Raw genomic sequence first — 57,671 nt, forward strand, 5'->3', positions numbered from 1 at the left:
CGATAATTGCATCTTTTAATTTTCAGTCTAATACCGAGTCAGGTTTTGCCCCGTTAATATAATGGTGCGGCAATAAAATGGGCCTGTATTACTGAAAACAACTTCAAATTAAATTAAGGTTATATAATGTCTAACTTCAAGAAAAGTGTATTGGTTGCTGCGGTATTGTCTCTGTCTGCTTTCGCGGCTAATGCTGCCGATCAGGGTAAAGGTACGGTGACTTTTAGTGGTTCTATCATTGATGCACCGTGCTCGATTGTGGCAGATGCCGCTGATCAGGTGGTTGATATGGGGCAGGTTTCTACGGCAGCACTGGCTAACAAAGGTTCTTCAGAGCCACGTAGCTTCAATATCGGTCTGGAAAAGTGTGATTTTGCCACGATGAAAACGGTCGCCATTACCTTTGACGGTACACCAGACGGTGTGGATACCGAGATGTTGAAACTGATTGGTTTAGCTGATGGCGCAGGTATTGTGATCACTGATGAAGCCGGTGCCCCGATCAAACGTGGTGTTGCTTCGACCGCCAAATCGCTGGATAAGGGTAATAACAGCCTGAAGTTCTCAGCTTATCTGCAAGGTACCAGTATAACTGAAGGCAGTGTCATTCCTGGCGAATTCAGCAGCGTGGCTAACTTTACACTGGCTTATAATTAATAAAATCATTCCGCCCTCTATTTAAGAAAAAAGCATGTGGGAGAAATCCCATGTGCTTTTTTTAATGCTATCAAAGACCATAAAGAATAAAGCTAATTTACTGCCGAATGATGTAGCTAAAAATAGCGTTTATTGCTGATCACTTACTGATATTAGTGATTCGGGATCGTGATCATATGCATCCAGCGCCCCAGATACGCATCTGGTTCACCGCATTGAATGATTGCGAGCCGCCGCTAACCTGCATGACTGCCAGTGTCTTTCCTTGAGAAGGACGAACTATTTTGGCTATACGAGGTAAGGCACTTGATATGCTTTGTCAGAGGTGGTGGTTGCCGGCGGCGGTTGTACAACCTAAAGGTGCAAACGCCGCCGGAGGTTCAGATAAGGTCAATTCGGTTACAGCGACAAGCGTGGCAGCCAGGCCGCGCCGCGCACGCCGCTGGAGTCGCCATGAAGCGCTTTGCGGATCGGGGTGTCGCACTCACCACCAAATACAGATTGCGCTAGCAGTTGCGGCAAAGTGGTATACAAGCGATCGACATTACTCATGCCGCCACCCAGTACAATCACGCCGGGATCGAGGATATTCACCAGTACGGCCAGTGCTTTGGCCAGTCGCCGTTCGTAAGATTGTATCGCCTGCTCGGCATAAGTTTCACCTTGCGCTAGCCGTGCCATAATCTCGTTTCCTTTCAGATGGTTGCCGCTGAGTCGTTGATAGGTGGTCTCAAAGCCGGTGCCGGAAATAAAGGTTTCATTGCAGCCCGCTTTACCACAATAGCAGGGGACATCGCGCAGATAACGCTGCTCTTCTTCATCGGGCCAGGGCAGGGGATTATGACCCCATTCACCCGCTACGCCGTTATCGCCTACGTAAACACCCTGTTTTACCGCCACGCCTCCGCCACAGCCAGTGCCGATGATGACGGCAAAGACCACTTTATATCCGGCACCCGCGCCGTCAGCGGCTTCGGATATGGCAAGGCAGTTGGCATCGTTAGCCACTACCACCGGTCGTTGCAGCAGCGCGGAAAGATCACTGTGTAATGGCTGACCGTTCAGCCACACCGAGTTTGCATTCTTCACCTTGCCGGTATGACGGGAAATGGTACCCGGGATGCCAACACCCACAGTTCCTTGCCTGCCCACGCGGCTTTCTGCCAGCAGCACCAGCTCAGCGATAGTCTTTATGGTGGCGGCGTAATCGTTTTTTGGCGTGGGCACCCGATGACGAAAGTGCTCGACACCCTGGTCATCCAGCGCGATAACCTCGGTTTTGGTACCACCCAGATCGATGCCAATCATCATGATGCTTTTTCCTTATTTTTCATTCGCTGTTTTAACTGCGAAAACAGGCTACGGAATACCACGATAAAGATGATAAGTGCGCCCCAAGTGGCGGTTATCATAAAGGGATCAAGGCGCATCAGGTTAAGCCCGCTGGAGATGATTTGTAGAATGATCACCGCCAGCACCACACCGGAGATGCGGCCAAATCCACCAAACGGACTGACTTTACCTAGAAACGCCGCCAGTACTGCCACCAGCAGGTAGGAGTCGGCATAGCTGGCCTTCACCGAGTTGAGCTGACCTATCATCACCAGTGATGTTAGTGCGGCAAAGCAGGAAGAGAAGGCATACTGCATCACGCTGGTTTTCACCAGGCTGATGCCGGAGTATTGGGTTGCGGTGGGATTCGAACCCATCATGTATAGGCTGAAGCCAAAGCGCGTTTTATTCAGAATGATGGTCGCCGCCACGCTGGCCAGCAGAAACAGAATCAGCGCATTAGGCAGGCCGAAGCTATCGCCGTTGCCGATGTTGAGCAAAATGTCAGGGAAGCCGGATAGCGTGTAGCCTCTGGTCAGCACCACGTTAATGCCGGAGATCAATGTCATAGTCCCCAGGGTCACCAGAATATCCGGGATCTTGAGTAGCGAAATCAGCAGACCATTGATCACCCCAACCAGCAGGCAGCTCAGCAGGCCAAGCGCAATAGCCAGCAGGATAATTTCATTGCTGGCGGTGCTCATCTGGCCGTTGGCAAAATGTTGCAGGCACAGGGCGATCACAATGCCGTTCAGGTTGGCAGTGGCGATAATCGACAGATTAATCCCGCCGGAAAGCATCGAAATCATCATGCCGATGGCTAAAAGACCAATAATCGGTAGCTGATAGGCCATAGATATCAGGTTTTGCGGGCGGATAAAGCGTTCGCCATTGAGTGCAAACATCAGCAAAAATGCCCCGATAAGGACCAGATAGAGTGACAGATTTTCCGAAAAGATTGCAGAAAGACGCAACCTTGCAGGCGTATGGGTTTTCATGGTTCCATTCCTCATTATTCTACTACCACTCTTACCTGGGCCCGCTTCTGCCGCAGTAGCTGCAGGGCATTCAGCGTGATACTGACCAGAATCACCATGCCGATGAACATGTTGTAGTAATACGGTGAGACTTTCAGTAGCGTCAGGCTGTTACTCAGGATGGCGAACAGCAGCACCCCCAGCAATGTGCCCAGCACGCTGCCGCGCCCACCGGTTACCGAGGCCCCCCCCAGCACCACTGCGGCAATAACCTGTAGTTCGGAGCCGACGATAGAGTTAGGGATCACCGTCTGCACTATCGATACCTGAATCAGACTGGCGAAGCCGGAGACGGCCCCGACAAAGGTATAGATAAATAAGGTGGTACGACGCAGGTTAAAGCCAACACGCTCGGCTGATAGTGCATTACCGCCCACCGCGAAGATACTGCGCCCCAGCACGGTGTGTTTGAGGAAAAAGTGCAGGAAAATCGCCAGCATGAACCACAGACAGGTCACCAGGCTTAGCCCATACCAGGCACCATTCGCGGCCTGCATCGGGAGGATTTTAATTTCGGCCAGTTGCAGCAGGGAAGGAGGAATGTCGTAGATCAAATTACCCTGTGTCACCACATACAAGGTGCCATAGAACAGGCTATTGGTGGCGATAGTGACGATGATTGCCGTTATCCTGAAGTAGTAGATGAGCACGCCGTTCAGCAGCCCCATCAAGGCACCGAGGATCAAACTACAGGCGATCGCCAGCCAAATATTGTCCAGCCCAGCCTGTATGAACCAGAATACAACAACGTATTGCACCACCTGAGCGATGGCGGTGAAGGAGACATCAAAGCCACCGGAGAGCAGCACCAGCATTACGCCGAGTGCGAAGATACCCAATACCGTCCAGGTTTTCAGCAGGCCGGTAATGTTATCGAAAGTCATAAATGAGGGATTGATACTGGTGATCACGATTGACAAGATCACGATCAATACCAGCAGCAGCGTTTCCCGCTTTTTGAAGAGATTTAATACGCCCATCAACGTTACCTCGGTCTGATGCCAGTATTAATGGCTTTCCATTTCACGCAGTAGTGCATCGTTATCTACGTCGTTTGTGAGCCAACTTTTACCGAAGCGGCCACGGCGCATCATGATGATGCGGTCACAGTTCGCCAGTAGCTCGGGCAGTTCGTCAGAGATAAAAATGATGCCCATCCCTTCACTGGCTTTGGTTCTCACGGTCTGATAGATATAACTTTTTGCACCGACATCGATGCCAACCGTTGGGCTGTCGAGGATGAATACTTTAGGTTTCATCGCCAGCCATTTTGCCAGCACGACTTTTTGCTGGTTGCCGCCGGAGAGCATACGAATGGGCTTGGATTGGTTATCAAATTTCACCTGCATCCCTTTCAGATAGCCTGCCACCGCATCGCGCAGTTTACCGCCGTCCAGCAGCTTTATTGGATTGAGATAATGATCCAGCGTGCAGATGGCGGCGTTGGCGGCAATACTCTGATCCATCACTAACCCTTGCAGCAGGCGATCCTCGGGGACATAAGCGATACCGTTTTTAACCGCATCCTGGATACTTTTGATGGCGATGGGGCGGCCATTAAGATGAATATCGCCGGACTGAGCCGGTTCAACGCCAAATAAAGCCATCGCCAGCTCGGTACGCCCAGAGCCGAGTAATCCGGCAATACCCAGCACTTCGCCCTGATGCAGATCGAAGCTGATATCCTGGAAACTGTTATGTTTAGAGAGGCTGCGAACGCTCAAGAGAACGTTATCGCTGGCGTGTGACTCATGTGCTGAGAAGGCCAGTTCATAGCCCAGCATCATGTTTTCAATCTGGCCGCTGGTCAGGTTACTGACCGGAACGGTATCGATAAGTTTGCCGTCACGCATCACCGTAATGCGATCGCAAATCTCTAGCAGCTCATTGAGCTTATGACTGATAAAAATGAATGAGATACCCTGCTCGCGTAAGCGGTACAGGATCGCAAACAGATTGTTGATCTCGGTACGGGTCAGCGCGGTAGTAGGTTCATCAAGGATGATCAATTTAGAGTCGTTAATCAGTGCACGGGCGATTGCCACCAACTGCTGTTTGGCAATAGGGAGTTCCTCTACCGTGGCCTCTAAATCAAGGGTAATACCGAGCTGTTGGACGATTTGTTGGGCTTTATTTTTAAACCGGCCGGAAAATACAAACGTTTTTTTATCGTTTAGCATCTGGCTGATATAAATATTTTCCAGCACCGTCAGGTTAGGAAACAGCGACAGATCTTGATAGATGATACCGATACCTTGTTGCGCGGCTTCAATGGCGTTGTATTTATCAATCTGTTTACCGTTGATGGTCAGGATGCCACGATCGTACTCCAGCACCCCGGCAATAATTTTCATCAATGTCGATTTACCACAACCGTTTTCACCGACCAGCCCATGAACTTCCCCCTGGTTAATATCGAAGCTGACGTTATTTAACGCAATCACGCCATCAAAGGTTTTCGTGACGTGTTCAATGGACAAAAATTGCATAATTCCCCCAGGTGTGGGTGGATAGCCCCCGGCTGGCGGGGGCGAAGTATACCGGTCATACTTCAAGCCGCAGGTGTGTTGGCTGCCTTTGCGCCCCCCAGCCACTTACTGATGTAAGCTCCTGGGATTTGCTCAGTTGCCGCCTTCCTGCAACTCGAATTATTTAGGGCCTAGAAGTCGTATTTTTTGTAGTTTTCTTTGGTAACGGTCAGCGGTTTATCAAAAATGATATTCATACCGTTGATTTCAGGTTTGCCCAGTCCGGGAACTTCCAGCCCCGGCTTGATCTGATCGCGCTTGCCATCCAGCACCATTTTGGCAATGTAGGCCATAGCATAGGAGGCTTCGCCCGGGCTCCAGAGGATCGACTCGGTAATAGCACCGTCTTCCAGGAAGCGGGCGCTCTCTTTCGGCGAGGTGGTGCCAATGACGGTCAGTTTGCCGACTAAGCCTTTTTCACGTAGTGCTTGTCCAGCACCGGGTGCGCCCTGACTGCCGAAGGACAGCACGCCTTTCAGGTCCGGATAGGTTGCAATCAACTCGAGGGTTTTTTGGCGTGAAGCGTTACGATCTTCGCTGACCGGGAAGCGTTCGGCCACCAGTTTCATTTGCGGATATTTTTCTTTCATTCGCTTGATAGCGGCATCAGCCCAGATGTTATGAGCGGGTACGGTCAACGAGCCGACGTAGATGGCGAATTCGCCTTTCCCACCGGCATGTTTGGCAAACTGGTCCATCATATAGCGGCCAAATTTTTGGTTTTCGATCATTTCGACATCATAATCAGCTTCTTTCTGGTTGACCGATTCATGGGTGATCACCACAATATTTTGCGCACGGGCCTGTTTAAATACCGGTTCGACAGAACTGGCGTTATTAGGCACCACCAGCAGTGCATTGTTGCCCTGCGAAATGCTGTCGCGTATCACGCTCACTTGTTGCTGCTCATCAGCAGAGGCAGGAGCCTGAAAGTAGGTCTTAATGCCAAAATCTTTTGCCGCTTTTTTCAGGCCAGTTTCATAATCATTAAACCAGGCGGAGCGAAGTTTAGGGATACCGACCATCGAATAGGTTTCGTCGGCGGCGTATGCAGGCACCGTAGTACAAAGGGCTGAAAAACCAAAGAGTACCGTGAGGGCCAGTGTATTTCGTATTTTCATGATGTTGTCCTTATAAAGTCTCTATTCAGGCAGGATAACGCCGCTCAGGTTCGGGAATTGCACCGGCATTGCCGATCTCAATGACTGCACCCTGGAATCGTTCTTCGGTATCGAGGTAGTAGAAAACATCGTCGCCGATATTACCGCTCTGTACCACGTCGTAACCGCGCGCTTTATAGCGCGTTAGCGCTTTTTCACAGTCGGCGAAATAAAGTTTCATATGATGCAGACCGTAACCGTGCTTCTCGATATATTCGTCATAAATGCTGTAGCCAGAGACAGGTTGCATTAACTCCATCTGCACGCCGTTAATCCAGCACACCGCGATTTGATAAATATGTTCGGCAGGTTTACCACGATAAAGTGAGTTGTTAACGTTATGCGGGCCGTAGGTATAGACATCCCACGGGCCGATATCAAACGCTTCTGTGTAGTGTTTCATTGCTGCATCCAAGTCTTTGACCAGATGGGCAATTTGAATGATGTCGCCGTCTTTCATGACCAGGCCCTCAGGCAAATTTATGGGGTAGACCTTCAAGGTTTGTATGGCTGGCTTGCATCGCGTCCATAGAGATATTACAGCGTTCAATTAGCATCATGGTGACGATGTCGGTGAATAAAAACAGCGACTGTTCCAGTAGGGTGGACATCGGCTGAATGGAAGGGACTTCCTCTTCACCACCAAAAATCTGCCCTGGTACGCGCACGGCTAAATCGGCATATTGGCCGTGTTCGTTTTCCGGATGCGCGGTGAGTAATACGATGCGGGCTCCGGCTTCTTTAGCCAGCTTAATGATGTTCAGTTCGACGTTGGTGACCGCGCAATGCACGATTAGCAGGTCGCCTTTACCGAGGTAAGGCGTGGTAGTGTCGTACACCACATAGCTATCAAACCCCATATGTTTCAGACGCATAGCAAAACCACGTACGGATAGTTGCATCCTGCCCATGGCATAGAGCTGTATGGTTTTGGCTTGACGAATCTCTTCGATTAGCTGCTCAATTTCTTGTTCATCCACTTTCAGCAAAGTGGTTCGGTTTTCTTCAATGACCTTTTCGACCAGATCGTGATACTGAGACATTTCTATTTCCTCGGGGTGGCGCAAAGAGAGAAGGTAAGAAAGCTATCTATTGCCCGCTTTAGTTTACAAATATGTAAATTATTTTATTGCTGGCTGTTAAATATCCTATCTTTTATTTTACAATTTCTTTTGGTTTTGATCACATTTTACGTATTTTGGGCTTTTTATTAGCCACTTATTGACTGATAAGTGACCTTTATCACAGTTTTAGCGGGTTATTTTATTTTTTGAGGAAAAATAGACCAGTAAGGTGTTATAAATTAGTGAGTTTATTTATTTCCAAATTTGTTACTTATATTACTGTGTCATTTTACTTATTATCGCCCTTTAGGTAATGACTGCTTTATACTGGTCATCTGCTGCTACTGTGGAATGGCATAACGGGCGAAAATTTTGGGAATATGCGAACAGAAAACATGGCGAAATTGAGCAAGCTGGACAGGATCTATCAGGAACTGGTGCTGCGTATCCGCAGCGGCATTTACGTGCAGGGGCAACGATTGCCCACGGAAAATAGCCTGTGCAGTGAGTTTTCTGCCTCGCGCCCAACCATTTCGCGGGCGTTGGCAAAGCTGCGCTCAGAGGGGGTGATCAGCAGCACTCAGGGGTCAGGACATTATTTGATGACGCAGGAGAATGAACCTGCGCAGGCTCCACTTCAGCACGAGGTGCAGACGTTTGGCATTCTTTCACCACGGATGGAAGAGAACGAAAGTGGTTTCCTGTTTGAGCAAATCTTCAAATCCATTGCATCACTGTCGCAGCGGTTTAATTTCGATTTGATTTGGAACGGCGTGATGACGCTGGGCGCAGGTGCCACCCGTCAGGCCGTCTTGAACAAAATTGATAATGTCATTGAACGCTACCTGCGTAGCAACGTTAGGGGGGTGTTTTTTATCCCAATAGAATTCCACCCCTATGCCGCCGAGATTAATCAGCTAATTTTAAATAAGCTGGATCGGGACGGTCTTGGCGTGGTGTTACTGGATAGCGACGTCGTGCCCTGGCCGAAACGCAGCCACTGGGATCTTATCGGTATTGATAACGTTGCGGCGGGGCAAGAGGTCACCACCTATCTGCTAAATAACCAGCCGCGTCGTATCGATTTCCTCTGTGAACGTTTTTCCGCGAACACCGTCAACATGCGCAAGATGGGTTACCGGCTGGCGTTGCTGGACGCGGGGATCGTGCCTCAGACTTGTTGGGAACATGAAGGGAATGTGGGCGATAGCGACTTTATTGAACATCTTCTTGCGAGCGGAGCCCAGGACATTATCTGTGCGAATGATTTCACCGCCATGAAGTTGCTGTCGGTCTGCGGCCAGAATGGCAGAAAAATAAATGTGGTGGGATTTGATGACAACGAATATTCAGCGCTACTGGGCATTCCGCTAACCACCTATAAGCAACCTTTCAATGACATTGCGCGGCATGCGGTTTTCACCATGCTGGATCGTTTGCAGTATCCTGACAGCGCAGCCCGCCACTTACAGATAAATGGTGAGCTAATTATCAGAGCGTCGTGTCGGTGGCGGGAGGTGTGACAGACCGCCTGAATTCAATACAGCACTGACTTAGTCATGCCATTTAACTCAGGGTATATCAGCTTGCTGGCGATGACGATCAGGCTGTTCTGGCCCTGTTAGGCAGGGCCAGGCCACAACATTAGCTTAAATCGACATTTTTGTGCCCGAAAAACCACGTCAGAATAAATCCAGCAATATACGAGATCAGTATTCCTACCACATAAACCAACATGCCGACGAAAATCCCCTGTGTCGAGGTCATCAGAGGGATGGAAACCAAACCCGACGGGCCAAATACCGTATTCAGGCCAATTGGCAGACCCATCCAGGCAACGAGGCCGATAAAGAAGCCGCCTACAGCACCGCCCACACAAGCGGTAACAAAGGGTTTCAAACGCGGTAAGGTAACACCATAAATCAGCGGTTCACCAATACCCAATAACCCAGGGAAAATAGCCCCTTTAATCTGAGTACGCAGGATAGAACCTTTTGGTGAGCGAGCGTAAAGAGCCAATGCTGCGCCAACTTGACCGGCCCCCGCCATTGCCAGAATAGGAAACAGAGAGTTAAATCCTTGTGCATCCATTAGGGCGAAATAAACGGGAACAAACCCCTGATGGATCCCGAAAACTACCGCTATCAAGAAGAGTCCAGCCAGGATAGCAGTACCGAATGGGTTACCATTCAGATGCATAAACAGCCATGACATGCCCTTAAAGAGTTCGCCTCCTATAGGCATAATAGCCACGAAAGTGATCGCACCGGTAATCAATAAAGTAATGGATGATGTCAGGATCATATCCAGATTATCGGGAATAAAACGACGGACCTGGCGTTCAATCCATGCGCCCAGAATACAAGCCAGCAGCACGCCGATGATATTGCCACGCGGATCAATCACCAAGCCAAAAAAATTTTCCATGCCAGCGTAATAGCCGACGGTGCCATCCGGCACATAGCGTAAAATAAATAATGACGCGATAATCGCACCATTGACTCCCGTTCCGCCAAAGGCTTTTTGTGTATTAAAACCAATCAAAATGCTCAGGAAAGTAAACAAACCGATGCTGAACACTTTCATATAAGCAATCAGCCCCGTTAGCCATGCGGCTTGGGTCACACCGTCCGAGACCAATGTTTGCTGAAGCAGGGTTGAGATCCCCAGTAACAATCCGGCGGCAATAAATCCTGGAATCAAAGGGGTAAAGATGGTCGCGAATTTGGTCAGAAAATTATGAACAGCGCTTTTTTGTTTCGCTTTCATTTGGCTCTTGTTCTGGTTCGCCAGCACTTGTAGATCAATATTATCAACAGGTTCATACATCTGCTGTGGTTCAGCGTTCAGACGTGTATTCATCATCTCGCTTGCTGTCTGAGCTTTGCCCGGCCCGAGAATAATTTGCAGTTGATCGTCGCCGTTAACCACGCCCATCACACCGGGTATTTTCTTCAGATCTCCGTGTTGTATCTGTTGGTGGTCTTTCAAGGTGAGACGCAGTCGCGTCATGCAGTTTCCGCATAAAATGATATTTTTACGCCCACCAATCAGGGATAAAATCTGTTCTATCATCGAGCCAGTTATTTTCGCCATGATTATGCTTTAATCTCCTGCAACGCTTTGCGAGTAAACCCTTTGTTTTGCTTCAGGATCGCACTGGCGTTCTCAGCAGACATGCCACTAAGAATCATCACAATTGCGGTTTTGCAGTGGCGGTTGCATTTATTGAGCGCACTTTCAGCTTCATCGGGGCAACACTCTGTCGCCTGGACAACAATATTGACCTGGCGCTGCACCAGTTTGGCGTTCGTTGCCTCGACATCCACCATAAGATTGCTATAAACCTTACCGCTACGGATCATGGCACCTGTGGTTAGCATATTCAGAATTAATTTCTGCGCGGTTCCCGCTTTCATCCGCGATGAACCCGTGACCACTTCCGGGCCGACCAGTGGTTCAATAACGATATCTGCTGCTTTACTCATTTCGCTATGCTGGTTACAGGAGATAGCGACCACCGTGGCCCCGAGATTACGTGCATAGGCCATCGCCCCCAGCACATAAGGGGTACGGCCGCTGGCGGCAATGCCGACCAGCACATCACCGGCATTGAAGCCAAGGTTACGTAGGTCTTGCTCACCCATTTCACGGCTATCTTCTGCATTTTCAACTGCCTGTAAAATCGCCGTATTCCCGCCCGCGATAAGGCCCACCACCATGTCACGCGGAGTCCCATAAGTCGGTGGGCACTCACTAGCATCTAGAATTCCCAACCGCCCGGAGGTGCCAGCACCGCAGTAAATTAATCGTGATCCATTGGCGAAAGCCTCTGCGATAAGATCAACCGCTCTGGCTATTTCAGGTAGTTTTTCTTCCACAGCCAGAGGCACTTTTTTATCTTCATTGTTGATCAACGTGAGCATATCCAGTGTTGAAAGAGTATCAATTTGATAACTGGCGGGGTTTCGACTTTCCGTAACCATCGTGCTTAAATTAATCTTCATGAGGACTTCCTTTTATTTAAATTATCGGCGATGGTAAGCAATTATTTATTTATTAAATGTGATGACTGTCACGGCAAAATCTATTCTAAGCATCGGGGGGAGGGGGAATAAGTCCGGATAAATAAAATAAAATAACTAAAATATCTTCATTATATTTATACAGTTACACCGCAGTATTAAAAAGTGTACCACTAGAATAATCTGTTACCCGTCATGGAGAAATTGTTGATGTCGATTCTGAACGAAATAACCTGGTTGCTACCTGAGCTTGCCGAAAATCAACAAAAAATAGCAAAATATATTCTTGAAAACCCGGAATCTATACTGAGTCTATCTTCCTCCCGCTTCGCTGAAAATGCCGGAGTCAGTCAGTCAGCAATCGTAAAATTTAGCCAGAAAATAGGAATGAAAGGGTTTCCCGCCTTAAAAATTGCGATCAGTGAAGAATTGGGAAGGAATAACATATTTAAATCTTATCCACATAAAGCATTGCATAATTCTATTTCATCGGAAGATTCACTGATGGTGATGGCACAAAAACTTGCGCACGAGAAGACGGCCTCTATCATGGAGACCACCCGCAAGATAAATTTTTCAGTTTTTCAGCATGTTGTCTCACTCATCAATGCTGCTCAGCGAGTACAGATTGTGGGAATTTGGGGCTCAGGGCTTACAGCAAAAGATCTGAGCTACAAATTGCAGAAAATAGGCATATTTACCCTGGTTGAGTCTGACTTGCATGTGCAGATTGCCGCGGCACTTACCCTGACCTCAAAAGATGTTCAGATTGTTCTTTCTTTTAGTGGCAGAAGGAAGGATATGAAGATTGCAGCAACGATGGCAAAAGCGCAGGGAGCCACGGTGATAGCGATCACCGGCAGTAAAGTCTCTCCGCTGGCTAAAATCGCAGATTATGTGCTGGAAAGTGTTTCGGATGAAAATGAATGGAGAAGTTCGTCTATTTCATCGAGAACAGCGCAAAATACACTCACCGATTTGATTTTTCTGGCATTGATGCAACAACGGAAAGAAATGGCTAAGCCACTTATTCTGAATGCCAGTATGACTATCAATAATCTGGATGATTGATGTGTCACCGTATTGGTTAACTCAGAGCGAGGGTTAAGTCTATAGCGTTTAAACAGGGGGACTCGCCTGTATTTTAGCTTATGATGATATATCAATTATTGTATTGTCAGTAGTACTTTCATGGTTTGACTCAGTAAGTATTTATCACTTCATCAACCTTTTCAACCAATCCTCCAGGCTTACCGGGAAACTGGCGATTGAATTCTAAACGTCGCCATGAGTTCCTGGTTTTCTTGTTTAGAATTATGTCCATTAATAGTCGAAAGGTGAAAAGAAAACGTAACTTAAAATATTGAAATAGATAAAAATAATATAGGAGCAATCTCATATGGCGCGAGAATTATCTTATGGTATCTATGGTTCGTCTGACAATAAAAAAACCTGCATTAAAAATAATCGGTTTAACTAAGCCGTTAAACTGTAATGGCAGAGTTTATAAGATCAGTTTATGGGATAATAAAATGAGTATAAAAACACAATAAATATTCCTGATGCTAAAAAATTATTCCTTGCATCATCTCTGTGGGTATCAGGTTTTAAGTAATTAACCATCAAAAAAATAATAATTATATTCCTTTTGGCTCGAAAAGTTGAATCAACCAACTGTGATAATTATCACTTTATTCCTTATGGTAAAAAGTAAAATCCCTGAAAAACATAACTAATGGAGGAGTTTATGAAAAAAATAATACCCGCAATATTCTTATTTAGCGCCTGTACCTACGCAGAGGTTGTTCCCGATACACAACTTAAAGGCATGTGGAAATCTCCCCAAATGTCGGCTGAAAAAATCATTGCTAAAATGAGTTTTGAAGAAAAACTTGGGCAGATAATAATGTTAGATGTTCGTTATTGGGGGGATGATAACCACGGAAATAAAAAACCTTTCACTGAAATTAATGATGATATCAGTAAAGTGATTCACGATTATCATTTAGGGTCGATCATTCTTTTTCGCGAAAACTTGATTGATACTCCACAGACAGTTGAATTAATTAATCATCTTCAGCGTGCGCGCAGTAATTTACCGCTGTTTATTAGTACTGATCAGGAGGGGGGTTATGTAACACGCTTACGCGTGGGTACCGAAATGCCAGGAAATATGGCGCTGGGTGCGACAGGATCAGCAAAATTGGCTCAGCAGGTCGGCAGCATTCATGGTTATGAATTATCCAGCCTTGGTTTTAATTTTAATTTTGGCCCAGTGGTTGATGTCAATAATAACCAAAATAACCCTGTTATTGGTGTGCGCTCTTACTCAGACGATCCGGTGCTGGTGGGGGAATTAGCGCGTAGCTATATCAATGGTATCCATAAATACAATGTACTCACTTCGCTGAAACATTTTCCAGGCCACGGTAATGTTAGCTCAGATACACATTTCGCCCTACCAACCATCAATATTGATAAAGCTGCATGGCAGCAGGTAGAGTTGAAACCGTTCGTGGAAGTCATGCCTGTTAGCGATGCTATTATGACTGCCCATGTTGTGGTGCCAGCGTTGGATGACACCACTTTGACAAATATCAAGGGTGAACCAGTCGGTACCCCGGCCACGTTGTCGAAGCCGATCCTGACTGATATTTTACGTAACCAACTTAAATTTGATGGGCTGATCCTGACGGATGCGATGGATATGGGCGCTATTACCCATAATTTTGATCGCAATTGGTCGATCAAGCAGGCCATTTTGGCAGGTAATGACATTGTATTAATGCCGATGGAAATAAAGGATAGTGCCAGTATTGAGCAGCTTAATGCGCTTTATGATTATTTGAAAGCCGAAGCCGTAAAAAACCCAGAGCTTAATCAACGCATTCAGGATTCGGCACAACGGGTGATTTACACCAAACTCAATAAACGAATTTCTCCGATGCCTCATGATGTCGCCATGGCTGAAAAAGTCGTCGCGTCAAAAAGTCATAAGGATCTTGAGAATTTTATTTCCGAGCAGGCTATTACACTGATTAAGAATGATAATGTTCTACCTTACCGCCTTAATAAACAGAATAAGATAATGGTTTTTTCCGATGAAAAACCGCGTAACGAGCTAATTAAGAAGCATCTTGATGATATTGCGAATGAATTTAATGTCACCTTTGACGTTAAAAATCAAGTCATCAAACTGGATAAGGACGATATTAACGCCGAAGATATAGCAAAACAGATTCAAGGCCAAAATTTTATTATACTGGCCACCTACAATCTCAAGCTTAATCCAGTTAATGCCCAGCGAGTTATCGATGCGGCGAATAAGGCTAATATACCGCTAGTCGTCATCTCTAGTCGTAACCCTTACGATATTGCTTATTTATCCGCGGTGAAGGCAAATATTGCGATTTATGGCATCACTGGATTCGATGTTACCAACAACGTGCGTAACAGTCTGGAAACTAATATTCGCAGCGGATTAAGAACGCTGTTCCAGGGACCAGAAGGAAAATTAAATGTACTCGTCGAACCACACGGGAAATTACCGGTAGACATTAAAACCCCTGATAATAGCCAGATACTCTATCCGCGTGGTCATGGATTAACAACGTTATAAAAATCGCTGAAGGTAAAAATGAATATATTAAAAGGAATTATAGTTTTTAGCGCGATAACAATGTGCATGCCAATATTGGCGGATGAGTTTGAAACTAACTACGATCAGGAAATTAGTAAGCTAAATAAAAAAATACAACAAATAGAAAAAGAAAAAAAAGAGATTCAGGATAAACTTAAGAAAAAAGCCTGGAACTTTGAAACCTATATAGGTTTAGAACAAGAAATAGATAGCGATGATGGTTGGAAGTTTATTAAAGGCAGTATGGCGACGTCACCGTATGTCGGTGCCTATATGTACCAGAATGACTCATTATGGCTATATGATGTTCAGTTCTTGAAAACCTATTTGGACCATAATCAAGAGTATGACCGGACGCGCTGGCAGGCTGGGGTAACCCGAATATTTCCCTTTACCTACCATGGTCAGAGCGGTAATACAAAGTTGCGCTTAGGTTATCGTAATGATAACTGGCATTTTTCATCAATAAATAATCCGGCGCTGGCGGCTCCAGAGTATCAAGGGGATATCCGCAAAGGCGAAGAACGGCACGAAATCTGGATCCGCCCACAAGCGTATTATAAATATTCAGACAATCTGAGTTTTAACGCCAGTTTGTCATTCCGCTTGATTGATCGCAAATTGGACTATGCACGCGCGAAAGGGGACTATGGTGTATATAAACGGGACTGGAGCCAAATCAACGAGCACTTCGCTGGCGCAAATATTACCTTTAACCCAAAAAATTCACTCTGGTTGAACTATTTATACATCGATGAGCAATTGGTAAATACGCTTTATAACAAAGAGCATTTCTTGTGGGGGATTTACCGGTATAAATTCGATAACGGATTGCTAGTTATGCCTTACACCCGACTGGCATTGGTTAAAGGTACGCAGAGTTTTCGTGATTCGAATAACCATGAAACCTTATATAAAGAAAAGAACCGCAGCCGTTATGGTTTACAACTGCTGTACCCTCTTACGAAGCAAACCTCAATATTTGCAGATACCTATTACCGCCCGGAGCAAACCTGGACTGACAGTCATAAAACCAGCAACAATTTTTGGTTCTGGGCTGTGGAATTGAGGCATAACTTCTGATATTGAATCAGCCATATCAGAACATTCATTTATTAATAGCGAGAGACAAGGAATGAGGCATTTCCTGCAAACATTATTGTGTCTGTGTTCATTTTTCATTATCAACGCTGGCATAGCCTGCGTGACTCAAGAGATTATTTTAGGCATTGATCAGGAAAATATTTATGGGCCACTGCTTAAAAATAAGCGAGTTGGCTTAATGGTAAACCAAAGTTCGCTTAACAAGGCGGGGCGTCATAGCATTGACAAATTGTTATCTGAGCAAAATAAATTCGGCTTCACTGTAACGACATTATTCTCTGTTGAGCATGGTATCCGTGGTAATGCCGATGCTGGGTTAGGTGACGATAATCATATTGATAAGCAGAGCGGTCTACCCATTATTTCTTTATATGGGCGGGATAAAGACGGGCGTGTACGGGCGCATCCCACAGAGGCGCAGTTATCTGATATTGATATCGTCATTTATGATTTACAAGATGTTGGGGTGCGTTTCTTTACTTATACCATCTCCATGCATCATATGCTGGAAAGCCTACAAAAATATCATAAACAATTTATGGTATTCGACCGGCCTAATCCACTCGGCAATCATGTATACGGGCCGATTCTTGAAGAAGAAAATATATCAGGTATCGGTATGCATCCCATTCCGATGGTTCACGGACTGACGTCGGGAGAATTTGCCCGCATGATAGTCAATGAGGGCTGGTTAACACATTTCGATGATACCAGTTGGCAGGCAGTCGGTATTAAAGCTTACCAGTTTCCCCCCGAAGATTTGACTGTCATTGCTATGGGTAATTATACGCACGATACACCTTATTCATTGCCTGTGAGGCCTTCGCCAAATTTACGCAGTGATCTGTCTATTTATCTTTATCCTTCCCTGGGGCTATTTGAGGCCACCAGTGTCAATATGGGAAGAGGCTCAGACCATCCCTTTGAGCAACTGGGTTTTCCTTCCCGAGCGTTTTATGTCAACACCTGTTATCAGGTGGATATTAACCAGCAAAAAACCGGTTGGCCGCATGCTGGCAAAGAAGTGTGCGGCGAGGCGTTTACCGCCACCGATGTCACTCAAATTAAACCCACGATCCGTTATTTTGTTGAATGGTGGTTCAAGTTTAAGGATGCCGGTTATGCAACGGCCATCGCCCCACAGTTGGAAGCTAATTACCTGGATTATCAGGAAGCGTATTTTTTAATCCGGCCTCTCTGGCTGGCCAAATTAACCGGTACGCGTAATTTGGTTAAATTGATGGAAGAGGCTACCGAAAGAAAATTGACCATTGAGGAAACCGTTAATTACATTGAGTCCCGCTGGCAGCCCGGCGTCGATAATTATATTACGTTACGCGAGAAATATAAATTATATGCCAACTAATGGGCATTGCAGGTAGGCAGCAAACGATTTGCACAGCATTGATGCTGGCATGCAAGGTGTGAGCCTCAAGGATGAGGTTCATTCGGATCGAAAAATGGCTCGGTTTATTCATTTTTTCTTAGCTGAACACCGAGCCTTGACCCATGACAAGGCGGCCGGGGCGCCAGCCACTTTATAATCAGGGCCGTTTGTCTTCTCACTGGTGTTAAAGCATGGCTTATCAACTTAACCTTAACTGGCCCGAATTTTTAGAAAAATACTGGCAAAAACAACCTGTGGTATTAAAAAATGCCTTTCCGAACTTTGTCGATCCTATTACGCCGGACGAACTGGCGGGGCTGGCGATGGAGACCGAGGTCGATAGCCGTTTGGTCAGCCATACCAATGGCCAGTGGCAGGCCAGTCACGGGCCGTTTGAGCATTTTGATAATCTGGGTGAAACCGGTTGGTCGTTGCTGGCACAGGCGGTGAATCACTGGCATGCCCCGTCAGCTGAACTGGTGCGTCCGTTTCGTGTGCTGCCCGACTGGCGTTTAGACGACCTGATGATCTCCTTTTCTGTACCGGGCGGCGGTGTCGGACCACATATCGATCAGTACGATGTATTTATCATTCAGGGGATGGGTAGCCGCCGTTGGCGAGTTGGAGATAAACTGCCTTTGAAGCAGTTTTGCCCGCATCCGGCGTTGCTGCACGTTGAACCTTTCACACCGATCATTGATGAAGACCTCGAACCGGGCGACATTTTATATATTCCGCCTGGTTTCCCTCACGACGGTTTTACTCACGAAACTGCGCTTAACTACTCTGTCGGATTCCGCGGACCCAATGGCAGGGACTTAATCAGCAGCTTCGCTGACTATGCGCTGGAAAACGATCTCGGCGGCGAGCACTACAGCGACCCTGATTTAACCTGCCGGGAGCATCCGGGGCGAGTTGAAGAGTATGAACTTGATCGACTGCGCCGGATGATACTCAACATGGTTAATCAGCCGGAAGATTTTAAACAGTGGTTTGGGTGCTTCGCCACGACGCCGCGCCACGAGTTGGATATCTCTCCAGCCCAGCCAGCTTATGAACCGGATGAGATTGCCGATGCCTTGATGGATGGTGGGGTCTTGACGCGCCTTAGCGGGCTGCGAGTGCTGCAAGTCGGCGATAGTTTCTTTATTAACAGCGAACGGTTGGAAATGGTCGATGCTAAGGCCGTTGATGCTCTGTGCCGTTACACCGTTATTGGCCAGGAAGAGCTGGGGGACGCGCTACATAATCCGGTTTTTGTCACTGAGTTAACTGAATTGATTAATCAAGGCTACTGGTTCTTCGACGAATAAGAATGCGATTAATCGCGGCTTCCGGGGCCTGTCTTGTGACGTGAACCGGCGGCCGTGCTTGAGTTATGCGACGACGGCTTATTAGGCTATTACATTTATACGTGGCAAAATATAAAAAAATAAATGCGCCGGTTTCACCTGAGATGACAAATAGATAATATGGATCGTTCCCGCTTACTAAAATTCCTGTTGCCCTATCTGTGGCCTAAAAATAGCGCCAAATTACGCTATTATCTGGTTGCTGCCGTGATATTTATGGTGGTTTCTAAGGTCAGTACTACGCTTGTCCCATTGGCCTACAAAGCAATGGTCGACACCTTAAGCAGTAGCAATGCCAAGATGCTGGCTATTCCGATTGGCTTTATTATCGCTTATGGAATAGCGAGAATTAGTGCCTCGTTATTTGAGGAACTGCGTAACCTAATGTTTGTGCATGTCAGTCAGAATGCGACCCGGTTACTTGGGTTACGTGTATTTAAACAATTACATGAGTTAAGTTTACGCTTCCATCTGGATAGGCAAACCGGTGGTTTGTCACTGTCTATTGAGCGCGGAACGCAAGCCGTTGCTACAGTGCTTTCACGCCTGCTGTTCTCGATATTCCCCATTCTATTTGAGATAACGCTAGTGTCACTTATCATGTGGCATCTGCTGGATGGCTGGTTTGCTGTTGCCATTCTGGTGACCGTCGGGTGCTACATCTTGTTTACCATTATGGCTGTCAGTTGGCGAACCCGCTTCAGGCGTGAGCTCAATAAGGCTAATGCGGATGCCAACACTAAATCTATTGATAGCTTACTCAATTACGAAACTGTTAAATACTTTGGTAATGAAGAGTTTGAAGCTCAGCGTTTCAATACGTCACGTCAACTGTACGAACATGCTGCAATCAAAAGTCAATTCAGTTTTACCGTATTGAGCCTGGGGCAGACGGCAATTATCTCTGTTGGCTTGGTGGTTATGATGGCGATGGCGGCGCAAGGTATCACTCAAGGTCAGATGACCATAGGTGATTTTGTGTTGGTTAATGCCTATCTGCTTCAGTTATATCAGCCACTCAATTTCTTTGGATTCATTTATTCAGAGATAAGACAAGCTCTGATTGATATGGAGAATATGCTCGATCTGCTAATGGTTAAAAAGGAAGTTACTGATAACCCTGATGCATTGCCTTTGAAATTAACACAAGGTGAAGTGCGTTTTGACTCAGTTTGCTTTGGTTATGATCCGCGCAGACCTATTTTAGATAACGTGAGTTTCACCATTCCTGCGGGTAAAACAGTCGCTGTAGTGGGAGCCTCGGGCGCTGGCAAATCTACACTTTCACGCTTATTGTTCCGCTTCTATGACGTCACTGGCGGCGCTATTTATATTGATAATCAGAATATTCGGGCTGTAACTCAGTCAAGCTTACGTGAGGCAATTGGCATTGTGCCCCAAGATACCATGCTGTTTAACGACACGCTGCGTTATAACATTGCTTACGGCAAAACCTCCTCAACCTTTGAAGAAATAGAACGTGCAGCGAAGCTGGCGCATATTCACAAATTTATCAGTAGCCTGCCAGATGGATATGATACGCGGGTCGGTGAGCGTGGGCTTAAGCTATCCGGCGGTGAGAAACAGCGGGTGGCGATTGCTCGCACTATTCTTAAAAATCCAGCCATATTAGTATTTGATGAAGCGACCAGTGCGTTAGATACTCAAACTGAGCGTGAAATCCAGTCTCATCTACGAGAGGTTAGCCGCGATCACACCACGCTGGTGATTGCTCATCGTTTATCAACAATAATTGATGCTGATGAAATTATTGTATTGGATGCGGGTTCGATCGTTGAACGTGGACGCCATGAGGAATTATTGCTTAAGAATGGGCGCTATACAGCCATGTGGCAAAATCAATACCATGAAGAGGAATAATTTGCGTGGTGATGTGTGACTCCTCCTGTTATTCAAAACAGCGCATCAGAATAAAGGTGCCGTCTTTTCGTTGATATTGATTGATATGTGGCACTAATTGTCTGAAGTGCGCGGTTGCACAATGGGTATCCAAAGCCGCCTGGTCTGGCCACTCTTCAATAAAAATAAAGTGGCCTGGATCTTTATGGTCGATAAATAAATGATAAGAAATACAGAGTGGTTCAAGTTTTGTTTTTGCCACTAACTCTTTATAGAGTGGCATAACATCATTGACGTGTTCCGGTTTTATAAAATCCTCGGCAATGACTTTTAGCATAGGTTCAATAGCCCTAGACTCCGGTAAATTGAGTGTAAACGTATACCGCGAGTGCTATGGCTATCATAATTATCGTTGTTTTTCTCATTTCAGTTCTGCTCTCGTGATAACTAGTTGGTTTTAGGTTGGCAGCCCAAGAAGATAACGGAAAATCAGCTAAAAAACATCGTCCAGTTGCAAAATAGTCAGGCTCAGTTTAAATCCAATCTCCCATCTCTTGCTACCACGGGTTACCGTGGCAGCGCAGTGTGATATCAGCCTGCTTTATCTCGCTTTAGAGGCAATATCAATCAAAAGGAGATAAAACGTGATGTGTATTTATTGAGTAACAGAATGCGTGATAGCAATACTGAGGCTGCAAATACGGATAATAGCAGCGTAAACCTCAATGTTACATCTGATAGGTTATATGCGCTGGCAATAAAATAGAAAATCCCATCATGCAATATGTAAACCCCGATCATTGAAGGGCTGATATAAGCCAGGGTTTTCTTTATCCATTCGTGTTTAGTGTCAAAATTATCAAATATGACAAATAAGCATAAACTCAGTATTAAAACATGCAAGTTATCGAGGAAGTAAGCCGCATTCACTGTTTTATACACATAAATCGACATAAAGCTTTCGTAATAATACATCGAGATTGCGGTTGGCAGTAACAGCACTTTGGCCACCAGACGTATTCTTGGCAGCTTTGTTATTTTCTGACACATTCTTGAGCAAAGGAACCTGCCGGCCATATAATAGAAGATCCACGTCCATAGCCTGAAGTATTGTGGGAAATCAATCAAATAGGGTCTTTCAGTAAATGCACTGATCAGGTCGATGGTGACGGAGAAAATAACCAGACATGAAAGTGTTATTATTGCAGTTCTATTGCTTTTTAAAACTTTGGAGATTATCGGATTGATAAGGTAAATGATGGCAATGCTAAATAAAAGCCAACTTTGCAGGAAATACCCCCGTTTGAAACCGTCCTCATTGATAAAGTAGAAAAGAACGTTCCAGAAGATAATAATAGTTATTATAGATTTTAATTTTCGGAGGATATCTTTTTGATCTATTGCATCATTTGAGTCGATATAGCCGATGATCATGAAAAACAACGGGGTGGCGATAATGGATAAAAAGTACAGAACACTCATTACTTCGCCGCCTAAAAAACACTGCTCAGTACAGGTTTTACTCGCGGAATAGAAAGTAACGGCAGAAAAGCAGCTCAATGTCTTTAGTGCATGTAAACCGACGTTTCTCATAAAGTAGCTTGACTTAAAATAAGGTTAATTGAGAGATGCAGCTTCATAGGGCGTATGGTTAGCATCAGAAACCTTCCTATTTAGACTACTAATTTTTAACTATTTTTGCATACAATCCGAACGCTGTCACGCTTGGAAAACGCAACTAACAGTAAGCTGTAAGGAAATATTTCTCAGATAAAAAGACGTTTCCTACATCCTCCGGTGTTGACATCCTATATATCTTCCCACTCCCAATATGGTTTACTAGAAAGTAGGATAATACATGAAACTATCTGTATGATTTGTAATGATATTTAATTTCGTTACAAACGGATATGAGTTAACCATTCATAGGGTGCTAAGCAGCGCTAACGGGTGTAGCCAATATGATAAGCTGTATGATAGTCGATAACGATAAATATCAAACACTGGGTATGGTAACTGTCGTAAAAAAAATATTCACATCATTAGGATTTAAGAAAGAGATTAAATTCTATCGAAAAGCATTTTATTCAGCAGATGTGATTTTTATTGGCGTCGATGAATTCAGTTTTTTCGAAGCGTTAAAACGTTTGGATAAAGCACCTTCGGAAGCCGATGTCTTTTTGATTTGCGATGCCAGATTGAATAGTTTTTTACAAGGTATCCCCAGATTCAGTAATGTAACCATGATCTTTCGAGAGGATTCAGTTGATACCGTAATCAACAAGATTACGACTGTATTTAAACGAAAACTCCGTGGGCTGAAAGATAACTTGGTTGAGCGTAAAGTCACTAAGGTGTTGGGACTGGCATCATCAGAGCGTCAGTATTTGACACCAAATGAAAATATTGTGTTGAAGCTATTTAATGAAGGTTTTTCGGGCGGTGATATCGCCAGAATTTTGAAAAAGAGTGAAAAAACCGTTAGTGGGCAAAAACGTTCGGCCATGAAAAAACTGGGTGCCCGTACTGACGTTGAGCTCATTAAAATGTTTATGTTCAAATAGTAAAATTAAAAAACTGGATTCTTTGTTACTTTTACCGCCAATTCCAGAGGGATGCTCTTGTGTTAGCGGGCAGGGATGCCAGCATCAAATCTCCGGGGGTGCCCGGACAGCCCCAAAGGTATTTGGGGCTGCTTGATGCTCGTGATGCTAATCTGTTTCAGTAGAATCAGTGTTAAATACTCTTCAACTTGGCAACCGTGCTGTCGATATCGACTTCATGTTCAGAAAATGTATAAGTTACATTTTGGAACGTGGTTATCGATAACATTTTCAATGGTACTGTTTTCTCTGAAATATCGTCTTCCTGCGGTCTGATTTTATTCATCAGTAAATTCACTGAAAGTATCGTGTTGGCTTTGTCGACCTCAGCCTGTGCAGGAACTTCTTTAATGAAGGTATTGAACGACTTGATGCTGGTGAGTTTAATTCTTTCATTAGCAATGAATATATATTTACTTTCAATGGCTACTTTCACTGCAAATGCAGACAACCCTTTGGTATTGGTTGTTGGCTCAAAGGTAACTTCAGCCCCTTTTTTGATCATGTCGGGATTAGCAACTTTAATAACGTGAAAATAACGGTTATCTCCGTTCTCATCGGTGATAAAACCAAAGCCTTTATCTTCAAAAAAAGTTGTTATTCTACCGTTCATCATGCATCTCATATTAGTGTATCCAATGGGTAAGTATAATACAGGTGAATAGCGTTCAGATACAGTCTGACGGTTCATCGGGGCTTTTTTAGGCCCAGTTAAGGTGAATATAAAAATAAAAAAATGTGGTTTTCTGTGCTGGCTACGCAATAGAAAAGGGGCGGTTTACACTTTTTAGCTCTTTTTTGTGATCTCTGCTGTGGACAAAAAACGGTTCTATTGCTGTACTGTATTTGACACACTATTTGTGTCCAACATTCACGTAAAGGTAAGTTTGATGTCTAAGATTAAAGGTAGCGTTAAGTGGTTCAATGAATCTAAAGGTTTCGGCTTCATTACCCCAGAAGATGGCAGTAAGGACGTTTTCGTTCATTTCTCAGCCATCGCCAGTAATGGTTTCAAAACGCTTGCTGAAGGACAGCGTGTAGAATTTGAAATCACCAACGGTGCCAAAGGACCATCTGCTGCTAATGTTATCGCTATCTAAGTAGCCCCTATTTCTTAAAACCCGCCTGTTAAGTTAAGGCGGGTTTTTTATTTCTAGTCTGGTAATGAAAATAAAGGCAAATTTCATCAAATGGCGATCAGCCAGTGGCTATTTTACGATGAGCAAAGGCAGTGCTGAGGAACGTAAATGACCTGAGCTAGAACAGGTATACTTTGAAAAAAAAGACGGTGATAACCAGGCAAAAAACACTGTCAGCCACTCAGTCCGACTTTTGGGTAATCCAAACATAGCGTTATTCATCATTTCAGTCACCACCAGCGGTTAACTGTTCTCTACCCATTGATTATCCTGCTGGCAGATTAAGAACACATTAAGATGATGCAGTCAGTGGTAGGTTACCTTCCTGGCAATATGCGTTTTCAGCTTGCGTGACAGAGCAATTGGAAAACGGCACTATTTATGAATAACAACTATTATTGTCCCGCGAAGTGATTGACTAATATAAAGGCCAGCATCGTCATGGCAAGTGAGCCGGCCAGATTAAGCAAGATAGTACCCGCCGCCCATGCCAGCTTGCCAGCTTGGATTAGGTAGACCACTTCGACCGAGAAGGTGGAAAAAGTCGTCAGGCCGCCACAGAAACCTGTCGTAATCAACAGCTTCCAAACGGGATCAATATGTGCAATACGGGTAAACAATGCCAATGTTAGGCCGATGATAAAAGCACCGATCAGGTTTACAAGAAGTGTTCCCACCGGGACATGGGTCGATAGGCTGTTTAGCTTCATACTGACCAGCCAGCGGGCTACGCTGCCCACGCCACCACCAATAAATACTGCAAGTAATGTATTAAACATAAACACCTTTCTTTATAGATAGCTACCGTACGGGGTACTATTATCGTTATTAATGGGTCTTTTCAGAAAGGCTTAGGCGCAATACTACGTTCCTTAATGAAAAGGTTACGTAGACATCATCAGCCTTGAAGGGCAGTTATGGAGGAATGTCATCTCCAGATTTTGAAGCTCAATAATACACTGACTGAATATTAATTTGTAGTTTGATACTCAACTGGCTAGCTCAATACGGTTGCGGCCATTATCTTTCGCCAGATAGAGTGCGGAGTCTGCTGCTTTCAACCATTGCTGATAGTTAATCATATCGTGCCTGTAATCAGCAATACCGGCGCTGACTCTGAGTTGCAGGCGTGGTGCTTGGGTGAACACTAATTCGGCCAACTTTTCCTGAATTCGTGTTAAGACTTCCCGCGTTTGTTCCGCAGTTGTATTCGGCAAAATAGCCCCAAATTCATCCCCCCCATAGCGGCCAACAATATCAATGGCCCGCAGCCCCAGTAATAATTCTTCGGCAAGAACGGTAATTGCCTCATCGCCGACCGCATGGCCAAAAGTATCATTTATCGATTTGAAGTTATCAATATCGAGTAAAATCAGCGTGGCTCCGTGCTGATAGCGCCTGCAACTGTCAAATTGAGTATGTAACTGGTGTTCCCAATGCCTGCGGTTATATAACCCGGTTAATCCGTCTCTTACGCTGATACGTAATAGCTCTTCTTTGTTTTCAGCCAGTCGTTTGGCCGTTCGATAGGTTACCAACCCGAATAGGGAAGGGTAAATGATGATCATCGGCAGGCAGGCATAAACCTGGAGCGGTAAGGTTGCAGGTCTAAAGGGTAAATTAAATATCCATGCGGTCAATAAGCTACAGGCAATCTGTAATGCCAGCCCTTTACAAAAAATGTTTTTACCGCCGGAAGCAATATTATTCATACTCATCATTGATAGAATAACAATTGATGGCAGGGCGTTGAATGACATTACCGCAACCCAGACCCCACCCAGTGCTGAGTCTATCTTCAAGTTGATTATTTCTTGCTCAAACGGTTGAACAGAGCGCGCTGCTAGCAGGAATGCAATATGTGGCCATACCAACCCATTGATAGCTAACATCAACCATAGCCATAATGGTGCGCTCTGGCTGTAGAGCACAGAGCCAACACAAAACATACCAAGACCTAAGCCAAATGCCCGAGGTAAGTAAGTCTTTTTAGCAAAACTTAACCCAGATCGGCGGGTGTTTATTCTACTTGAATAAGGCAATTGGTGGTTCCCTTGTTCTTTCTACTTTTGGGGGATGTTAACGGCGATATCTCATCCGGGATGAGTCAAAATAAGTAAGAGCAGACTCTTGAATAAATCATAGTTCACTAACGAAATCTGTTACATATTACTGTTGTTTTAATCGGTAATTTGCCCGTTAATAGTCCATTATTTAACTATTCACTGTTTAATGAACAAAACTAATCAAGAAGGTGAGTATGGAAGGTATCAGTATTACCAAATTGCTGGTAGTCGGCATATTGATTGTATTATTGTTTGGTACCAGCAAATTGCGCACATTGGGCGCGGATCTGGGGGCGGCCCTGAAAGGTTTCAAAAAGGCCATGGGTAATGACGAGGCACCTGCGGCAACAACGGCTGCTGAGTCCAAAGTGGCGGATGAAACAAAAACGACAGCGCCGATCGAGCATAAAGACTGATTGCTCTCAACTGATTTAGCCGGTATCCCGGTTCAAGCGTAGGTATGACGATCCTTTTGCTGAGGTATTATCAACAGCAGCAATGCTGTGTTTGATAACAGCACAGTAGGCTGATAACAAAAAACGGATCTCCAGTGGAAATCCGTTTTTGTTTGTCTGTCGCTTAAGATGTAATAAAATATTTCAGCGTGATTGGCCTGAACATCTATTCAGGCCAGATTCGCTTACTTTACTTCTAATCCTTTTGCTTGCAGGTCGGCGTGGTAAGAGGAGCGAACAAATGGACCACAAGCAGCATGGGTAAAGCCCATTGCCATTGCTTCCGCTTTCATTTCGTCAAACTCAGCCGGGCTGACGTAGCGCTGCACCGGTAAATGGTGGCGGCTAGGTTGCAAGTATTGACCCAGCGTGAGCATGGTGACCCCGTGGCGGCGCAAATCACGCATAACTTCAACGATTTCTGCATTAGTTTCACCTAATCCCACCATCAAGCCTGATTTAGTCGGAATGTCCGGATGGGCTTCTTTAAAGCGTTCCAGTAATTTAAGCGACCACGCGTAGTTAGCTCCTGGGCGCACTTGGCGATATACCCGTGGAACGTTTTCCAGATTGTGGTTAAACACATCCGGTGGCGTGACGGTCAAAATATCTAACGCACGATCCATACGGCCGCGGAAATCAGGCACCAGTGTTTCAATTTTAATGGTGGGATTCTTGGCACGAATGGCTGAGATACAATCTGCAAAATGCTGAGCACCACCATCACGCAAGTCATCACGGTCGACCGAGGTGATAACCACATAGCGCAGCCCCATATCTTTAATGGTTTGAGCCAGTTTTTCTGGCTCATTAGCATCCGGTGTCACCGGGCGACCATGGGCAACGTCACAGAATGGGCAACGGCGGGTACAAATTGCGCCGAGGATCATAAAGGTTGCGGTGCCGTGGTTAAAGCACTCAGACAAGTTAGGGCAGGATGCCTCTTCGCAAACCGAGTGCAGACCGTTTTTACGCATTGCGGCCTTGATACCCTGAATACGGCTGGAATCAGCGGGGAGCTTGATTTTCAACCATTCGGGTTTACGCAGCAGTTCCTGGCGTTCGGTAACCACAGTTTTAATCGGGATTAACGCCATTTTATCTGCGTCACGGTATTTTACACCGCGTTCCATCTGAATCGGTTTGCTCATAATCGTGCAGGTTCCAGTTCTGAATCTCTCAACTTGAGATTTTTCATTTAATTCAACGTGATGTGGTCTTCGTTAAAATTTTTTTGAAAATTGTTTAAAAATTATATCATTTTTATCCGGCCCATTCAGCCCCCACTTTTGTAGGTCTTTGTCGGTATATTGCAAGCGGTGCGCTGTTAATGACATAACTTACAATACGCCAGATGATAAATAGTCTGCCAGTGACCAGGGTTGCTGTTCTGCCTGTGGATAGCCTAATTCACGGGTAAACTCACGCACTAATATTGGCTGAATATCGGCAACAGTAGTCCCTGCTTTCAACGCACTAACTTGGGTCATTTGCATGCCGGTATAACCACACGGATTAATGCGTTGGAATGGTTCCAAGTCCATGTCGATATTCAGCGCCAGGCCGTGAAACGAGCAACCCCTACGGATGCGTAACCCCAACGAGCATATCTTCTGTTGGTCGACATAGACGCCGGGGGCATCTGGGCGGGCCTGCGCATCAATACCCAAATGAGCCAGTGTCTGTATGACGGTATTTTCAATCGCGGTGACCAGTTGCCGAACACCCACTTTGGCACGTTTGAGATCGAGCATGACATACATAACTTGCTGTCCGGGGCCGTGATAGGTGACTTGCCCCCCTCGGTCACTTTGGATGACCGGAATATCACCCGGCATCAGGACATGTTCAGCTTTTCCTGCCTGACCTTGAGTAAAAACATGCTGATGTTCAACCAGCCAGATTTCATCCACAGTGGTATCAGTGCGGAACTCGGTGAAATTATGCATGGCTTGAGATACGGGGGCATAGGGCTGTAACCCTAGCTGACGTAAAATGATCTTGTGTTGTTGCAAGCGAGGCATCGTCTGGTTACAGAAATGGTGGCATCAGTATATCAGCCCAATAGTATGGGGCCACTATTTTGGTATTTAAAAACAGGTTTGGTATTTAAAAACAGGTTTGGTATTCAAAAACAGGTTTGGTATTTTTAAAGGCAGGTTTGCTGTTTGAAAATCTGGCTTTCCGACACCATGATGAGTTTAAACGCCAAAGTAAGGCCCGGAGCGCGAATAATCAGTCCGGGCCATAATAAGGTGGTTGAGAATAGATTGGATATTTCGCCATCAGGCAAACTGGGCTGAACTACAGCACCATCCGCACCAATTCCAGGTTACCCAGTTCTTCATACAGCGTTTCCACTTGATCAATATGGGTGGCTGTAATGGTGATGGAGACAGAGTGAAAGTTGCCTTTGCTGCTCGGTTTTACCTGCGGGGTATAATCACCCGGAGCATGGCGCTGTACCACTTCAACCACCTGGTCCACCAACTGTGGTTCAGCAATGCCCATTACCTTGTAGGTAAAAGAACAAGGGAACTCAAGCAGTTCGTTCAGTTTAGTTTTCATGTGTGCTCCTGGGTATTGACGGACAGATTGTTGCCGGATGGGTGTTGAGATAACAATAAAAGTGCCCGGCTATAAAATTATAACTCCCACGGAGGTGGGAGTTTGACATTATTTATAATATGGGGATTATCTGTTGGTTTTCAAGTCAAGCGACTAACCGAACCAGCGGTGGAACATCAGTTTGATGTAATCCACCATGCGGCTGAAGAACCCGCCTTCTTTAACTTCGTTCATCACCACTAATGGGCGCTGGTCGATGGTTTTACCATCTAACTGGAAGTTAATCATCCCCACAACCTGATTTTTCGCCAGTGGGGCATGGATCTCAGGGGTGTTCAACACATAGCTGGCTTTTAGATCTTTCATACGGCCACGTGGGATAGTCAGGTAAACGTCTTTATCAACCCCTAACTGCACACGATCACTGTCGCCAAACCAGACCGGTTCTGAGGCAAATTCTTTGCCAACTTTCAGTGGTGCCACGGTTTCAAAGAAACGGAAGCCCCAAGTCAGCAGCTTTTTACTTTCAGTTTCACGGCCTTTATAGGTGTGTCCACCCAGTACCGCTGAGATCAAGCGCATCTGACCATCGGTTGCCGAGGCGACCAAATTATAGCCAGCCGCTTCAGTATGGCCGGTTTTGATGCCATCGACATTCAGGCTGGTATCCCACAGTAAACCATTGCGGTTCATTTGGCGGATATTATTGAAAGTAAATTCTTTCTCTTTGTAGATGGCATACTCATCGGGCACATCGCGGATCAATGCCTGCCCAATCAAGGCCATATCGCGCGCTGAACTGTACTGGCCTTCAGCATCTAAACCATGGACTGTTTTGAACTGGGTGTTTTGCAGGCCCAGCGCTTTAACGTAGTTGTTCATCAGGTTAACGAATGAGTCCTGGCTGCCAGCAACGTAATCAGCCATTGCGACACAGGCATCATTACCCGATTGTAGATTGATGCCTCGGGTCAGTTTAGAGACTGGCACACGGTCGCCAGGTTTCAAAAACATCAACGAAGAACCTTTGAATTCGGGATTGCCCGTTGCCCAGGCATCTTTGCCGACGGTAACCATATCTTCTGGCCCGATTTTGCCTGCTTTGATGGCCTGGCCGATGACATAGCTGGTCATCATTTTGGTCAGGCTGGCCGGATTGCGGCGTGCATCCGCATTCATTTCCGCCAATACTTTACCGGAGTTGTAATCAATCAGAACGTAGGCTTCTGCGTCGATCTGTGGCACGCCGGGGATCATGGTTTTCAAATTGACGTCATCAGCATTTGCAGCAGAAGCTGTGCTCATAACAATAACAGTGCCGAGCGCCAGGCTCTTGATAATGCGAGAAGTAGTTACATATTTCATGATCAGGACAACAACATCCGTGGGAGTAAGTTAAGAAGGTGCCACACTATACCAGATGAGGTTCTAACAGACACCCCGTGAACCCGGTACTCTGTGGCGCTTATTTATTGCTACCGGCAGATTTATCCACGCGGTTACAGTGATGCTTTCAACCGTAACATCCTGTTTGCATGGGGAGTTACGGTTATTTTTATCAGACGGACCTTAAATTGCTACAAGGCATGTCTGGCTCTTTGGTTGTGATTTAAGGTGCCGCGACCACAAATGATTGCTGCTGTGCTTCGCTCGACAAGCGCTGTTGTAATTCAACAGCTTGCTGGCGGCTGCTAAATGGCCCTAACTGAACCCGATGTACGCTGCCATTAGTGGTCACTTTACCCGGTACGCCAAAACGTTGGCTCAGGCTTTGCTGCCAGGTTTGCGCCCGCTGAGCATCGCTCAATGCACCAACCTGAACCACATAACCGCCCGATGTTGCAGCAGCGGTTGGTGATGCAACGACGGCTGACGTCACGGGGCCAGGATTGGCGACCACCGGCGGCCTTACCGGTTCTGAACTCATTACTGATGATGAACTCAGCGTGGGTTCTGCGCTTTCCAGCACCCCAGCCGGTACCGGCGTTGATGCGCGTAGGAAGCCGCTGCTTTGTGGGGCGACCGGTTGCGTGGCGTCAGCGCCAGACAAATGACTATTATCAATCGGGCGTACAGGTGCGCTTACCGCGGGAGCATCCTGTTGCATTGGCGTCCCCATGCCACTGGAGGTCAAATCCGGGCGGCTTGGTAACGCGTAGCTTTGTTTGGCGATAGTGGTTCCTACCATTCCGGGGCCAGAGAGCGCACCATCAGGCGCGACATTGATAAAATCAATTTTCACTTTGGTGTTATTAGATATATTCAGACGATCAGCCGCCGCTTTGGATAAATCAATCACCCGCCCTGCGGTATAAGGGCCGCGGTCATTCACTCGGACCACAATTTGGCGGCCATTACTGATGTTGGTGACTCGTACATAGCTTGGAATGGGTAAAGTCGGGTGAGCGGCGGTTAAGGCATTGGGATCAAAGATTTCGCCGGTAGCCGTGGAGTTGCCGTTAGCTTCTTCGCCATACCAGGCAGCCAGGCCAACCTGAGTGAAGTTTTGCGGATCCTTTATAATGCTGTAGGACTGACCATTAACCTTATAATCCTGATTAAAGTTAGGATTGAATGGTTCATAGCGTGGCTCGGCCCCGCCGATCTCTTCCACCGGGCCGTTATATGTTTGTTGCACTTGTTGCTGGGGTGCCGGAGGCTGATTGGTACATGCTGATAACAGCACGCCTGCGATGCCTACCCAAAGCCATTCCTTACGCATTGCTCACCTCTATAAATTCTTAGATAACATTTTCCGATGAGTATGTATCGACATCACGATACCAAACCCGGCCATCAGAACTATCAGCGCCGAGCCTCCATAGCTGACCAAAGGCAAAGGTACGCCAACCACAGGTAAAATTCCACTGACCATACCTATGTTAACAAATACATAGACAAACAGTATCAGCATCAATCCTCCGACCATAACCCGGCCAAAGGTGGTTTGCGCATTGGCGGCAATCACCAGACCACGCATAATGACGCACAGATAAAGCCCCAATAGCACCAGTACGCCAATTAACCCCAGTTCCTCTGCCAGTACCGCAAAGATGAAGTCAGTATGGCGTTCCGGTAAGAACTCCAACTGTGACTGAGTGCCGTGTAGCCAGCCTTTACCGGATAACCCGCCAGAACCGATCGCAATTTTAGACTGAATAATATGATAACCGGCCCCGAGCGGGTCACTTTCCGGGTCCAACAGCATCATCACACGGTCCCGCTGATAGCCGTGCATCAGGAAGAACCACAGAATAGGAATAAATCCAGCGACTAATACGGCAGCAATGCCGATTAAGCGCCAACTCATGCCAGAAAGGAACAAAACAAATAGACCGGAGGCGGCAATCAGAATTGAGGTTCCAAGATCGGGCTGAGCGGCCACCAGTAAGGTCGGCATAAAGATCAGAATCAGTGCGATACCGGTATTTTTCAACGAAGGCGGGCAGACATCACGGTTCATAAAACGTGCCACCATCAGCGGCACCGCAATTTTAGCAATCTCAGAGGGTTGGAAACGGATAAAGCCCAAATCCAGCCAACGTTGCGCCCCTTTACTGATTTGGCCAAATGCATCAACCAGTACCAGTAAAATGACACAAACAAAATAGAGATAGGGTGCCCAACTCTCATAAACGCGTGGCGGTATTTGTGCCATTACCAGCATAACAACCAGGCCCATGGCAATTTGGCCTACCTTGCGCTCCATCATGCCAACATCTTGCCCGCTGGCACTCCACATCACGAAGGCGCTATAAGCCAGCAGGGCCAGCACGCAAATCAGAAACGGCAAGTCGATGTGCATCTTGTACCACAAAGAACCTTTTTGTTGATTATCAGTCATGAGCTACCTTAATCCGCTTCAATTAATCTGCTTCAACACCTGGAGGCAGAGGAGCCGCATCCGGTAATTCAGTATTGTTATCACCCAACAAAATATGGTCGAGTATTTGGCGGGTAATGGTTCCCACCGCAGGCCCGGCACCGCCATTTTCTAATATCATGGCAACAGAGACTGTAGGGCTCTCGTAGGGTGCAAAAGCAACCATTAATTTGTGGTCACGCAGGTGCTCCGCCACTTTATGGGCATTATAGGTTTCATAGCTGTAAACCTGTGCGGTACCGGATTTTACCGCAGCCTTGTATGGGGTGCCTTCAAAGAACTTCCGACCCGTCCCGTTCGGGCGGTTGGCGACACCATACATGCCATCTTTGGCAATTTCCCAATAACCAGAATGAATATCACCAATCTGCGTGCGATCTTCTTGTTGATAGGGCACTAAAACGCCATCAATACGGGTGCTTTGTAGCAGGTGGGGCGTTTTAACGACGCCATCATTTATTAGTGTCATCAGAGCTTTGGCCATCTGGATTGGGGTGGCAGTCCAATATCCCTGACCGATACCTACCGGGATAGTATCCCCTTGATACCACGGTTTTTTATGGCGTTTTTGTTTCCACTCACGGGTAGGCATTAGGCCGGCCCGCTCTTCAGATAAATCGATGCCGGTATATTCACCGTAACCGAACTTGCTCATCCATGAGGATAAACGATCAATCCCCATGTCATAAGCAACCTGATAGAAGAAGGTATCTGCCGACTCTTCCAATGCCTTGGTGATATTCAACCGACCATGGCCCCATTTTTTCCAGTCGCGAAAGCGTTTTTCGGAGCCAGGCAGTTGCCACCAACCGGGATCAAACAGGCTGGTATTTTTGGTGATAACACCCGCACTCAGTGCGGAAACGGCAATATAGGGTTTTACTGTTGAGGCCGGGGGGTAAACACCCTGTGTGGCCCGGTTAATCAGCGGGCGGTCCGGATCGTCCAATAGCCCCTGATAATCTTTGCTGGAGATACCATCGACAAACAAGTTCGGGTTATAACTGGGGTTTGATACCAAGGCTAATATACCGCCGGTCCGTGGATCGGTGACCACCACCGCAGCACGGCTGCCACTGAGTAATTTTTCGATATAGGTTTGCAGATGCAAATCGAGTGTCAGATAAATATCTTTACCGGCCTGTGGCGGCTGCTCATGCAATTGGCGGATCACTCGACCACGGTTATTGACTTCAACTTCTTCGTAACCGGTTTTCCCATGTAATACGGATTCATAATAGCGCTCAATACCGAGCTTACCGATATCGTGGGTGGCGGCATAGTTAGCGAGAATGCCTTCTTTATCCAGCCGTTCGACATCTTTATCATTAATCTTAGAAACATAGCCTATAACATGGGTCAGGGCAGATCCATACGGATAGAAGCGGCGTTGGTAACCTTTGACTTCAATACCGGCGAAACGGAATTGGTTAACGGCGAAACGGGCGACTTGTACTTCGGTGAGCGGTGTTTTAACCGCAATTGAAGTAAAGCGACGTGCGCGCTTACGTTCTTTTTCAAAATTGGCGATATCCTCATCCGTTAGGTCTACGATGGGACGCAGTGCATTGAGTGTGGCGGGGAGGTCTTCGATTTTTTCCGGCATCAGTTCTAACTGATAAATAGTCCGGTTCATCGCCAGTGGAGTACCGTTGCGGTCAAATATCATGCCACGGCTGGGGGCGATAGGAACCAGCTTAATGCGGTTTTCGTTGGAGCGCGTGCGATAATCTTCAAAGCGCACTATCTGTAAATTGTACAGGTTTGCGACCAATATCCCGCTTAGTAGCAGGATACCGAGGAAAGCCACCAGGGCGCGGCGGACAAACAAGGCTGATTCAGCCGAATAGTCGCGAAAAGGGTTAAGTTCTTTTTTCATCCCGCAGCTACTTCATCTTGTCCAAAACCAGTACGTTACTTAACGTCATCACTTTACTCAGGTTCATCGCCCGCTTATTCCCGGTGATAAGGATGATTGGTCGTAATACTCCAGGCGCGATAGAGGCTCTCGGCCACTAAAACACGCACTAAAGGATGGGGTAGCGTAAGCACAGAGAGCGACCAGCTCTGCTCTGCGGCAGCTTTACAGGCCGGGGCTAACCCCTCCGGCCCGCCAATCAGCAGACTGACATCTCGGCCGTCCTGCTTCCAGCGTTCTAATTGCTGTGCCAATTGTGGGGTTTCCCAGGGGGTACCTGGGATATCCAGCGTGACAATACGGTTGTTTTTGCCAACCGCTGCCAGCATCAGTTCGCCTTCTTTTTCCAAAATGCGTTTGATATCCGCATTTTTGCCCCGTTTACCTGCCGGTATTTCTACCAGCTCGAAGGGCATATCTTTGGGAAAGCGGCGCAGGTAATCGATAAAACCTGTCTGCACCCAGTCTGGCATTTTAGTGCCGACGGCTACCAGTTGCAGTTTCACCGTTTAACCCCAGAGTTTTTCCAGTTCATACACACGGCGGCTTTCTTCTTGCATTACATGCACAATCACTTCGCCCAAATCAACCACTACCCAGTCAGAGACACCCTGACCTTCAATACCTAGCGGTATCATGCCTGCCATACGAGATTCCTGTACCAGGTTGTCTGCTAGCGCCATCACATGGCGGGTAGAGGTGCCGGTACAAATGATCATGAAATCAGTGATACTGGACTTACCCTGAACATCCAGAGTGATAATGTCCTGGCCTTTCAAATCATCGAGTTTGTCGATAACAAATTCTTGGAGCGCTTTACCTTGCAAAGGTTCCCCCTCGGGTGGTTTTGTCCATAGCGTTCTCAGGTACTGTCTCGCGGGATACCCGTGTACGGTTACCTGTGATGAACGGTTATGATGTATTTATCGGCAGGATGCCGCTGAAAGCCAGCTGTTTTTACTCTTTCACAGGGGTTTTCAGCGAATACCTGAAATTTAGCGGCGGAGTATAACATGGGTCAATGCGCCGCGATATAAGCCCTCAGCCGCGATATAAACCTTGTAACTCAATATATCGCTGGACAGCACGTGGTAGCAGGTCATCGCAACTTTCCCCATTATGACGCCGATGGCGAATGTCGGTTGCAGAAATAGCCAATAAAGGCGTGTCTGCCAGATAGATTGCTCCCTGTGGCCGCAGGCGCAATGCCTGTGGGTCAAGGACCCGATGACAATCGAGCCATTGCTGTAACTCCGGTGTTTCCAGCGTCTGTGAGTAACCAGGACGGGCGCAAACTAACAAATGACATACATCCAACAGCGATTGCCAGCGATGCCATTTATGCAGCGACAATAATGAGTCCTGCCCAATAATAAACGCTAAAGGCAGTTCAGCACCACGTTCTTTACGCAGTGATTCCAAAGTATCAATGGTAAATGACGGACTATCACGTAATAACTCCCGCGAATCAACACTGAACAGCGGATTACCTGCAATCGCCAGTTTTACCATTTCCAGCCGCTGCTGTGCATTAGCTTCGGGTTGTGGGCGATGGGGAGGAACATGATTGGGTAATAAAATAATGTGTTGCAGACCCACTTGTTGAGCCAATACTTCAACCGGCTTTAAATGGCCGTAATGAATGGGATCAAAAGTACCGCCGAACAGAGCATGCAGGGGGCGAGTCGGGGATTTATTGGGCATCAAAAAAGCTCTCAGGTAATATTTTGCCACACATCAGCATAGATAGCGTTTCTAACTCCGGCCAAATTGACCGACCATAATCCTGTTTCAGGCGGACTTCCATCTGTGCCAACAAATGGACAGCTTGCCGCAGTTGCGGCATGGAAAGGCGTTGCAATGCTTGCGTCATCATTGGGCGGCGATTTTGCCACACTTTGAATTGATCAAATAACGTTCGTAATGGCAGTTGAGCCATCTGGCGCTTTAGGGTTAGTAACACCAATAACTCACGCTGTAGAGTGCGTAACAAAATAACAGGCTCACTGTCTTCTTGCTGCAACTGTTGCAGGATATGCCAGGCACGTTTGCTTTTCCCTGCCATTAAGGCATCGAGCCAATGATAAGGGGTAAAATGTGCCGCATCGTTGACGGCGTGTTCTACTTTAGGCAGTGTCAATTTACCGTCAGGGTAAAGCAATGACAGTCGTTCCAATGCCTGTGATAAGGCCAGTAGATTCCCTTCGTAACAGTAACAAAGCAGTTGGATGGCTGCATCATCGACCTCCAGATTCAGGCTCTTGGCGCGAGTACTTACCCAGCGCGGAAGTTGGGCCTGCTCTGGTGTCTGGCAACTGACCAATACTCCATTCTTACTGAGAGCCTTAAACCATGCGCTGTTTTCTTGTGCTTTGGTCAGTTTATTTGCCCGTAAAATCAGTAAAATATCCGAGTGCAATAAGCCTGATAGTTTGACCAGTTGTTCGTTCATGGGTGCGGTCAACCCACTGTCAGGGAAACTCAATAACAGTGTCTGGCGGCTGGCAAACAGACTCAGTGCCTGACAGAGGCTAAAAATAGTGTCCCATTCGGTATGGGCATCCAGCGCAAAGCTGAAATGTTCGGTAAAGTCATGCTGTACTGCCACCCGACGGATGTGGTCCTGACTTTCTTGTAACAGCAAGGGTTCGTTGCCACACAACAGATAGCAAGCGCGCAGCCCCTCATGGAGCTGCGCGACAAGTTGTTCAGGGTAGACTCGGATCATTTGGCAGGGGTACTGACTGCAGAGTTGCCGATATTGATTTCTTTAACTTCCGCCGTATTAGTAGCACCGGTTTTATTGTTAACCGGATTGCTGCCATTTTCCTGTACGTTTTTGACTTCTGCAGCATGTACGGTCAGGAGTTGGCGCACTAACCGCTGGGCTGCTTGTTCACGCATTTCCTGGCGAATAACATCGGCTTCGGCAGCTTTCGCGAGTGCCGTTAACGGGTTATCGAAGAAAGTGCGGAAGACATTGACCCGTAGTGGGTAAATATCATGGCCCGGTATCAATACCTGCGCCTGCACATGCAACACTAACTGGTACTCAGCCGTGACACCGTTTTGGAATATTGACACGGTATCCTGACTTTCGGATGAACCGATAACCCGCAGGGTCGGTAAATCTTGGCGCATTGGATCATCAACAATGGTTACGTTGCTTAAACGCAGTTGTTGACGTATTGCACGGGTTAGCGGGCCATAAGGATCGCTACTTTCCAGCAATAATTTTTGCAGTTCAGGTGGCACCTGAGTGGTGCCTCGCAGATTAAAGCCACAGCCAGCAGTGACCAACACTGCCAACCCCAGCAGCAACGTCAGAATACGATGTCGCACAACGCCTCCTTGTCTTAACCTACAACCAGGTTAAGCAGTTTGCCAGGGACATAGATTACTTTACGCACGGTAACCCCATCCAGGTATTTAGCCACTAGGTGTTCTTGACCAGCGCGTTCGCGAACCTGCTGTTCAGTGGCATCGGCAGGCACAGTAATTCTGCCACGCACTTTACCATTAACCTGTATGACGACTAATTTAGAGTCTTCGACCATCGCCTGTTCATCAGCAATTGGCCATGGTGCGGTATCGATATCGCCTTCGCCACCCAGTGCTTGCCACAAACTGAAGCAAATGTGAGGGGTGAATGGATAAAGCATACGAACCACTGCCAGTAATGCTTCTTGCAGCAGAGCACGGTCTTGCTCAGTTTCCTGAGGTGCACGGCCCAACTTGTTCATCAATTCCATCACCGCAGCAATGGCCGTGTTGAAGGTTTGACGGCGGCCGACATCATCAGTGACTTTGGCAATCGTTTTGTGCAGATCGCGACGCAGGGATTTTTGCTCTTCCGTCAGGCTGGTAATGTCCAGAGGTGCCGTTACACCTTTGGCGGTGCTTTCAAAAACCAAACGCCAGACACGTTTCAGGAAGCGGTTAGCCCCTTCAACGCCAGATTCCTGCCATTCCAGCGTCATTTCTGCCGGTGAAGCAAACATCATAAACAGACGCACGGTATCGGCACCGTATTTTTCTACCATGATTTGCGGGTCGATACCGTTGTTTTTCGATTTCGACATTTTGCTCATGCCGGCATACACCAGTTCATGACCTTCAGTGTCGGTCGATTTAACGATACGGCCTTTCTCATCACGCTCGACAATGGCATCGGTCGGTGAAACCCAGATACGTTCACCACTAGCCCCGGTGTAATAGAAAGCATCTGCCAGTACCATACCTTGACACAACAGGCGCTTGGCGGGTTCATCGGAATTCACCAGACCCGCATCACGCAGCAGTTTGTGGAAGAAGCGGAAGTACATCAGGTGCATGATGGCATGTTCAATACCGCCCACATACTGATCGACTGGCAGCCAGTAGTTAGCGGCAGTTGGATCCAGCATGCCTTCATCAAATTGCGGGCAGGTATAGCGCGCGTAATACCAAGATGATTCCATAAAGGTATCAAAGGTATCGGTTTCTCGCAGGCCCGGCATACCGTTAACCGTCGTCTTAGCCCATTCAGGATCGGACTTGATTGGGCTGGAAATACCGTCCATCACCACATCTTCTGGCAGGATGACCGGCAGTTGATCTTCGGGTGTTGGAACGACGGTACCGTCTTCCAGTGTCACCATCGGGATAGGCGCACCCCAATAACGCTGACGGGAGACACCCCAGTCACGCAGGCGGTAGTTTACTTTCCGCTGGCCAACACCGAGCGTGACCAGTTTGTCAGCAATCGCATTGAAGCCATCTTCATGGTTCAGGCCATCGAACTCGCCAGAGTTGAACAAGGTGCCTTTTTCGGTCATGGCTTCCTGACTTAAGTCAGGCTCACTACCATCAGCGGCTAAAATAACCGGTTTGATTGGCAGGTTGTATTTGGTAGCAAACTCCCAGTCACGGGCATCGTGGCCGGGAACTGCCATAACTGCGCCGGTACCGTAATCCATCAAGACGAAGTTAGCCGCCCAGATAGGCAGTTTCTCACCCGTCAGTGGGTGGATGGCATACAAACCGGTCGCCATGCCTTTTTTCTCCATGGTGGCCATTTCAGCTTCGGCAACCTTGGTATTACGGCATTCATCAATAAAATCGGCCAGTGCAGGGTGGGTAGCCGCCGCTTGCAACGACAGTGGATGACCGGCAGCAACCGCTAAATAGGTCACACCCATAAAGGTATCTGGGCGGGTGGTATAAACCGAGAGTTTCTCTTCGCTGTCGGCGACAGCGAAAATGATATCAACCCCTTCAGAGCGGCCAATCCAGTTACGCTGCATGGTTTTTACTTGCTCTGGCCAGCTTTCCAGCGTGTCCAGATCGTTAAGCAATTGCTCAGCGTAATCGGTGATTTTAATAAACCACTGGGGGATTTCTTTGCGTTCAACTTTGGTATCACAGCGCCAGCAGCAGCCGTCGATCACTTGTTCATTCGCCAACACGGTTAAATCGTGTGGACACCAGTTAACCGCAGCGGTCTTTTTGTAGACCATGCCTTTTTCATACAACTTGGTGAAGAACCACTGTTCCCAACGATAATAGTCAGGTTTGCAGGTGGCAATCTCGCGATCCCAGTCGTAGCCGAAGCCCAGCAGTTTCAACTGGTTCTTCATATATTCAATGTTTTCGTAAGTCCATGGAGCCGGTGCGGTGTTATTTTTTACCGCCGCGCCTTCTGCCGGCAGACCAAACGCATCCCAACCAATGGGCTGTAGGACGTTTTTGCCCAGCATGCGCTGGTAGCGGGAGATAACATCACCAATGGTGTAGTTACGCACATGCCCCATATGCAGACGCCCTGAAGGGTATGGCAGCATGGATAGGCAGTAATATTTTTCTTTGCTGGCGTCTTCAGTGACTTTAAAAGTTTGCTTCTCTTGCCAGTGAAGCTGTACTTGCGTTTCGATATCTTCTGGGCGGTATTGCTCTTGCATGGCGGCCGGTGGTCCTATAGTGAAAAACAGCTACGCCTGTAGCATCATCTGTTTCATATCATAAAGAGAGATCCGCATAGCATAGCCGATAAGCGGCAGGCGCAACAACACTCAGCACCCTACTGGAGGTTTTTTCTGCGCAGTGAATGGCAGAAATCACCAAAGTGAGGGAGAAACAACCTGATGGTGACGTGACTTCAGTCATTTACGACTAAAATAATTAACATTAACTTTAATATCAGAGTAAATACGATCAGGCAACAGAGATGAGGTAACAGCAAGCGGGCTAAAAATTTGCCTTATCGTATTTTGCTTTATCACTATCTTTCTTTATCACAACCGTAGCTCGAGGAGACTTTATGAACAAGGTAGCTCAATATTATCGTGAGTTGGTGGCATCACTGACGGAACGCTTGAAAAATGGTGAACGTGATATCGATAAGCTGGTGGCCAGCGCCGAACAGCGGTTGGATGCTGTGGAAGAGTTGAGTCGGAGTGAAGTTGAGCAAATTGTTCAGGCGGTACGCCGTGATCTGGAAGAGTTTGCCCGCAGTTATCAAGAGAGCAAAGACGAATTCACTGACAGTGTATTTATGCGGGTAATTAAAGAAAGTCTATGGCAGGAGCTGGCTGATATCACTGATAAAACACAATTAGAGTGGCGTGAGGTGTTTAAAGATGTCAGTCATCATGGGGTTTATCACAGCGGCGAAGTGGTTGGATTAGGGAATTTGGTCTGTGAAAAATGCCATTACTACCTGGCTTTTTACACCCCGGAAGTGTTGCCGCTCTGCCCTAAATGTGGGCATGACCAATTTAATCGCCGGCCATTCCAGCCATAATATCTGAAAATGTTATCAGCCCCTCTCATAAAACAGAGAGGGGCGATGGAACAATCAGTGCAAAATCTTCGCCAGGAAGTCTTTAGCGCGATCAGATTTAGGATTGTTAAAGAAATCATCTTTGTTGCTGTCTTCGACGATTTTCCCTTCATCCATAAAAATAACCCGGTTAGCCACTTTACGGGCGAAGCCCATTTCGTGGGTTACTACCATCATCGTCATCCCTTCCAGCGCCAGTTTGACCATCACATCCAGCACTTCGTTGATCATTTCCGGATCAAGTGCTGACGTCGGTTCGTCAAACAGCATGGCTATTGGGTCCATACAAAGTGCGCGGGCAATGGCGACACGCTGTTGTTGGCCGCCAGATAACTGAGAGGGGAATTTATCCGCGTGGGTGGTAAGACCAACACGTTCTAACAGCTTCAAGCCTTTTTCCCGCGCTTCTGCTTTATCGCGTTTTAAGACTTTGATTTGCGCCAGTGTCAGGTTTTCAATGATAGACAAGTGTGGGAATAGCTCGAAGTGCTGGAACACCATGCCCACTTTGGAACGCAGTTGCGCCAAATTGGTACCTTTATCATTCACACCAATACCATTAACCGTAATGCTGCCTTTTTGAATAGGTTCCAGGCCATTAACTGTTTTGATTAAGGTTGATTTGCCTGAGCCTGAAGGACCACAGACTACCACAACCTCACCTTTTTTAACTTCGGTGGTGCAGTCAGCTAGCACCTGAAAGTGGCCGTACCACTTAGAAACATTTTTCAGGGAAATCATCAAACAGTCCTTTTCTTCAAATAGTTAACCAGCATTGACGCGGCAATACTGATAACGAAATAAACCAAACCGGCAAACAGCACCATTTCGACCTGAGTACCGTCCCGCTCGCCAATAGTGGTGGCGGTACGGAAGAAATCGGCCAGGCTAAGGACATATACCAGTGAGGTATCCTGAAATAACACTATTCCTTGAGTTAACAGCAACGGCACCATTGCGCGGAAGGCCTGTGGCAGAATAACCAGTCTCATTGACTGGCCGTGGGTCATGCCCAGCGCTAAGGCGGCAGAGGATTGCCCGCGAGAGATACTTATGATCCCGGCGCGAATGATTTCTGAGTAATAGGCCGCTTCAAACAGCGAAAAGGCTACCATGGCTGAGATTAACCGAATATCAGTTTTTGGTGATAAGCCCAACACATTTTGTAATAAGCTTGGCACCACCAGATAAAACCACAGCAATACCATGACCAACGGAATAGAGCGGAACACGTTGACATAGGCGGCGGCAAACCAACTTATCGCTTTAATCGGCGACAGGCGCATCACAGCTAAAACCGTGCCCCAGACAATCCCGAACACAATAGCGGTAATGGTTATTTTGGCGGTAACAACCAAGCCTTGCAGCAGGTATGGCAAGCTAGGGCCGATAGAACTCCAATCAAATTGGTACATTATTTACTCCCCAGGTTGCCGGGTAACTGCACTTTCTTTTCCACTAATCGCATCAACAGCATGATCACGGCGTTGATCAGGACATAACCCAGGGTAATGGCAGTGAAGGACTCATAGGCATGAGCAGAGTAATCCAGCAGTTTACCCGCCTGTGCCGCCATATCCACCAGCCCGATGGTTGAAGCAATGGCTGAGTTTTTTACCAGGTTGAGCATTTCTGAGGTCATTGGGGGAATAATCACCCGATAAGCATTGGGCAGTAAAACATAGCGATAAGTCTGTGGCAGGGTTAATCCCATTGCCAAACCGGCGGCTTTCTGGCCACGAGGCAGCGATTCAATCCCGGCGCGTACCTGCTCGCAAACCCGTGCGGCGGTAAATAATCCAAGGCACAACATGGCTGAAAGGAAGAACTGTATGTTCGGGTCCAGCTCGCTTTTAAACCACATGCCAATATCAACCGGCAACAGTTCAGGCACCACCAGATACCAGGTAAAGAATTGCACAATCAGCGGGACGTTACGAAACAGCTCAACGTAGCAGGTCCCAATGCCTGACAGGATTCGATTGGGTACGGTTCTTAAAATACCAAACAATGAACCGACGAAGAAGGCAATCACCCATGCGCACAGTGATAAGGCGACGGTGACTTGAAAACCGGACCAAATCCAGCCGAGATAGGTGGTATTGCCGAAGGGGGCAGCTTGCAAAAAAATGCCCCAGTTCCAGTCTATTGACATAACAAACTCCCTTAAAAGGGTGGATAAGCCACCCTGATGATTGATGATTCAATGCGTTGCGGCCTCCCGAGGGTTAACAAAAAAATGCGGAGTGGGGAACGACCACCCCGCATCCTGTCTGCCAATCGGTCCATCATCAATCGAGTCGGGCAGGCACCGCCCGCCCTGATTATTATTGTTAGTTCAACGCTTTATCGTTAGGGGCTTTGAACAGCGCCTTCATTTCATCAGACAGTGAGAAATTCAGGTTAAGATTTTTAGGTGGAATTGGGTTTTTGAACCAGCGGTCAAATGACTTCTCAGCCACACCCGAGGTTTGGGCGGTGGCAATGGTTTCATCCAATAGTGCTTTGAAAGCAGGGTCGTTTTTACGCAGCATGCAGCCGTAAGCTTCCTGAGATTGCGCCGTACCGACGATATCCCATTGGTCTGGTTTTTTGGCTTTTGCACGTTCGCCGGCCAACAAAGCATCATCCATCATAAAGGCGACAGCGCGGCCACTTTCCAGGGTGCGGAAAGAGTCACCGTGGTCTTTGGCGCTGATGATGCGCATATTCATGTTGTCTTTTTCATTCAGCTTATTCAGCAGCACTTCAGAGGTGGTACCTGAGGTGACAACGACGGCTTTACCGGCCAAATCTTTGAAATCGTTAACTTCAGAACCTTTTTTTGTCAGTAAGCGGGTACCGACAACAAAAATGGTGTTAGAGAACGCGGCTTGTTGCTGGCGTTCCAGGTTATTGGTGGTGGAACCACATTCGAAATCAAAGGTACCATTTTGCAGTAATGGAATACGGTTCTGTGAAGTGATCGGGATCAGTTTTACCTGTAAGTCTGGGGCATTCAGTTTTTTCTTCACTGCATCGACGATCAGATTAGAATAATCTTGGGCGTAACCCACCACTTTCTGTTGATTGTCGTAATAAGAGAATGGAACGGAAGACTCACGGTGACCTACCACGATAACACCACTGTCTTTAATCTTCTTCAGAGTATCAGCGGAGACTTCAGCTTTCGCTGCGGGCTGTGCTGCTGCTTCTTCTGCCTGGGCTAGGTTACTTGCCATCCCAGCTAACAGTAGCGCTAACGCCAATTTACGCATTTGCATGGTCCAACTCCTTTGCTGTTGTTTTATTACTTGTTGTTGTGATGTTAGAAATGTCGTTGTGATGCTAAAAATAATGTCGTGCAAGAAAACAATGTTGTGTTGCTTAATCTTTTCAGACGAGAAATCGTTTTGTTTCGTTTTAACGGTACCACCACCGATGTTTTGTTGGCTAACACGTGATTTTCGTTGTTATTTGTATCAGATTATCTTTAAAAAATAGCAAATTGTTATGTAAATGATGAATAAATGTTTGTTTTTTGAGAGGTAAATCGCACCAAATAGAGGCAATAAAACAGCGGTGCACTTCCGTGGTGCGCAGTGTGCTCTATAAATGTGCAAGTCACTCACCACTCTCCCTCATTCAAAGCCGCTATTTATGTACCGATTGCGGACATACCCTGTAATGGCTAAAAGATTGGCGGATATGGGTTGATAGTTAACACATTATAGTTAGGAATAATGCAAGGTCTGTGCCAGTCGCGGCGAGATAGAGCAATAATAGCCCTGCAAATTGAGGGCTATAGGGTATTGATCAGGCGAGGGAATTAATCAGTCGTCAGGTTACGGCTTTATTGACGGTTAATTTAACGGTTGGTTGTTGATAGCCAGATGCGCTTTAAACACCTCCAACGCGGTTGGGAGGGTGTCTTTACCAGCGTGTTTTTCTGGGTTCCACAGATCGGCAAAGGTGATCGCGCGGCCACAATGAATAAACACTTCATCCACTTCAATCACTAACACACTGCGCGCGGGGTGGCCGTTTTGGCTAAAACGCTCGCACAGCTCAGGATCGACTGAGATTTTCGCGCGGCCATTCACCCGAAAGCCTTCGTCCCAGTTGGGGATAAGAAACAAGATACCGATAGCGGGATTATGTAGCAGATTGCGGATACCATCCAGACGGTTATTTCCCGGCCTGTCCGGCAGCATCAGTGTTTTACTGTCTTGCACATGGATAAAGCCCGGCTCTCCGCCTTTTGGTGAGCAGTCGATCCCCTTGGCACCTATCGTACCCAGTACCGCAAACGGGGCAGCCGCAATCAGCTTTTTGGCATAATCATCAAGGTGATCTACTTGCTTCTTCAACACAGTTTCAAAGGGGGATGCATAGTGCTCGCTGAGTTGAGCTTCATTGGTGAGGATAAATTCAGACTTCAATGACATAGGACTCTCAGATTAACAGGCATGTCGATAACATGCCCACATATAGGGTTATTTTTTATCAGAACGATCACGGATCACGCAGAACAGGGTGAATGCGCCCAGGATCATAGTAATGATCCACATTGGCCACGAACCGAAACGGGCATAAGGTGTGACACCGGTGGTTGGCGTGACGTTGACCTTCAGCACCTGCCGGGTGAACTGCGGGATCTGTGCCAGTACTTCACCGCGAGGGCCAACTGCTGCGGTGATGCCATTGTTGGTGCTGCGCAGCAAAGGGCGGCCCAGTTCAAGTGCGCGCATCCGCGCCATCTGGAAATGTTGCCACGGCCCGATGGAGTGACCGAACCATGCATCATTCGAGACAGTCAGCAGGAAGTTGGTATCAGGGTTAAAGTTATCCCGTACCTGCTGGCCCAACACGATTTCATAACAAATGGCCGCGGTTAGGTTAAATCCGGCGACATTAAGCTGTGGTTGAACATAATCACCACGGCTGAACGTTGACATAGGTAAATCAAACAGCGGTGCCAGCGGGCGCAGCAGGGACTCTAGCGGTACAAACTCACCAAACGGAACCAGATGGTGTTTGCTGTAACGGTTTTGGGTCGGATACTGATACGGCTCTTTATCCCCTAGCACAATGATACTGTTAAAGAAATGATACCCTTTACCTTCAGGCCGGCGCTGGGCATCGACAATCCCGGTGATCAAGCTGCTGTGATTGGCTCGCATCAGGTCATCAACCATGGTCAGGAAGCCGGTCTGATCAGTTTCAATATCAGGAATGGCAGATTCTGGCCAGATGATAATCGGGACTTTGCCCATAAGCGGGCGGGTTTCATCCAGATAGACTTGCAGGGTCGAGAGCAGGACTTTAGGGTCCCACTTCATGGACTGGGCAATATTACCTTGCACCATGGCGATATTGACGGCGCGTTCAGGCTCTGGCGTGAACCAATGCAACTGGCGCAGGGGCCATGGTAGCAATAACAATGCCAGAGCAATCACGGCGGCGGTAATACGGCGTTGATAGCAGGCGTAAACCAGTAACCCGCTGATGGCCATCAGCATAAAGGTAATACCGTCGACGCCAAGGATGGGCGCAATCCCTCGTAGCGGGCCATTAATCTGGCTATAGCCGAATTGCAACCACGGGAAGCCGGTCAACACCCAGCCACGTAGGAATTCAGTCAGTTGCCATACCACCGGAGCGGCAATCGCCAGCCGCCACCAAGTCGCTTTCGGGCACAAACGCGCCAATACAGCGGCAAACAGCATGGTATAGAGAGACAGGTATGCCGCCAGTAATATCACCAGGAAGATATTGATTGCCGTCGGCATACCGCCAAATTCGGAGATACTGACATATACCCAGTTGGTGCCGGTACCGAATAACCCCATTCCCCAACAAAAGCCAATAAACGCGGCCTGCCTGGTGTTGCGATTTAATGTCAGACTGAGTAAGCCAAAGAGCGAAACAAGAGCCGCAGGCCAGTTATCAAATGGTGAATAGGCCAGCGTACCGCAAGCGCCAAAAAGTAGCGCCAGTAGGGCGCGAACCCACTGGCGTTGAAGGTATGAAGCGATAGGCATCGAGGATTTATTCTTCCAATTTGGGTTGCGGAGCATCATCCGGGATTTTTACATGAACCTGGATGATACGTCGGCTATCCGCCATAGCAACTTTAAATAAGTAACCTTCAATTTCAATGGTCTCACCACGGGCAGGTAAATGGCCGAAAGCCTGCATCACCAAACCGCCGATAGTGTCCACTTCATCGTCGTTGAAGTGGGTATTAAACACTTCATTGAAATCTTCAATTTGTGTCAGCGCACGAATGGTATAAGTGTGCCGGCTGAGCTGACGGACATCTCTATCTTCTTCATCGTCATACTCATCTTCTATTTCGCCAACGATCAGCTCAAGAATATCTTCAATGGTCACCAGTCCTGAAACACCACCAAATTCATCAATGACAATGGCCATGTGATAGCGCTGGGAACGGAACTCCTTCAGCATCCGATCGACTCGCTTACTTTCCGGCACTACAACCGCCGTCCGTAACACTTTATCAATGCTGAATGGCTCGGAATCTGTGCGCATAAACGGCAGCAGGTCCTTGGCCATTAGGATACCTTCAATGTGATCTTTATCTTCGCTGATCACCGGAAAGCGGGAGTGAGCAGATTCAATAATCACATCCAGACACTCATCCAGCGTTTGGTTACGCTTTAATGTGACCATTTGAGATCGAGGGATCATGATATCCCGCACGCGCTGCTCGGCGATATCCATCACGCCTTCCAGCATGTCTCGGGTATCGGGATCGATCAGATCGTTTTGCTCAGAATCACGGATAAGCTCTACCAGATCGCCACGGTTTTTGGGTTCACCGTGGAATAACTGGTTAAGGATAAGAGTAAAGAACCCTTTCTTGGGACTGGGGCTATCGTTGTTTGGTGAGTGGTCGTCGCTCATGGCGTTTTAGTTAAGGTTACCCATATAAGATTATATTTTATCGGCAGTGGTAAACTCACACCACCGACAGCTTCACCCCGATTAACGGGGCGTTATGACACCCAGTATGACGGGGTTATTCGGGGTCTTTCTCTGAAATATACGGGTCTGGATAAGCCAAACTTTGCATGATTTCAGTCTCAATCGACTCCATTTCTTCTGCTTCATCGTCAACGATGTGGTCATACCCTAGCAGATGGAGACTGCCGTGAACAACCATATGCGCCCAATGAGCCAATAGTGCTTTATCTTGTTCAATGGCTTCTTGTTCAACGACCTGACGACAAATGATTAAATCACCCAATAATGGCAGTTCAATTTCAGGTGGAGCCTCAAAAGGAAAAGACAACACATTGGTCGATTTATCTTTACCACGATAGGTCAGATTCAACTCATGGCTTTCAGCTTCATCAACCAAGCGGATTGTCACTTCAGCGACATCCTGAAACTGAGGTAATACGGCTTCCAACCAACGCTGAAAATCGGCTTCAGTGGGTAAACCTTGGCTATCGGCGCAGGCAATTTGTAAATCGAGTATCACTTGGCTCATGGCGCCTCCTGCTCAGACGGGGCATGATTTTCCCGCTTACGTTGTTCGGTAATCGCTTCTTTGCGTTTTTGTTCCGCCGCTTCCCAGGCTTCATAGGCAATAACGACCCGGGCGACTACAGGGTGACGCACCACATCTTCGCTATGGAAGAAGTTAAAGCTTAGCTCTTCTACGTCAGACAGCACTTCAATCGCATGGCTTAAGCCTGATTTCTGATGACGCGGCAAGTCAGTTTGCGTGATATCACCGGTAATCACCGCCTTGGAGTTGAAGCCCATCCGGGTCAGGAACATTTTCATTTGTTCGATGCTGGTGTTCTGGCTTTCATCCAAAATGATAAACGCATCATTCAGTGTGCGGCCTCGCATATAGGCCAGTGGAGCAACTTCAATCACGTTGCGTTCAATCAGTTTTTCAACCCGCTCAAAGCCCAGCATCTCAAATAAGGCATCATAAAGTGGGCGCAGATAGGGATCGACTTTCTGACTAAGGTCCCCAGGCAGGAAACCCAGTTTTTCACCCGCTTCAACCGCTGGGCGGGTCAGCAAGATACGCCGTACGTTCTGGCGCTCCAGTGCATCGACTGCCGCAGCAACCGCCAGATAGGTTTTACCGGTACCGGCCGGGCCAATACCGAAAGTAATATCGTGATCGAGAATATTAGCGATGTATTGCGCCTGATTGGGGGTGCGGGGTTTGACCATTCCGCGCTTGGTACGGATATTCACTGCTTTACCGTAATCGGGCACGCTCTCGTTGGTTTGTTCCAATACGCGGCTCTCTTTCACCGCGAGGTGGATATCCTCTGGCGTGATATTCGGGATAACACCCCGGATCGGGGCGGTATCAACATACAAGTGACGCAGAATCTCTGCCGCGGCAACAACGCAGACATTCTTACCGACTAACTTAAAGCGGTTGTCGCGACGATTAATTTCTATTCCTAAACGGCGCTCTAACTGTTTGATATTGTCATCAAAAGGGCCGCACAAACTCAGCAGGCGCTGATTATCGGCGGGTTCCAGCAAGATTTCTTGTGTCGCTACGTGCAAATTGTTTCTCTGAGTCACTGCGTTCCTCTGGATTGATATTATTTTGTTATAACGTCAATCATACCTGTCATTCGAGAATTATTCATGGTGTACGGTGCTGATGCCAGTTTACTCATCAATCCGTCCGTTCGCTTTCTATTCATATAGCGGCCATCAGGGAGCGCAACTTAAAAATTCCGAATCTGCGCAGCATCCCACTAAAATAAAACCGACACTGACAATACAGTGCCCGCTAATGCGAGTGAACCCGAAGAACCGCTTACTTATTCTGTTGAACGATAAAAAATCCGGTACACTGAGGGCCGATAAAATGTGGGTGTTATTTTAACTTTTAACGAATGGCAAAAATGAATAAATCGCAACCAAATTATGATGTTGTGGTCGTGGGCGGTGGCATGGTAGGGGCTGCTGCTGCGTTAGGGCTGGCACAAACTGGCTGGTCAGTGGCACTACTAGAGCATGAAGCCCCTGCGCCATTTGATGCTGACAGTGTGCCGGATCTACGGGTTTCCGCCATTGGGTGCACCTCGGTAGCTTTGTTAAAGCAACTTGGGGCCTGGCCCCAAGTACAACAGATGCGCTATGCGCCTTATCGCCGATTGGAAACCTGGGAACAGCCAGGTTCGCAGGTGGTATTTGACGCGGCATCGCTGTCTTTACCTGAACTGGGTTTTATGGTTGAGAACCGAGTTTTGCAGTTGGCCCTGTGGCAACAGATGGCAGAGTGCCCGAATTTGACGCTACTGTGTCCGTCACGGTTGCAAAGTATGGTCAGAGTAGATGACTACTGGAAAATCACGCTAGATGCTCAGCAAGAGATACAGGGCCGTTTAGTGATAGGTGCTGATGGTGCAAATTCTCTGGTGCGGCGTTTAGCCAGTATTGGTACCAGTGGTTGGCAGTATAGTCAGTCCTGTCTGTTAATCACGGTAGAAACTGATACCGCTCAGCAAAATACCACTTGGCAGCAGTTCTTTCCTTCTGGGCCGCGGGCTTTCTTGCCGCTGTTTGATCACTGGGCATCGTTGGTTTGGTACGACAGCCCGCAGCGTATCCGCCAGCTTCAAAAGATGCCAATGGCACAATTGAATCAGGAGATAACCGCCGCTTTCCCCGCTCGTCTGGGGGCCGTTAAGGCAGTTGCCGCCGGTTCTTTCCCATTGGTTCGCCGCCATGCACAGCGGTATGTGCAGCCGGGGTTGGTCTTATTGGGCGATGCGGCGCATACCATTAATCCGCTGGCTGGGCAGGGGGTTAATCTGGGATATCGCGATGTTGATGCACTGTTAGATGTATTGAATCAAGCGCGTGAGCTGGCAGAGCCGTGGCACAGCGAGCAGGTGTTACTGCGTTACCAGCGCCGCCGCCGTACCGATAATCTGATGATGCAAAGTGGTATGGATGTGTTCTACACCGCATTCAGTAATGACCTGCCAGCCGTGAAATTTGTGCGTAATTTGGCGCTGATGGCCGCCCAGCGCGCAGGCAAACTGAAAGAACATGCGTTGAGGTATGCGTTGGGGTTGTAGAATGCAAAAAGCCCGCCGAAGCGAGCTTTTCTAAATTTGGCTGGGGTACGAGGATTCGAACCTCGGATGCTGGAATCAGAATCCAGTGCCTTACCGCTTGGCGATACCCCAAAAGATGGTGGCTACGACGGGAATCGAACCTGTGACCCCAGCATTATGAGTGCTGTGCTCTAACCAGCTGAGCTACGTAGCCATCTTTAAATCTTTAACCTTAGAAATTGTATGGCTGGGATACCAGGATTCGAACCTGGGAATGCCAGGATCAAAACCTGGTGCCTTACCGCTTGGCGATATCCCAACTGAAATACAATTCTTTTACTGATTTAGCATAACCAGCGCACAACTTCCGTCTAACAGTATTCCACTTCAGAGAAATGGCTGGGATACCAGGATTCGAACCTGGGAATGCCAGGATCAAAACCTGGTGCCTTACCGCTTGGCGATATCCCATCTACTGTGACAACCGATAAAAATGGTGCGGGAGGCGAGACTTGAACTCGCACACCTTGCGGCGCTAGAACCTAAATCTAGTGCGTCTACCAATTTCGCCACTCCCGCATACATGAAAAAAGATGGTGGCTACGACGGGAATCGAACCTGTGACCCCAGCATTATGAGTGCTGTGCTCTAACCAGCTGAGCTACGTAGCCATCTTTTTTCTGCACAACCTTCATCGGCGTTGCGGGGCGCATTATGCGTATATGGCCGAATTGCGTCAACTAATTTTTTCCCAAAAAAGCGTTGAAAGGGTTCGTTTGTGTGGCTTGTGAACAGTCTGGTGATTAAAGCAGCACTTATAGTCATTAATTGTTGAATTTGCCAGCAAAAGGAAACATCAAGGCAGATAGGCCACCACGCGAAATTGGATTGGATTGAGTCGGCTAATACCACATAAAAAAACAAGGCCGCCTGAGAGCGACCTTGATAGCAAAATGTTGAATATAAGCAGGCTAACTACCTGCAATGACATTCAATTATTTATAAGCGTCCTGATGTACGCCAACTGCGCGGCCCGATGGGTCGTCCATGCTTTTGAATGATTCATCCCACTCAATAGCTTTAGCTGATGAGCACGCGACAGAAGGGCCGCCGGGTACACATTCAGCGGCACTTGGCAACGGGAACAGCTCTTCAAAAATTTCACGATACAAGTAGCCCTCTTTTGATGAAGGGGTGTTGTATGGGAAACGAAAATGAGCAGTTTCCATTTGTTGATCAGTGACTTGCTCGGCAGCTTTTTCTTTTAGTGTGTCAATCCAGCTATAACCCACGCCATCGGAAAATTGCTCTTTTTGTCGCCATGCGACGCTATGTGGCAGGTACGATTCAAAACATTCGCGCAGGATATGTTTTTCCATTTTTCCATTGCCGCACATTTTGTCCTGCGGGTTGATACGCATCGCAACATCAAGGAAGTTTTTATCCAGGAAGGGAACGCGCGCTTCAACGCCCCAGGCAGACATTGCTTTGTTGGCTCGGGCGCAGTCATACATATGCAAGGCCAGCAGTTTACGCACGGTTTCTTCGTGCAATTCTTTGGCGTTTGGTGCTTTGTGGAAATAGAGATAACCGCCGAAGACTTCGTCAGAACCTTCGCCGGACAGCACCATTTTAATACCCATCGCCTTGATTTTACGTGACATCAAATACATAGGGGTGGAGGCGCGGATAGTGGTGACATCATAGGTTTCAATGTGATAAATCACATCACGAATGGCATCCAGACCTTCTTGCACGGTAAAATGAATTTCATGGTGCACGGTACCTAAATGGTTGGCGACTTCTTTTGCAGCCCGCAAATCGGGTGAGCCAATCAGGCCGACGGCAAAGGAGTGCAGTTGTGGCCACCAGGCTTCACTGCGCTCATCGTCTTCTACCCGGCGGGCGGCAAATTTCTTGGTGATAGCCGAAATAACAGAAGAGTCCAGACCACCGGACAGCAATACACCGTAAGGCACGTCGGACATCAAGTGGCTTTTTACTGCATCTTCTAATGCATTTGCCAGCTTAACTTTATCGGTAACGTTGTCTTTTACGTTGTCGAAATCAAACCAATCACGATGGTAATACTCACGAATTTCGCCATCTTTGCTCCACAGATAGCTGCCTGCCGGGAATTCTTTAATCGAGCGGCAAACAGGGACCAAGGCTTTCATTTCTGAAGCAACAAACATATTGCCGTGTTCGTCGTGGCCCATATACAGCGGAATAATACCCAGATGGTCACGGCCAATTAGGTAAGCGTCTTTCTCGGTATCGTATAAGACGAAGGCGAACATACCTTGCAGGTCATCAAGGAACTCTGGCCCTTTTTCCTGGTATAACGCTAAAATAACTTCACAGTCTGAGCCTGTTTGGAAGGCGTAGCGGTCGCCATATTGCTGACGCAATGCCTGATGATTATAAATCTCACCGTTAACCGCCAGAATATGCGTGTGAGCCGCATTAAACAGGGGTTGGGCACCGGTATTGACGTCAACAATAGATAAACGTTCATGAGCGAGAATGGCTTTATCATTTGCCCATACACCAGACCAATCCGGCCCACGGTGGCGCATTAAACGTGACATTTCCAGCGCTTTTTTACGTAACTCAATGGGGTCGGTTTTAAGGTCGAGCACCCCGAAAATAGAACACATAATAATCTCCCTAACTTCTCTGCTTTGGCGGTGATGTGATGCAGTCATCCGAATAATTTGTAAACCTGACGCCAGAAAATATGCAAAAAACACGCCAATTTATAGTGCGTTGGATTCGTCGCTATAGCGGATTTTCTCGTGAGAGCATATACCCAAAGCACTTGGAGTTGCAGGTAGGCGGCAAGTAAGAGAATCCCGATAAGCTTACTCAAGTAAGTGATTCGGGTGAGCGCGCGCAGTTAACAATCCTGTAGCTTCAAGGGCGAAGGGCATAAAAGAAAATGCGCCAAAATAGGGCAGAATGGCAAGAAACTTTGGTGCGTCGCACCAAAAAAGGGAATAGTACACAAGCGGAGAATGGCGGCCGGAACCGCCAACAGAGATTAGATAATATCGATTTCAGCCACAGAAGGGTAAACGTAGGTTGGGCGGAACGGCATGGCTTCAATGTCCATTAGCGTCGAAACACCAGACAGCACCAAAATAGTTTCAAGGCCAGCCTGAAAACCAGCCAGAATATCGGTACGTAGGTTATCACCCACAATCACTGTGCTTTCGGAATGCGCTTGCATTTTATTCAGTGCGGCGCGGATGATCCACGGGCTAGGTTTACCCACATAAAAGGGTTTGCGGCCGGAAATTTTCTCAATTGGGGCGCATAGCGCACCACAAGCTGGTGCGAAGCCATGACCGTGGCTATCTGGGTTAGTGGCAATAAAGCGTGCGCCATTGGCAACAAAATAGGCCGCTTTATGCATCATGTCCCAGTTATAAGAGCGGGTTTCACCGACAATCACAAAATCAGGATTGATATCAGTAATGGTAAAGCCAGCTTTATACAATTCGTGAACTAACGCGCCTTCGCCAACCACATAGGCTTTTTTACCCTCCTGACGGCGCAGGAAGTCGGCGGTGGCCATGGCAGAGGTATAAAACGCACTTTCCGGCACTTCCAGCCCAGCAGAACTGAAGCGGTTAGCCAGATCCTGTGCGGTTTGTGACGGGTAGTTGGTCAAAATAACCAGCGGCATTCCAGCTTCTTGAATTCGGGCCAGAAAAACATCGGCCCCAGGGACGGGGTGATTATCATGTAACAACACACCATCAATGTCGCAAATAACACTTTTAATTGTCATTGTTAAACTTACTCTTTTTGGCGGTAATGAGTCACTATAACATGGCCGATTATGGGGTCGACTATGCAACATCCTTATCGGCAGCCTAGTTTTCCAACAAACGTTGTAGCAAGACGCCGTTTAACATGGCGCGTTTGGCCAGCGCGAAAGCACCGATTGCTGACTGATGATCCAGTTGCGAGGTGACTATCGGCAAGTTATGACGGAAGTTTTTCAGCACTTGGGTATTAATACAACCTTGAATAGCAGGCAGCAGTATTTTATCGGCTTCAATGATTTCACCGGCAATCACCACTTTTTGCGGGTTAAATAAGTTGATGGCGATAGAGATGGCTTTACCCAGATAACGCCCCACATGCTCGATGACTTCACTTGCCAGTAAGTCGCCACGGTTAGCGGCTTTGCAGATGACGCCAATATGACAATCATCCAGTGTTAACTTGCTTGGGTAGCCCTGCGCGAGTAGATGGCGTACGCGAGCCTCAATTGCCGCATTGGACGCGACGGTTTCCAAACAGCCAAAGTTGCCGCAATAACAGCGTTCACCGAGCGGATCAATCTGGATATGGCCGATTTCGCCCACGTTGCCGTTGCTGCCTAAAAATATCTGACCGTTAACGATGATACCGGCACCGGTACCACGATGCAGACGAACCAATATGGAGTCTTCGCAGTCGCGGGTGGCGCCAAAATAGTGCTCAGCCAGCGCCAGGCTGCGAATATCATGGCCGACAAAGCTGGTGACATTAAAACGATTTTGCAGATTTTCGACCAACGGCCAATTACTGACACTGATATGTGGCATATAGCGCACGATACCTTTGTTTGGTTCAACCAAGCCTGGGAGGATAACGGCAATAGCAATCAGTTCACGCAATTTGCGCTGATAAGCGTCAATAAACTGACTGATGATATTAAACAACGCGTATTCCAGCGTCTCTTGCGTGCGTTCTGGCAGCGAGTAGTGTTCTTCACCCAGCGACTTACCGCTCATGTCAAACAGGGTAATCGTGGCGTCATGGCGGCCAAGACGGACGGCAATAGTGTGGAATTGGCGGTTTTCTGTCACGATGGAAATCGCGCGGCGGCCACCGGTGGAGGCTTGCTGATCTACTTCTTTGATCAGCCCGCGCTCCAACAGTTGACGCGTTATTTTGGTGACACTGGCGGGAGCTAGCTGGCTGAGATCGGCAATCTGAATGCGCGAAATCGGGCCTTG

52 protein-coding genes, 6 tRNA genes, 1 pseudogene and 1 riboswitch (1 of these 60 running past the window's edge) are annotated in these 57,671 nt (G+C 47.3%); of the genes and pseudogenes, 13 read left to right on the forward strand and 46 right to left on the reverse strand.

The window, feature by feature from the left end:
* Nucleotides 1-126: 126 nt before the first annotated feature.
* Nucleotides 127-657, forward strand: coding sequence for a fimbrial protein (locus tag AEP37_RS05400; protein WP_049611020.1), 531 nt, complete (start codon nucleotides 127-129; stop codon nucleotides 655-657).
* Nucleotides 658-815: 158 nt separating this feature from the next.
* Here the strand turns inward: AEP37_RS05400 and AEP37_RS24655 are convergent.
* From AEP37_RS24655 to AEP37_RS05435, 8 genes and pseudogenes are all read right to left on the reverse strand, one after another.
* Nucleotides 816-940 (reverse strand): annotated as a pseudogene (locus AEP37_RS24655) (NAD(P)H-dependent oxidoreductase); the annotation flags it as partial.
* A gap of 116 nt (nucleotides 941-1,056) precedes the next feature.
* The gene (gene mak / locus AEP37_RS05405) at nucleotides 1,057-1,968 is read right to left on the reverse strand and encodes a fructokinase (RefSeq protein WP_049611023.1); all 912 of its coding nucleotides are present in this window, start codon (nucleotides 1,966-1,968) and stop codon (nucleotides 1,057-1,059) included.
* Nucleotides 1,965-2,987: an ABC transporter permease gene (locus tag AEP37_RS05410; RefSeq protein ID WP_049611025.1), complete on the reverse strand. Its 1,023-nt coding sequence runs from the start codon at nucleotides 2,985-2,987 to the stop codon at nucleotides 1,965-1,967. Before AEP37_RS05410 ends, mak begins: the two co-directional genes overlap by 4 nt.
* Before the next feature lie 14 nt (nucleotides 2,988-3,001).
* On the reverse strand, nucleotides 3,002-4,006 hold the full coding sequence (locus tag AEP37_RS05415) for an ABC transporter permease (RefSeq protein WP_049611027.1): 1,005 nt from the start codon (nucleotides 4,004-4,006) through the stop codon (nucleotides 3,002-3,004).
* Between the two features lie 27 nt (nucleotides 4,007-4,033).
* Nucleotides 4,034-5,515, reverse strand: coding sequence for a sugar ABC transporter ATP-binding protein (locus tag AEP37_RS05420; RefSeq protein WP_049611030.1), 1,482 nt, complete (start codon nucleotides 5,513-5,515; stop codon nucleotides 4,034-4,036).
* 170 nt (nucleotides 5,516-5,685) lie between these two features.
* Nucleotides 5,686-6,675, reverse strand: coding sequence for an autoinducer 2 ABC transporter substrate-binding protein (locus AEP37_RS05425; protein ID WP_049611032.1), 990 nt, complete (start codon nucleotides 6,673-6,675; stop codon nucleotides 5,686-5,688).
* A gap of 25 nt (nucleotides 6,676-6,700) precedes the next feature.
* Nucleotides 6,701-7,174 carry a VOC family protein gene (locus tag AEP37_RS05430; RefSeq protein WP_049611035.1) on the reverse strand — a complete coding sequence of 158 codons (474 nt, stop codon included), beginning with the start codon at nucleotides 7,172-7,174 and terminating at the stop codon, nucleotides 6,701-6,703.
* Nucleotides 7,175-7,184: 10 nt separating this feature from the next.
* On the reverse strand, nucleotides 7,185-7,757 hold the full coding sequence (locus AEP37_RS05435; RefSeq protein WP_049611036.1) for an SIS domain-containing protein: 573 nt from the start codon (nucleotides 7,755-7,757) through the stop codon (nucleotides 7,185-7,187).
* A gap of 401 nt (nucleotides 7,758-8,158) precedes the next feature.
* Here AEP37_RS05435 and AEP37_RS05440 point away from each other — a divergent pair, with 401 nt between their 5' ends.
* Nucleotides 8,159-9,301 (forward strand): GntR family transcriptional regulator, encoded by a 1,143-nt coding sequence (locus AEP37_RS05440; protein WP_049611039.1) that lies wholly within the window; start codon nucleotides 8,159-8,161, stop codon nucleotides 9,299-9,301.
* A gap of 121 nt (nucleotides 9,302-9,422) precedes the next feature.
* On the opposite strand, the gene murP is transcribed toward AEP37_RS05440, so the two are convergent.
* Both murP and murQ read right to left on the reverse strand, forming a co-directional pair.
* Nucleotides 9,423-10,874 (reverse strand): PTS N-acetylmuramic acid transporter subunit IIBC, encoded by a 1,452-nt coding sequence (gene murP, locus AEP37_RS05445; protein WP_049611042.1) that lies wholly within the window; start codon nucleotides 10,872-10,874, stop codon nucleotides 9,423-9,425.
* A 2-nt stretch (nucleotides 10,875-10,876) separates the two neighbouring features.
* Complete coding sequence (gene murQ, locus AEP37_RS05450) at nucleotides 10,877-11,785, reverse strand: N-acetylmuramic acid 6-phosphate etherase (protein ID WP_049611045.1); 909 nt, start codon at nucleotides 11,783-11,785, stop codon at nucleotides 10,877-10,879.
* A 228-nt stretch (nucleotides 11,786-12,013) separates the two neighbouring features.
* Between murQ and AEP37_RS05455 the strand changes: the two genes are divergently transcribed.
* The 6 genes from AEP37_RS05455 to AEP37_RS05480 all read left to right on the forward strand — a co-directional run bounded on the left by AEP37_RS05455 (nucleotide 12,014) and on the right by AEP37_RS05480 (nucleotide 21,167).
* Nucleotides 12,014-12,874 (forward strand): SIS domain-containing protein, encoded by an 861-nt coding sequence (locus tag AEP37_RS05455; protein WP_049611049.1) that lies wholly within the window; start codon nucleotides 12,014-12,016, stop codon nucleotides 12,872-12,874.
* Nucleotides 12,875-13,550: 676 nt separating this feature from the next.
* Nucleotides 13,551-15,422, forward strand: coding sequence for a glycoside hydrolase family 3 protein (locus AEP37_RS05460; RefSeq protein ID WP_049611051.1), 1,872 nt, complete (start codon nucleotides 13,551-13,553; stop codon nucleotides 15,420-15,422).
* Nucleotides 15,423-15,440: 18 nt separating this feature from the next.
* Nucleotides 15,441-16,526 carry a hypothetical protein gene (locus tag AEP37_RS05465; RefSeq protein ID WP_049611053.1) on the forward strand — a complete coding sequence of 362 codons (1,086 nt, stop codon included), beginning with the start codon at nucleotides 15,441-15,443 and terminating at the stop codon, nucleotides 16,524-16,526.
* A 52-nt stretch (nucleotides 16,527-16,578) separates the two neighbouring features.
* The gene (locus AEP37_RS05470) at nucleotides 16,579-17,913 is read left to right on the forward strand and encodes an exo-beta-N-acetylmuramidase NamZ family protein (protein WP_049611056.1); all 1,335 of its coding nucleotides are present in this window, start codon (nucleotides 16,579-16,581) and stop codon (nucleotides 17,911-17,913) included.
* A gap of 212 nt (nucleotides 17,914-18,125) precedes the next feature.
* Nucleotides 18,126-19,247, forward strand: coding sequence for a ribosomal protein uL16 3-hydroxylase (locus AEP37_RS05475; RefSeq protein WP_049611059.1), 1,122 nt, complete (start codon nucleotides 18,126-18,128; stop codon nucleotides 19,245-19,247).
* 159 nt (nucleotides 19,248-19,406) lie between these two features.
* Nucleotides 19,407-21,167 (forward strand): ABCB family ABC transporter ATP-binding protein/permease, encoded by a 1,761-nt coding sequence (locus AEP37_RS05480; protein ID WP_049611061.1) that lies wholly within the window; start codon nucleotides 19,407-19,409, stop codon nucleotides 21,165-21,167.
* 28 nt (nucleotides 21,168-21,195) lie between these two features.
* Here AEP37_RS05480 and AEP37_RS05485 read toward each other — a convergent pair whose 3' ends face one another.
* A complete protein-coding gene (locus AEP37_RS05485) occupies nucleotides 21,196-21,483 on the reverse strand; it encodes a putative quinol monooxygenase (RefSeq protein ID WP_049611063.1) in 288 nt (95 codons plus the stop codon).
* 290 nt (nucleotides 21,484-21,773) lie between these two features.
* The gene (locus AEP37_RS05490) at nucleotides 21,774-22,739 is read right to left on the reverse strand and encodes an acyltransferase (RefSeq protein ID WP_049611067.1); all 966 of its coding nucleotides are present in this window, start codon (nucleotides 22,737-22,739) and stop codon (nucleotides 21,774-21,776) included.
* Between the two features lie 380 nt (nucleotides 22,740-23,119).
* On the opposite strand from AEP37_RS05490, the gene AEP37_RS05495 reads away from it, so the two are divergent.
* On the forward strand, nucleotides 23,120-23,710 hold the full coding sequence (locus AEP37_RS05495) for a helix-turn-helix transcriptional regulator (RefSeq protein ID WP_049611069.1): 591 nt from the start codon (nucleotides 23,120-23,122) through the stop codon (nucleotides 23,708-23,710).
* Nucleotides 23,711-23,882: 172 nt separating this feature from the next.
* On the opposite strand, the gene AEP37_RS05500 is transcribed toward AEP37_RS05495, so the two are convergent.
* A complete protein-coding gene (locus AEP37_RS05500) occupies nucleotides 23,883-24,362 on the reverse strand; it encodes a cold-shock protein (protein ID WP_049611072.1) in 480 nt (159 codons plus the stop codon).
* 277 nt (nucleotides 24,363-24,639) lie between these two features.
* Here AEP37_RS05500 and cspE point away from each other — a divergent pair, with 277 nt between their 5' ends.
* Nucleotides 24,640-24,849 carry a transcription antiterminator/RNA stability regulator CspE gene (cspE, locus tag AEP37_RS05505; protein WP_002210315.1) on the forward strand — a complete coding sequence of 70 codons (210 nt, stop codon included), beginning with the start codon at nucleotides 24,640-24,642 and terminating at the stop codon, nucleotides 24,847-24,849.
* Between the two features lie 434 nt (nucleotides 24,850-25,283).
* Here cspE and crcB read toward each other — a convergent pair whose 3' ends face one another.
* On the reverse strand, nucleotides 25,284-25,667 hold the full coding sequence (crcB, locus tag AEP37_RS05510) for a fluoride efflux transporter CrcB (protein ID WP_049611075.1): 384 nt from the start codon (nucleotides 25,665-25,667) through the stop codon (nucleotides 25,284-25,286).
* Nucleotides 25,668-25,770: 103 nt separating this feature from the next.
* Nucleotides 25,771-25,833: riboswitch (Fluoride riboswitch) on the reverse strand.
* A 44-nt stretch (nucleotides 25,834-25,877) separates the two neighbouring features.
* Nucleotides 25,878-26,930: a diguanylate cyclase gene (locus AEP37_RS05515; RefSeq protein ID WP_072086246.1), complete on the reverse strand. Its 1,053-nt coding sequence runs from the start codon at nucleotides 26,928-26,930 to the stop codon at nucleotides 25,878-25,880.
* 218 nt (nucleotides 26,931-27,148) lie between these two features.
* Here AEP37_RS05515 and tatA point away from each other — a divergent pair, with 218 nt between their 5' ends.
* A complete protein-coding gene (gene tatA / locus AEP37_RS05520; protein ID WP_049611081.1) occupies nucleotides 27,149-27,370 on the forward strand; it encodes a Sec-independent protein translocase subunit TatA in 222 nt (73 codons plus the stop codon).
* A 224-nt stretch (nucleotides 27,371-27,594) separates the two neighbouring features.
* On the opposite strand, the gene lipA is transcribed toward tatA, so the two are convergent.
* The 13 genes from lipA to leuS all read right to left on the reverse strand — a co-directional run bounded on the left by lipA (nucleotide 27,595) and on the right by leuS (nucleotide 41,717).
* Nucleotides 27,595-28,560 carry a lipoyl synthase gene (gene lipA, locus AEP37_RS05525; protein WP_049611084.1) on the reverse strand — a complete coding sequence of 322 codons (966 nt, stop codon included), beginning with the start codon at nucleotides 28,558-28,560 and terminating at the stop codon, nucleotides 27,595-27,597.
* Nucleotides 28,561-28,749: 189 nt separating this feature from the next.
* Nucleotides 28,750-29,433 (reverse strand): lipoyl(octanoyl) transferase LipB, encoded by a 684-nt coding sequence (gene lipB, locus AEP37_RS05530; protein ID WP_049611086.1) that lies wholly within the window; start codon nucleotides 29,431-29,433, stop codon nucleotides 28,750-28,752.
* Between the two features lie 280 nt (nucleotides 29,434-29,713).
* Complete coding sequence (gene ybeD / locus AEP37_RS05535; protein ID WP_049611088.1) at nucleotides 29,714-29,977, reverse strand: DUF493 family protein YbeD; 264 nt, start codon at nucleotides 29,975-29,977, stop codon at nucleotides 29,714-29,716.
* 153 nt (nucleotides 29,978-30,130) lie between these two features.
* Nucleotides 30,131-31,342: a D-alanyl-D-alanine carboxypeptidase DacA gene (gene dacA / locus AEP37_RS05540; protein ID WP_049611091.1), complete on the reverse strand. Its 1,212-nt coding sequence runs from the start codon at nucleotides 31,340-31,342 to the stop codon at nucleotides 30,131-30,133.
* A gap of 244 nt (nucleotides 31,343-31,586) precedes the next feature.
* The gene (gene rlpA, locus AEP37_RS05545; protein ID WP_049611094.1) at nucleotides 31,587-32,699 is read right to left on the reverse strand and encodes an endolytic peptidoglycan transglycosylase RlpA; all 1,113 of its coding nucleotides are present in this window, start codon (nucleotides 32,697-32,699) and stop codon (nucleotides 31,587-31,589) included.
* Between the two features lie 9 nt (nucleotides 32,700-32,708).
* Nucleotides 32,709-33,821 carry a peptidoglycan glycosyltransferase MrdB gene (gene mrdB / locus AEP37_RS05550; protein WP_049611097.1) on the reverse strand — a complete coding sequence of 371 codons (1,113 nt, stop codon included), beginning with the start codon at nucleotides 33,819-33,821 and terminating at the stop codon, nucleotides 32,709-32,711.
* 22 nt (nucleotides 33,822-33,843) lie between these two features.
* Complete coding sequence (gene mrdA / locus AEP37_RS05555; RefSeq protein ID WP_049611099.1) at nucleotides 33,844-35,739, reverse strand: peptidoglycan DD-transpeptidase MrdA; 1,896 nt, start codon at nucleotides 35,737-35,739, stop codon at nucleotides 33,844-33,846.
* Between the two features lie 74 nt (nucleotides 35,740-35,813).
* Nucleotides 35,814-36,284, reverse strand: a complete 471-nt coding sequence (rlmH, locus tag AEP37_RS05560) for a 23S rRNA (pseudouridine(1915)-N(3))-methyltransferase RlmH (RefSeq protein WP_049611101.1) — start codon at nucleotides 36,282-36,284, stop codon at nucleotides 35,814-35,816.
* 3 nt (nucleotides 36,285-36,287) lie between these two features.
* The gene (gene rsfS / locus AEP37_RS05565; RefSeq protein ID WP_049611104.1) at nucleotides 36,288-36,605 is read right to left on the reverse strand and encodes a ribosome silencing factor; all 318 of its coding nucleotides are present in this window, start codon (nucleotides 36,603-36,605) and stop codon (nucleotides 36,288-36,290) included.
* 214 nt (nucleotides 36,606-36,819) lie between these two features.
* Nucleotides 36,820-37,482 carry a nicotinate-nucleotide adenylyltransferase gene (gene nadD / locus AEP37_RS05570; protein WP_049611107.1) on the reverse strand — a complete coding sequence of 221 codons (663 nt, stop codon included), beginning with the start codon at nucleotides 37,480-37,482 and terminating at the stop codon, nucleotides 36,820-36,822.
* Nucleotides 37,472-38,506: a DNA polymerase III subunit delta gene (holA, locus tag AEP37_RS05575; RefSeq protein ID WP_049611110.1), complete on the reverse strand. Its 1,035-nt coding sequence runs from the start codon at nucleotides 38,504-38,506 to the stop codon at nucleotides 37,472-37,474. Before holA ends, nadD begins: the two co-directional genes overlap by 11 nt.
* Nucleotides 38,503-39,120: an LPS assembly lipoprotein LptE gene (gene lptE / locus AEP37_RS05580; RefSeq protein WP_049611113.1), complete on the reverse strand. Its 618-nt coding sequence runs from the start codon at nucleotides 39,118-39,120 to the stop codon at nucleotides 38,503-38,505. The genes holA and lptE overlap by 4 nt, the downstream gene beginning before the upstream one ends.
* Before the next feature lie 14 nt (nucleotides 39,121-39,134).
* Nucleotides 39,135-41,717 carry a leucine--tRNA ligase gene (gene leuS / locus AEP37_RS05585; RefSeq protein WP_049611116.1) on the reverse strand — a complete coding sequence of 861 codons (2,583 nt, stop codon included), beginning with the start codon at nucleotides 41,715-41,717 and terminating at the stop codon, nucleotides 39,135-39,137.
* Between the two features lie 359 nt (nucleotides 41,718-42,076).
* Between leuS and AEP37_RS05590 the strand changes: the two genes are divergently transcribed.
* Entirely contained in the window at nucleotides 42,077-42,559 is a 483-nt protein-coding gene (locus tag AEP37_RS05590) for a zinc ribbon-containing protein (RefSeq protein ID WP_049611119.1), read from the forward strand.
* Nucleotides 42,560-42,613: 54 nt separating this feature from the next.
* On the opposite strand, the gene AEP37_RS05595 is transcribed toward AEP37_RS05590, so the two are convergent.
* From AEP37_RS05595 to AEP37_RS05635, 9 genes are all read right to left on the reverse strand, one after another.
* Nucleotides 42,614-43,339, reverse strand: coding sequence for an amino acid ABC transporter ATP-binding protein (locus AEP37_RS05595; RefSeq protein ID WP_049611122.1), 726 nt, complete (start codon nucleotides 43,337-43,339; stop codon nucleotides 42,614-42,616).
* Nucleotides 43,339-44,013 (reverse strand): glutamate/aspartate ABC transporter permease GltK, encoded by a 675-nt coding sequence (gene gltK, locus AEP37_RS05600; RefSeq protein WP_049611125.1) that lies wholly within the window; start codon nucleotides 44,011-44,013, stop codon nucleotides 43,339-43,341. Before gltK ends, AEP37_RS05595 begins: the two co-directional genes overlap by 1 nt.
* The gene (locus tag AEP37_RS05605; RefSeq protein WP_049611128.1) at nucleotides 44,013-44,753 is read right to left on the reverse strand and encodes an amino acid ABC transporter permease; all 741 of its coding nucleotides are present in this window, start codon (nucleotides 44,751-44,753) and stop codon (nucleotides 44,013-44,015) included. The genes gltK and AEP37_RS05605 overlap by 1 nt, the downstream gene beginning before the upstream one ends.
* Before the next feature lie 178 nt (nucleotides 44,754-44,931).
* Nucleotides 44,932-45,861, reverse strand: coding sequence for a glutamate/aspartate ABC transporter substrate-binding protein (locus tag AEP37_RS05610; RefSeq protein ID WP_049611131.1), 930 nt, complete (start codon nucleotides 45,859-45,861; stop codon nucleotides 44,932-44,934).
* Nucleotides 45,862-46,440: 579 nt separating this feature from the next.
* Nucleotides 46,441-47,025, reverse strand: a complete 585-nt coding sequence (locus AEP37_RS05615) for an MSMEG_1061 family FMN-dependent PPOX-type flavoprotein (RefSeq protein ID WP_049611134.1) — start codon at nucleotides 47,023-47,025, stop codon at nucleotides 46,441-46,443.
* A 48-nt stretch (nucleotides 47,026-47,073) separates the two neighbouring features.
* Nucleotides 47,074-48,621 carry an apolipoprotein N-acyltransferase gene (gene lnt, locus AEP37_RS05620; RefSeq protein WP_049611135.1) on the reverse strand — a complete coding sequence of 516 codons (1,548 nt, stop codon included), beginning with the start codon at nucleotides 48,619-48,621 and terminating at the stop codon, nucleotides 47,074-47,076.
* Nucleotides 48,622-48,628: 7 nt separating this feature from the next.
* On the reverse strand, nucleotides 48,629-49,507 hold the full coding sequence (corC, locus tag AEP37_RS05625; protein WP_049611139.1) for a CNNM family magnesium/cobalt transport protein CorC: 879 nt from the start codon (nucleotides 49,505-49,507) through the stop codon (nucleotides 48,629-48,631).
* A 115-nt stretch (nucleotides 49,508-49,622) separates the two neighbouring features.
* On the reverse strand, nucleotides 49,623-50,096 hold the full coding sequence (gene ybeY, locus AEP37_RS05630; RefSeq protein WP_049611141.1) for an rRNA maturation RNase YbeY: 474 nt from the start codon (nucleotides 50,094-50,096) through the stop codon (nucleotides 49,623-49,625).
* Nucleotides 50,093-51,166 carry a PhoH family protein gene (locus AEP37_RS05635; protein WP_202905480.1) on the reverse strand — a complete coding sequence of 358 codons (1,074 nt, stop codon included), beginning with the start codon at nucleotides 51,164-51,166 and terminating at the stop codon, nucleotides 50,093-50,095. The genes ybeY and AEP37_RS05635 overlap by 4 nt, the downstream gene beginning before the upstream one ends.
* Nucleotides 51,167-51,495: 329 nt before the next feature.
* Here AEP37_RS05635 and ubiF point away from each other — a divergent pair, with 329 nt between their 5' ends.
* On the forward strand, nucleotides 51,496-52,677 hold the full coding sequence (ubiF, locus tag AEP37_RS05640; protein WP_049611145.1) for a 3-demethoxyubiquinol 3-hydroxylase: 1,182 nt from the start codon (nucleotides 51,496-51,498) through the stop codon (nucleotides 52,675-52,677).
* A 37-nt stretch (nucleotides 52,678-52,714) separates the two neighbouring features.
* On the opposite strand, the gene AEP37_RS05645 is transcribed toward ubiF, so the two are convergent.
* The 9 genes from AEP37_RS05645 to nagC all read right to left on the reverse strand — a co-directional run.
* A tRNA-Gln gene (locus tag AEP37_RS05645) sits at nucleotides 52,715-52,788 on the reverse strand.
* Between the two features lie 5 nt (nucleotides 52,789-52,793).
* A tRNA-Met gene (locus AEP37_RS05650) sits at nucleotides 52,794-52,870 on the reverse strand.
* A 30-nt stretch (nucleotides 52,871-52,900) separates the two neighbouring features.
* Nucleotides 52,901-52,975: transfer RNA gene (locus AEP37_RS05655), tRNA-Gln, on the reverse strand.
* Nucleotides 52,976-53,052: 77 nt separating this feature from the next.
* Nucleotides 53,053-53,127: transfer RNA gene (locus AEP37_RS05660), tRNA-Gln, on the reverse strand.
* Between the two features lie 23 nt (nucleotides 53,128-53,150).
* A tRNA-Leu gene (locus AEP37_RS05665) sits at nucleotides 53,151-53,235 on the reverse strand.
* Nucleotides 53,236-53,250: 15 nt separating this feature from the next.
* Nucleotides 53,251-53,327: transfer RNA gene (locus AEP37_RS05670), tRNA-Met, on the reverse strand.
* A gap of 324 nt (nucleotides 53,328-53,651) precedes the next feature.
* A complete protein-coding gene (asnB, locus tag AEP37_RS05675; RefSeq protein WP_049611148.1) occupies nucleotides 53,652-55,316 on the reverse strand; it encodes an asparagine synthase B in 1,665 nt (554 codons plus the stop codon).
* 383 nt (nucleotides 55,317-55,699) lie between these two features.
* A complete protein-coding gene (locus AEP37_RS05680; RefSeq protein WP_049611150.1) occupies nucleotides 55,700-56,452 on the reverse strand; it encodes an HAD-IIA family hydrolase in 753 nt (250 codons plus the stop codon).
* Nucleotides 56,453-56,537: 85 nt separating this feature from the next.
* Nucleotides 56,538-57,671 carry the 3' portion of a DNA-binding transcriptional regulator NagC gene (gene nagC / locus AEP37_RS05685; RefSeq protein WP_049611152.1) on the reverse strand. Its footprint extends 87 nt past the window's final position, so 1,134 of the gene's 1,221 nt are visible here — the last part of the coding sequence; the start codon falls outside the window, past its right edge; the stop codon is at nucleotides 56,538-56,540.

Source organism: Yersinia pekkanenii (genome assembly GCF_001152565.1).
GTDB lineage: Bacteria > Pseudomonadota > Gammaproteobacteria > Enterobacterales > Enterobacteriaceae > Yersinia > Yersinia pekkanenii.

Excerpts from the sequence above, each read along its gene's own strand:
- lnt (WP_049611135.1), bottom strand. The coding sequence starts at position 48,621 with ATGCCTATCGCTTCATACCTTCAACGCCAGTGGGTTCGCGCCCTACTG.
- lipA (WP_049611084.1), bottom strand. The coding sequence starts at position 28,560 with ATGAGCAAACCGATTCAGATGGAACGCGGTGTAAAATACCGTGACGCA.
- AEP37_RS05400 (WP_049611020.1), top strand. The coding sequence starts at position 127 with ATGTCTAACTTCAAGAAAAGTGTATTGGTTGCTGCGGTATTGTCTCTG.
- leuS (WP_049611116.1), bottom strand. The coding sequence starts at position 41,717 with ATGCAAGAGCAATACCGCCCAGAAGATATCGAAACGCAAGTACAGCTT.
- ybeY (WP_049611141.1), bottom strand. The coding sequence starts at position 50,096 with ATGAGCCAAGTGATACTCGATTTACAAATTGCCTGCGCCGATAGCCAA.
- AEP37_RS05610 (WP_049611131.1), bottom strand. The coding sequence starts at position 45,861 with ATGCAAATGCGTAAATTGGCGTTAGCGCTACTGTTAGCTGGGATGGCA.
- dacA (WP_049611091.1), bottom strand. The coding sequence starts at position 31,342 with ATGAAATATGTAACTACTTCTCGCATTATCAAGAGCCTGGCGCTCGGC.
- AEP37_RS05455 (WP_049611049.1), top strand. The coding sequence starts at position 12,014 with ATGTCGATTCTGAACGAAATAACCTGGTTGCTACCTGAGCTTGCCGAA.
- AEP37_RS05485 (WP_049611063.1), bottom strand. The coding sequence starts at position 21,483 with ATGCTAAAAGTCATTGCCGAGGATTTTATAAAACCGGAACACGTCAAT.
- nadD (WP_049611107.1), bottom strand. The coding sequence starts at position 37,482 with ATGCCCAATAAATCCCCGACTCGCCCCCTGCATGCTCTGTTCGGCGGT.
- AEP37_RS05410 (WP_049611025.1), bottom strand. The coding sequence starts at position 2,987 with ATGAAAACCCATACGCCTGCAAGGTTGCGTCTTTCTGCAATCTTTTCG.
- AEP37_RS05465 (WP_049611053.1), top strand. The coding sequence starts at position 15,441 with ATGAATATATTAAAAGGAATTATAGTTTTTAGCGCGATAACAATGTGC.
- crcB (WP_049611075.1), bottom strand. The coding sequence starts at position 25,667 with ATGTTTAATACATTACTTGCAGTATTTATTGGTGGTGGCGTGGGCAGC.
- ybeD (WP_049611088.1), bottom strand. The coding sequence starts at position 29,977 with ATGAAAACTAAACTGAACGAACTGCTTGAGTTCCCTTGTTCTTTTACC.
- AEP37_RS05495 (WP_049611069.1), top strand. The coding sequence starts at position 23,120 with ATGATAGTCGATAACGATAAATATCAAACACTGGGTATGGTAACTGTC.
- AEP37_RS05430 (WP_049611035.1), bottom strand. The coding sequence starts at position 7,174 with ATGAAAGACGGCGACATCATTCAAATTGCCCATCTGGTCAAAGACTTG.
- AEP37_RS05475 (WP_049611059.1), top strand. The coding sequence starts at position 18,126 with ATGGCTTATCAACTTAACCTTAACTGGCCCGAATTTTTAGAAAAATAC.
- tatA (WP_049611081.1), top strand. The coding sequence starts at position 27,149 with ATGGAAGGTATCAGTATTACCAAATTGCTGGTAGTCGGCATATTGATT.
- AEP37_RS05470 (WP_049611056.1), top strand. The coding sequence starts at position 16,579 with ATGAGGCATTTCCTGCAAACATTATTGTGTCTGTGTTCATTTTTCATT.
- AEP37_RS05460 (WP_049611051.1), top strand. The coding sequence starts at position 13,551 with ATGAAAAAAATAATACCCGCAATATTCTTATTTAGCGCCTGTACCTAC.
- AEP37_RS05425 (WP_049611032.1), bottom strand. The coding sequence starts at position 6,675 with ATGAAAATACGAAATACACTGGCCCTCACGGTACTCTTTGGTTTTTCA.
- AEP37_RS05490 (WP_049611067.1), bottom strand. The coding sequence starts at position 22,739 with ATGAGAAACGTCGGTTTACATGCACTAAAGACATTGAGCTGCTTTTCT.
- cspE (WP_002210315.1), top strand. The coding sequence starts at position 24,640 with ATGTCTAAGATTAAAGGTAGCGTTAAGTGGTTCAATGAATCTAAAGGT.
- AEP37_RS05415 (WP_049611027.1), bottom strand. The coding sequence starts at position 4,006 with ATGGGCGTATTAAATCTCTTCAAAAAGCGGGAAACGCTGCTGCTGGTA.
- mak (WP_049611023.1), bottom strand. The coding sequence starts at position 1,968 with ATGATGATTGGCATCGATCTGGGTGGTACCAAAACCGAGGTTATCGCG.
- AEP37_RS05615 (WP_049611134.1), bottom strand. The coding sequence starts at position 47,025 with ATGTCATTGAAGTCTGAATTTATCCTCACCAATGAAGCTCAACTCAGC.
- mrdB (WP_049611097.1), bottom strand. The coding sequence starts at position 33,821 with ATGACTGATAATCAACAAAAAGGTTCTTTGTGGTACAAGATGCACATC.
- AEP37_RS05680 (WP_049611150.1), bottom strand. The coding sequence starts at position 56,452 with ATGACAATTAAAAGTGTTATTTGCGACATTGATGGTGTGTTGTTACAT.
- rlpA (WP_049611094.1), bottom strand. The coding sequence starts at position 32,699 with ATGCGTAAGGAATGGCTTTGGGTAGGCATCGCAGGCGTGCTGTTATCA.
- AEP37_RS05595 (WP_049611122.1), bottom strand. The coding sequence starts at position 43,339 with ATGATTTCCCTGAAAAATGTTTCTAAGTGGTACGGCCACTTTCAGGTG.
- AEP37_RS05605 (WP_049611128.1), bottom strand. The coding sequence starts at position 44,753 with ATGTCAATAGACTGGAACTGGGGCATTTTTTTGCAAGCTGCCCCCTTC.
- holA (WP_049611110.1), bottom strand. The coding sequence starts at position 38,506 with ATGATCCGAGTCTACCCTGAACAACTTGTCGCGCAGCTCCATGAGGGG.
- gltK (WP_049611125.1), bottom strand. The coding sequence starts at position 44,013 with ATGTACCAATTTGATTGGAGTTCTATCGGCCCTAGCTTGCCATACCTG.
- corC (WP_049611139.1), bottom strand. The coding sequence starts at position 49,507 with ATGAGCGACGACCACTCACCAAACAACGATAGCCCCAGTCCCAAGAAA.
- ubiF (WP_049611145.1), top strand. The coding sequence starts at position 51,496 with ATGAATAAATCGCAACCAAATTATGATGTTGTGGTCGTGGGCGGTGGC.
- AEP37_RS05435 (WP_049611036.1), bottom strand. The coding sequence starts at position 7,757 with ATGTCTCAGTATCACGATCTGGTCGAAAAGGTCATTGAAGAAAACCGA.
- mrdA (WP_049611099.1), bottom strand. The coding sequence starts at position 35,739 with ATGAAAAAAGAACTTAACCCTTTTCGCGACTATTCGGCTGAATCAGCC.
- AEP37_RS05590 (WP_049611119.1), top strand. The coding sequence starts at position 42,077 with ATGAACAAGGTAGCTCAATATTATCGTGAGTTGGTGGCATCACTGACG.
- AEP37_RS05440 (WP_049611039.1), top strand. The coding sequence starts at position 8,159 with ATGCGAACAGAAAACATGGCGAAATTGAGCAAGCTGGACAGGATCTAT.
- murQ (WP_049611045.1), bottom strand. The coding sequence starts at position 11,785 with ATGAAGATTAATTTAAGCACGATGGTTACGGAAAGTCGAAACCCCGCC.
- asnB (WP_049611148.1), bottom strand. The coding sequence starts at position 55,316 with ATGTGTTCTATTTTCGGGGTGCTCGACCTTAAAACCGACCCCATTGAG.
- AEP37_RS05480 (WP_049611061.1), top strand. The coding sequence starts at position 19,407 with ATGGATCGTTCCCGCTTACTAAAATTCCTGTTGCCCTATCTGTGGCCT.
- lipB (WP_049611086.1), bottom strand. The coding sequence starts at position 29,433 with ATGCCTCGCTTGCAACAACACAAGATCATTTTACGTCAGCTAGGGTTA.
- murP (WP_049611042.1), bottom strand. The coding sequence starts at position 10,874 with ATGGCGAAAATAACTGGCTCGATGATAGAACAGATTTTATCCCTGATT.
- AEP37_RS05500 (WP_049611072.1), bottom strand. The coding sequence starts at position 24,362 with ATGAACGGTAGAATAACAACTTTTTTTGAAGATAAAGGCTTTGGTTTT.
- AEP37_RS05420 (WP_049611030.1), bottom strand. The coding sequence starts at position 5,515 with ATGCAATTTTTGTCCATTGAACACGTCACGAAAACCTTTGATGGCGTG.